The following is a 54,231-nucleotide window of genomic DNA, read 5'->3' on the forward strand; positions in this document are numbered from 1 at the left end:
ACACTACGGCGGCAAGGCCATCCGCAGCTACCGCTACGGGCCGGTGATCTTCTCCGACGGCGGCGCCTGCCCGGCGCCCAACGGATGCCCGATCAGCGGCAGCGTGGCCGAATACGGCGGCGCCATGACGCTGCCCGGCAAGCCCTTCCAGWTGWCSTCGKCCAACGTGCCCTGACGCCTGCGCCTGCCAAGCAAGAAAGCCCGCCTCGTGCGGGCTTTTTTTCGGAAACGCGGATGCGCCTGCAAGGACGAACCCAAACCCGTACAGTCCCCTGCACCTTGCATGGAGATCACTGCATGAATGATTCGTCCCCGTACACGCCGCCCACCGTCTGGACCTGGAGCAAGGAAAACGGCGGCCGCTTTGCGAATATCAACCGGCCGATCGCGGGCCCGACCCACGACAAGGACCTGCCGGTCGGTCGACATCCGCTGCAGTTGTATTCGCTGGCCACGCCGAACGGCGTCAAGGTCACCGTGATGCTGGAAGAACTGCTGGAACTGGGCCATCGCGGCGCCGAGTACGACGCCTGGCTGATCCGGATCAATGAAGGCGAACAGTTCGGCAGCGGCTTCGTGGCGATCAACCCGAACTCCAAGATCCCGGCCCTGCTGGACCGCAGCGGACCGTCGCCCGTGCGCGTGTTCGAATCCGGCGCGATCCTGCTGCATCTGGCCGAAAGGTTCGGCGCCTTTCTTCCGACCCGTGTTCCGGAGCGCGCCGAATGCCTGTCGTGGCTGTTCTGGCAGATGGGCAGTGCGCCGTTCCTCGGTGGCGGGTTCGGCCACTTCTATGCCTACGCACCGACCAAGATCGAGTACGCCATCGATCGGTACGCGATGGAGGTCAAGCGTCAGCTCGACGTGCTGGACCGGCATCTCGCGGAGAAGCCGTACCTGGCGGGGAACGACTATTCGATCGCCGACATGGCCATCTGGCCCTGGTACGGCACGCTCGTCAAAGGCCAGCTCTACGAGTCAGGCGAGTTCCTTCAGGTCGAGGAATACAAGCACGTCCTGCGCTGGACGGACCAGATCGCCAAGCGCCCCGCCGTGCAGCGCGGCCGCATGGTCAACCGCACCTGGGGCCAACCGGCCAGCCAGTTGCACGAGCGCCATGACGCCGCAGATTTCGATACGCAAGGCACCGACGATGATCACTCTCTATGACTGCGCCACGGCACCGAGCCCGCGCCGCGCTCGCATCCTTCTCGCCGAAAAAGGTGTCGCCCATGAAACAGTCCAGGTGGACCTGAGAAACAACGAGCAACTCGGCGACGCCTTTCGAAAGGTGAACCCGCAATGCACGGTGCCCGTGCTGCACACCGACGAGGGGCTGCTGCTGACCGACAACGCTTCGATCACGGCCTACCTCGAGGCACGCTATCCGGCACCGCCCTTGCTGGGACGCACCCCCCAGGAAAAGGCCGAGATCGCCAGTTGGAACTGGCGCATCGAATTCGAGGGACTGCTGTCCATCGCAGAGGCCTTGCGCAACAGCGCACCCGCCCTGGCCAATCGGGCGCTGCCCGGGCCGGTGGACTATCCGCAGATTCCTGAACTGGCGCAGCGTGGCCTGGCCAAGGCGCAGCAGTTCTTCGTCACCCTCAACGACCGCCTGGCCGACCGGGACTTCATCGCCACGGACCGACTCAGCATTGCCGACATCACCGCGGTGGTGGCCGTCGACTTCGCGCGCGTGATCAAGGTCAAGCCGGGCGAACAGCACCCGCACCTGCTGCGCTGGCGGTCGGCCATGGCGCAACGGGCGCCGATGTCACTCTAGGGAGGGCACGCAAATGATCGTCAAAGGCGGTTGTCATTGCGGCAACATTTCCTTCAAGCTCACCTGGGAGCCGGATCCTGCGGAAATTCCGGCGCGTGCGTGCGGATGCTCGTTCTGCACCCGGCACGGCGGTGTCTGGACTTCGAACCCCGGCGGTGCGCTCGGCGTGACTGTGGCCGACCCCTCGCTTGTTTCCAGGTACTTTTTCGGAACACGCACGGCCGACTTCCATGTCTGCGCCCGCTGCGGCGTCGTGCCCCTGGTGACCAGCACGATCGATGACCACACTTACGCCGTCGTGAACGTGAATACGTTCGACAACGTGGACCCATCCCTTCTTCGCCGCACGCCCACGTCCTTCGACGGAGAGAGCCTCGCGTTGCGACTGGCACGCCGAAAACGCAACTGGATCGCCGACGTTCAGTTTTTTTCCTGAGGCGCATCCGCCAGCAAGTGCGTCAGCATCCTCCGCGCATTCAACGGTAGCTCGTCCTCGCGGCGAACGCATGCCAGCAGATGCCGCGCCGCCCACGCGTCGGTGATCGCGATCCGGCTTGTCTTCATCGGCTCGGCGCATCGGTCCGCCGCGGCCTTCGGCACGATACCGACGCCGACGCCCTGCTCGACCATGCGGCACATGCCCTCGAAACTGCGCACGCGCACGCGATAGACCAGCCGCTTGCCCAGCCGCCTCGCATGCAGCGCGATATGCGCCTCCAGCGGACTGCCCTCCGCCAGGCCCACGAACTCGCAGTCGACCAGTTCCGCGAGCGTCACACGACGCCGACGTGCGAGCCGGTGACCGCGCGGCACCACCAGCACCAGATCATCGCGCCGGAACATGAAGTGCTGCAGGCCCTCGACATCGACCGCGTCGGAGACGATGCCGATGTCGCAAAGGCCCGCACGCACCGCGTCCACGATGTCGATGCTGGGCTGCTCCTCCAGGTCGACGGAGACGCGCGGATTGCGCGCAAGAAAGCTGGTCAGGGCCTCGGGCAGGTGCTCGGTCATGGCGGAGGTGTTGCAAAGCAGGCGCACGTGGCCCTTCAGCCCTGTTCCGTATTCGCTCAGTTCGCCGCGCATGCGCTCCATCTGAAGCAACACGAGCCGCGCATGGTGCACCAGCGTGCGGCCGGCTTCGGTGGGCTTCGCGCCCTGCTTGGCGCGCAGCAATAGCGGGGTGCCGAGCGAATCCTCCATGCCGATCACGCGCTGGCTGGCGGAAGCCAGCGTCATGTGCGTCTGCACGGCGCCGCCGGTGATGGTGCCGTTCTCGACGATGTTGACGAAGAGCCGCAGGTCGGTGAGATCGAAACGCATGGGCCGCAAGGTAGCACAGCCATCCTCAGTCCACGCCTGAGGATGGGTCCATGAGATCCGCATTTTCGGCGGCGTTCATTTTCGCGAGACTGGCGGCATGTTTTCTTCTCACAGTCTCGCGGTATGGGCCCTCGTAGCCGCAGTCTTCGTCCTCGCCGGCGTCGTCAAGGGCGTGATCGGGCTGGGATTGCCGACGTTGTCGATGGCGCTCCTCGCGCTGTGGATGCCGCCGGCCGAAGCCGCGGCTTTGCTGATCGTGCCCTCGCTGGTGACCAATGTCTGGCAATTGCGACCCTGGCCGTCCGTGGCCCCGATCGCGCGGCGACTCGGCGGCATGCAGTTGGGCGTCGTCGCTGGCACGCTGGCGGGCGCGTGGTGGTTCGGTGCACCGGCCGGCGCGGGCGCGACCATCGCCCTCGGCGTGGCCCTCGCCGCGTATGCCGCCTGGGGTCTGCTCGGTCGAAGCGTGCACGTATCGGCGGACAGCGAACGCTGGCTGAGCCCACTGACGGGCGCGCTGACCGGTGCGGTGACCGCCCTCACCGGCGTGTTCGTGCTCCCGGCAGTGGTCTATCTGCAGGCCTTGAGCCTCTCGCGCGACGAATTGATCCAGGCGATGGGTTTGTCGTTCACGACATCCACGCTGGCGCTCGCCGTCGCCCTGGCCGGCCAGCACGGCTACTCGATGCCGCTCGCAGGCGCGTCGGTCGCGATGCTGTTGCCGGCGCTGTGCGGCATGGCGGCGGGCCAATGGGTGCGATCCCGACTGTCGGTGCGGCTCTTCAGGCGCTGCTTCTTCATCGGGCTCGCGCTGCTGGGCGGCTACATGGTCGCGCGAGGATGACGCCGCGCCGCGGCCAAATCGGCCGCAAGATGAACAGGTTGCGCGTTGCGGATTACCTTTCTAGCATCTCCTGGCACGGACGCACCCGAATGCTGGCGCGCCGACCCAAGGAGCAGGCATGCAGCGTTTCGGCAAACTGGCAGCGGCGGGCATGATCGCGATCGGCGCGATCGCATGCACGGGCACATCCACGGAAGCGATGGCCCAAACGTCCAAGGCCGCGCCCGCCCCGGACGCACTGGCGGACGACTCGTCCACCCTCTCCTGTGCAGACTTCAACGCGGCAGCCGCGCAGGTGACGCCCGCAAAGAACGCCACGGCCGCGCAGAAGCGAACGGCCGTGGACGCCCAGGACTACATCGGCACCGGGATGGTCTGGCTCCATGGCTATCTCACCGGCCGCAAGGGCGCCGAGGTCGGCAAGCTGACGCGCGAATGGGTGGAGGTGAACGTCGCCAAGCTCGGCAAGGAATGCGCTGCCGCCACCGACCCGGCCCACACGCTGCTGGTCGACCTGATCGTCAAGCCATGAAAATCTCCCCTGCCCTCGCCCTCGCGCGCTGCGCGGTGATCCTGCTGGCGCTGGCCGCTGGCGAGAGCGATGCGCAACGCCACGGCAGCCGTCATCGCCACCACAACAACTGGAACAACAACTGGAACAACCACTGGCACAACGACTGGGACAACCGGCGCGACGCGCGAAGAGCAGGCGTCGTCACCGGTGTCGTCGCGGGCGGGATCGCAGGCTCGGCGGCGCGGAACCGGGCCGACCAGCGCTACGCCGACTGCCTGTGGGCCACGGGCTACAGCTGGGAGTGCGATCGCCGTCGCTGGGACGACGAGATGCGCGCCCGCGAGAGCGCGCGCAGAACCGCCGTCGTGGCCGGCGTCGCTGCCTACGCGATCGTCCGGAACTGAAATTGACATCGCTCGCCAGCGACGAAGCCTCGACGCTGCGACGGATTCCCGCCGGCATCTGGGTTCTGGGTTTCGTCAGCCTGCTGATGGACGTCTCGTCCGAGATGATCCACGGTCTGCTGCCCATGTTCATGGTGACGGTGCTCGGGACCAGCGTGCTGGCCGTCGGGATCATCGAGGGGCTCGCCGAATCGGTCGCGCTCATCGTCAAGGTCTTCTCCGGCGTACTCAGCGACTACTTCGGGCGGCGCAAGGCGTTGACTGTCGCGGGCTACGGGCTCGGCGCGCTCAGCAAGCCCTTGTTCGCGCTCAGCACGGGACTCGGGGGCATCGTCACCGCACGGCTGCTGGACCGGCTCGGCAAGGGCATCCGCGGCGCGCCGCGCGATGCCCTGGTCGCCGACATCGCGCCCGAGGACTTGCGAGGCGCCGCCTTCGGCCTGCGGCAGTCGCTGGACACGGTCGGCGCCTTCGTCGGCCCCTGTGTAGCGGTCGGGCTGATGCTCCTGTGGGCCAACGATTTCCAGGCGGTGTTCTGGGTTGCGACGGTGCCGGCCTTTCTCGCCGTGCTCCTGCTGCTCTTCGGGCTGCACGAACCCGCGCAGACGCAGATCCGCCAACGGGTCAATCCGGTCCGGCGCGAGAACGTGAAGCGGCTTCCGGCCGCGTACTGGTGGGTCGTCGGCGTGGGCGCGATCTTCACGCTGGCGAGATTCAGCGAGGCATTTCTCGTCCTGCGCGTGATGGTGGCGATGAACGTGATCTATGCCGCTTCGGCCTATCCGTTCGGCAAGCTGTCGGACCGGATGAGTCACCGCCGCTTGCTGGGCTTCGGCCTCGTGATGCTGCTGGCGGCGGACCTCGTGCTGGCCAGCGGCCCGAACAAGTTCGCGCTGTTTGGCGGCGTGGCCCTTTGGGGCGTGCACATGGGCATGACGCAGGGACTGCTCGCCGCGATGGTCGCGGACACCGCGCCGGAAGACTTGCGCGGCACCGCCTACGGCGTGTTCAACCTGGTCAGCGGCATCGCCATGCTGGTCGCCAGCACGCTGGCGGGACTGCTGTGGGACGCCTTCGGCGCTGCGGCGACCTTTCGTGCAGGCGCAGTGTTCTGCCTGGCGGCGCTGGTGGTCGCGCGCTGGCGCACCGGACCCGCATCAATACGTATTGAAAAGAAACCAAAGTACTAATAGGCTTCAGCTTTTGCATCGTCCTCGGAAGGAGTGTTGCCCATGCGAGCACTTGTATCCATCCTGGCCGGCGTCACGCTCTTCGTCAGCAGCATTGCCGTGTGGTGGTTCTACTGGCCGGTCTGGAAAGTCGAGACGAACGTTCGAAAGCAGCTTCCGGATGGCTTCACGAGCTTTTCGGGCGTGAAGTTCAACCGCACCACGGGCGCCGGCTGCGGCTACGTCAATGCCGGCAATCGCCCGGGCGCGCCCCAGGGGAAGACGCATTTCGTCCTGCTGCCGGACGGCAGCGTGAAGTTCGACCCGGCTGACCGCGTGACGGGCTCGACGCTGCAGCAGCTCGAAGCGCTGCGCAAGCACGCCGACTATCTGGCGCTGGTTTACGCGCGCTGCACCTGAGACGGCGCTATTCGTACTTCTTGGCGGTCCGCATCAGCGCCGGCGTGCCGATGACTTCGTTCAGGGCATCGAAATCCAGCATCTGCGAACGCCACGGCTGGGTGGTCCGGTGCGCGTGCAGGCTGGCGTAGTAGCCCTGCAGCGTGTGCACGACCGCGCGCGCAGTGCCGCCCGGAAAGATCGCAATCCGAAAACCGTGCGCCTGCAACGCATCCGCGTCCTGGATGGGCGTCTTGCCACCTTCGACCATGTTGGCCAGCAAGGGCACGCGTTGCGCGAATCGCCCGCACGCGGCGTCCATTTGCTCGGGTGAGCGCAGCGCCTCGATGAAGAGCGCGTCCACGCCGCAGGCCAGATAGGCCTCGGCGCGATCCAGTGCGGCGTCGAGACCTTCGACCGCGACTGCGTCCGTGCGCGCAAGGATGAGGGTGTCGCTCGACGCGCGCGCGTCCAGCGCCGCCTTGAGCTTGCCGACCATCTCGCGCTCGGGCACCACCGCCTTGCCGTCGAGATGGCCGCAGCGCTTCGGAAAGGTCTGGTCCTCGATCTGCACCATCGCCGCACCGGCGCGCTCGAAGCCGCGCACGGTGCGCTGCGTGTTGAGCGCGTTGCCGAAGCCGGTGTCGGCGTCGACGATCACCGGCAGATTCACGCGTTCGGTGATCCGCGCGAGCGTGTCGGCGACTTCGGTAAATGTCGTGAGGCCGATGTCCGACCGGCCCAGGCGCGTGTAGGCAATCGAGGCGCCCGAAAGGTACAGCGCCTCGAAACCGGCCTGCTCGGCCACCAGCGCGCTCAGCGCGTCATAGACGCCCGGCGCCAGCACGATGTCGTTGGACGCGAGGCGCGTCTTGAATGTCTTACTTGTCATCGGATGCTTCTGTTGGATGAACGAGCGCCGCAGCCGTGTGCGCCGCGATGTAGCCGCCCGCGACGGCGCTCAGGAGTCCGTTGCCGGAGAGATAGCCCCAGACTTCGTCGCCGGACACGCCGCCCGCAGCGCCGCCGGCCGCGAGCAGATTGGCGAAGGGTGTGCCGTCCTGTCGCAGCACGCGCATGTCGCCCGCGACGTCGAGGCCGCCCTGCGTATGGAACAACGCGCCAGTCACCTTCACCGCGAAGAACGGCGCGGTCAGGGCACGATTGAAAACCCGTCCATCAGGCAGTGGCGACTTGTCCTGCATCGCCGCGAGCGTCCGCTCCAGCACGGCAGCGTCGCAGCCGATGCACGCCGCCAGATCGGCCGCCGTGTCGCATCGCCTCAGCGCTCCGGCTGCCTCGGCTTCGCAGAAATCGGGGAAGCCGCGCGCGAGCGCGAGCAGCGGCGTATCGAACACATTCCACGCGATGCCGCCGGCCTGTGCGAGCACGTGCACGGCCGCTTCGGAATAGCCCTGTGTCTCGTCGTGAAAGCGCCGCCCTTCGCGGTTGATCTGCACGCCGCCTTCCATCATCACGGCCCACGACATCAACGCGCCTTGCGGCGTGACCCACGAGCCGTGCCCCTGGTGGCCGCCGAGGTCGCGCAACCGCGCCCCCAGCGCCGCGCCCCACTGGATGGCGCTGCCGTCGTTGCCGACGTGGCCGCCGAAGCTGGCCTCTGCCATCTCGGGCAGCAACGCCCGCACCATGGCTGAATTGCCGCCGAAGCCGTTGCAGGCGAGAAGCAGCGCATCGCAGCCCAGCGATTCGCGATGCCCATCGGGCCTCTGGTATTCGATGCCGAGCACGCGGTCGGCGTCGTCGAGAACCAGCGTGTCGACGACCGCCTGTGTCAGGACCGGGATGCCGGCCGCTTCGACCGCCGCCTGCAGGCTCGCCATCAGGGCGGCGCCCGTCTTCTGCGGCAGCGCGTGCATGCGATGCACGCCGTGGCCGGGATACAGGAAACCATCGAGCAGGATCCAGTCGAGGCCGTGCCGCTCCTGGAGCACATCGATCGCCGGACCGACGGCCTGCGCGTAGGCATCGACCAGCACCGGGCTTGCCCGCCCGTGCGCCTTGGCCTGGATGTCCGCCGCGAAGCGTGCAGGGCTGTCATCGACAACGCCATGTGCACGCTGCACGCGGGTGCCGGGCGCGGGAATGAAGCCCGACGACAACGCCGTCGAACCGCTCGGCACGGCATCGCGTTCGAGCACGACGCAATCCACGCCGGCATCGCTCAGCATCAGCGCGGCGGTCAGCCCGCAGGCGCCGCCGCCGACAATCGCCACACCGACATGCACCTCGGCATCGATGGCGGAGGTGCGCCGGATACGGCGCGAAGACTCAACCATGGTCATGCCAATGCGCGCACGAAAGCTGTGCCATCCGTGACCTCGGCCACATTGCGCATGTCGGCCAGCGAAGTCTGGTGCCGCTCTTCACCGAAGGCCGCGCAGCCGTCGGCCAGCACCAGCGTGCGGTAGTCGCGCATGTGGGCGTCACGCACGGTGCTGGCGACGCCGCCGTTGGTCACGATGCCGCACACCGCCACGGTGTCGATGCCGGCGCGGCGGAGCACCCAGTCGAGTTGCGTGTTGAAGAAGGCGGAATACGCGACCTTGCTGACTGCGACGTCGATCAGGCCTGCGAGTTGATCGACGTTCGCCTGGCCCCAGCTTCCGGGCGCGAAATCGCCTTTGCGCAGATACGGCCGCAAGGCCTTGAGATGCGTCGACACCATGGGCTCGCCCTTGGCATCCGGCCACAGGGTGAACTGGCTCGCGACGACCATGCCGCCCGCGCTCTTGAGCGCCGCCGCCACCTGCGAAACGCGCGCGGGCAGCAACAGCGCAGGCGGGTTGGTGTCGCCGCCCCGCGCATAGGCGCCCTTGGGATCGAGGAAATCGTTCTGCAGGTCGATGATGACGAGCGCCGTCTTCGCTGCCGGGATCGATGCACCGCCGCTCATGACAGCCTCGCCAGCAAGTTGCCGTGCGCGTCGACTTCGGCGTGGAAGCCGGGCTCCAGCCACACGGTGGTGTCGGCCTGTTCGAGGATCGCGGGTCCGTCGATGCGCGTCCCCACGGGCAGTTCGAGTCGCGCGTAGCGCAGCGCTTCGTGCCATTGCCCGTCATGGAACACGCGCTGCGTGCCGAGCGGCTCGACGCTGCCCGCGCCTTCCGGCGCAAGCACGGCGAGATCGAACTTGGGCCGCACGCCGATGCGCGCATAGCGCAGGTTCATCACACGGATCGGAATGCCGTCGAGCACACGGCCGAAGGCCAAGGTATAGGCAGTCTCGAACGCGGTGCGGATCGAATCTGCCGTCAGCGGCTTGCTGCGCGCGTCTGGCAGTTCCACCGGCAGCGTGTGCGTCTGGCCGGCATAAAGCATGTCGAGCGCGACGATCTCACGCACTTCGTCGAAGCGCACGCCCGAGGAATCCAGGCGCCGCTGGCAACCGGCGGCCAGTTCGTCGATGCGCCGCTGAAGTTCATCCACGTCGAGTTCTGCAAGCGGTCGATTGATGGTCTGCACCGCGTCGTGCCGCATGTCGGCAATCACGCAACCCAACGCCGAGGTCACACCTGGATAGCGCGGCACGATGCCGGTGCCGACGCCGACCTCGCGCATCATGGCGCACACATGCAGCGCACCGCCGCCGCCGAAGGGCATGTAGGAAAAGCGTCGCGGATCATGGCCGCGTTCGATCGACACGAGCCGGATGGCCCCCGCCATGCGCGCATTCGCCACTGTCAGGATGGCCTCTGCGGCCGCGTGCACATCGAGGCCGAGCGGCCGCGCCACATGCTCGTCGATCGCCTGGCGCGACTTCTCGGCATCGAGCGCCGCGAGCAGTCCGCCGCCCAGCGGCCGGTCGGCCGCGATGCGGCCGAGCAGCACGTTGGCGTCGGTCACGGTGGGGCGCATGTTGCCCCGCCCGTAGCAGGCCGGCCCTGGCACGCTGCCTGCCGACTCGGGGCCGACCTGCAACATGCCGCTTGCATCCACCGAGGCGATGGAACCGCCGCCCGCGCCGATGGTCTCGATCTGGATCATCGGCGAGCGGATCACCATGCCGAACTCGATCGCCGTCTGCGCGGCCAGTGCAGCCTCGCCGTTGGCGACCAGCGAGACGTCGAACGAGGTGCCGCCCATGTCGCCCGTGATTGCATTCGGGAAGCCGGCCGCGCGCGCGATGGCTGCACAGGCGATGACGCCCGCCGCAGGCCCCGACAAAGCCGTGCGCACCGGCAGGTCGCTCGCCGTCTGCCGCGACATCACGCCGCCGTTGCTCTGCACCACCAGGAGTTCACCGGCGAAGCCTTGATCGCGCAAGTCGGATTCGAGGCGCGACAGATAGCCGCCCACCACCGGCTGCAACGCTGCATTGAGCGTGGCGGTCGAACAGCGCTCGAACTCGCGAATCTCGGGCAGCACTTCGCTGGCCGACGTCACGTGGGCGTTGGGCCAGATCTCGCGCACCGCCGCGACGGCGAGCCGTTCGTTCTCCGGGTTGGCGTAGGTGTTGATGAAGAACACGCACACCGCCTCGCAGCCTTCGGCGAGCAATGCCCGTGTCTCGGCGCGCACCTGGTCGAGATCGACCGGCGTGTGCAGGGTGCCGTCGGCAAGCACGCGCTCGTTCACTTCGCGCCGCAGGTCGCGCGGCACGACCGGCACGAAGCTGCCGCGCAGGCCCCAGGTCTGCGGCCGGTCGCGGCGGCGCATCTCCAGCACGTCGCGAAAGCCGCGCGTCGTGATGATGCCGGTGCGCGCCACCTTGCGCTCCAGCAGCGCGTTGGTGCCGACGGTGGTGCCGTGCACGATGGTGGCGATGGCCGCCGCCGAGTCAGCGACGCGCCCCACGCCGTTCATGAAGCCGCGCGCTTCTTCACCGCGCGTGGACGGCACCTTGACGATGCGCGCCGTGCCGCTGGCTTCGTCGAGCACGAAGAGGTCGGTGAACGTGCCGCCGACGTCGACGCCCACGACAAGGGATTCGAAGGATTTTCCTGGGGATGTCATTCGGACGCTTTCTTCTTCGGGTCGGTGGTGACGGTCACGTAGCCCATGGCCCGGTCGCGTTCACGCTGTTCGGACTGGCGCTCGGACGCGCTGCCCCACCCGCCCCCACCGGGGGTTTCGAGCCGTACGCGTTCGCCGCGAACGAGCTGGATGCCGCGCATCTTCGAAACCATCGGCGGCTCGTGCCATGCGCCCTCGTTCTCGTAGCGGAAGACGTTGACCGCGCCCGCGCCACCGCCCGCGATGCCCTTGGGCGGCGAGGTGCCGCGTTCACCGAAGACGAATACTTCGGCCTCCTTCTCCAGCAGCTCGATCTCGTAGACCGCGCCGAGCCCGCCGCGGTACTGGCCGTCGCCGCCCGAATCGGCGCGCAGCGACCATTCGGTGAAGCGCACCGGATACGCCGCTTCGAGAATCTCCAGCGGCGGAATCGTCGCGGTGGAGATCGGCGCGTTGCCGTGCGAGAGCCCGTCGCCGCCCGAATGCCCGCCATGGCCGCCGCCGAAGAAGCTGAACATCACCCAACGCTGTCCCTCGCGCCCCTTGTCGCTGCGGTGACCCGCGATCGACAGCGCGTTGATGGTGCCGTAGGCCTGTGCCACGGCGCGCGTGGGATCAGCCTTGGCCGCGGCGCTGAAGATCACGTCGATCATGCGCAGGATGGTCTCGGTGTAGCCGCCGACCGGGCGCGGCCGTTCGGCGCTGATCACCAGCCGGTCGGGGATGACGAAGTCCACCGCGTCGAGCACACCCGCGTTCGCCGGCACGTCGGGGAAGAGATGCTTGAGCGCGACATAGCAGGCCGCGATGGCCGTGGCGCGCGAGATATTGACCGGCCCCGCGCACTGCGGCGAGGTGCGCGAGAAATCGAGCAGCAGCCGGTCGCCGGCGACGGTCATGTCCAGCGCGATGGTCAGCGGGTCATTGGTGATGCCGTCGTTGTCGAGCACGTCGTCGAAGCTGTAGTGGCCGTCCGGCAGCGAGGCGATGTGCGAACGCATCAGGCGCAACGCACGGCTGCGCAGCTCGCCGAGCGCTCTCAGCACGAGATCGTCGCCGTATTCGTCGAGCAGGCCGTTCAGCCGCCGGGCGCCCAGTTCCAGCGCGGCGAGTTGCCCGTTGAGGTCGCCCCAGAGGCTGTCCGGCAGGCGCGTGTTGGCCTGCAGGATGGCGAGCACGTCGCGGTCGAGCACGCCGTCGCGCACGATGCGCACCGGCGGAATCTGCACCGCCTCCTGCCAGCACTCGGTGGCCGCCGGGTTGTAGTTGCCGGGCACCGCGCCGCCGACGTCGTGCCAGTGCGCGGCAGACGCCATGTGGCAATAGAGCTTTCCATTGCGGAAGAAGGGCCGCACCAGCTTGAAGTCGTTCGCGTGCGTGCCGCCGTCGTAAGCGTCGTTGCTGATCCAGATGTCGCCGTCGCGCATGCCGCCGCGCGGCTCGGCCGCCGCCACCGTCGCGCGCACTGCGAAGGCCATGGCGCCGACGAACACAGGCAGCCCCGACTTGCCCTGGACCAGCGTGTCGCCGGTGGTGGCGTCGTAAAGCCCATGGCAGGCATCGTGCGCCTCGGCAATGATGGGATTGAACGCGCTGCGGTAGAGCGTCGCGTCCATCTCGTCGGCCACCTGTTCGAGGCGGCCGCGCAGGACGGCGAGCGTGACGGGGTCGATCGCGGTCACGTGTGAAGGCTCAGACATCGGTTGCTTCCTTGCCAGCGCGCTGGCGTAACTGATTCATCAATCCGCCGGCGCGGACCATGTCCATGAGAAAGCCGGGCACTGGCTCGCAGGCCAGGCGGGTGCCATCCGGCGCAATCACGGCAGGAAGCGTGCTGTCGATGACAACGTGGTTGCCCTCGCGCAGCGTCTCGGCTTGCGGGCAGGTCAGCAGCAGCAGGCCGACGTTGAACGCGTTGCGGAAATACAGCCCGCTGTAGGAAGGCGCGATCACCGCCTTCACACCGAGGTGAACGAGCACGGCCGCGGCCTGCTCGCGCGACGAACCGATGCCGAAGTTCGGCCCCGCCACGATGACGTCGCCCGGTTGCACCTCGCGGGCGAATTCGGGCCGGACGGATTCGAGGCAGTACTGCGCGATGCGGTCGATGCCGTGCTTCATCGAATGACCGGGCGCGAGCAGGTCGGTATCGATGTCGGCACCCAGGCGCCAGACGCGGTGCATGGTGGCAACGGTCATGCGAGCACCTCGCGCGGATCGGCAATGCGGCCATGCAGCGCGGACGCGGCCACCGTGTAGGGCGAGCCCAGGTACACCTGCGCGGTTGCCGAGCCCATGCGGCCCTTGAAGTTGCGCGCGGTGGTGGAAATGACAGTGATGTCGTCGCCCATCGGATCGCCGTAACCCGAACAGGCGCCGCACGCGGTCGGAAAGAGCTCAGCGCCGGCATCCATCAGCACCTGCAAGACACCCTCCTCGCGCGCCTGCTCCTGGTCGCGGATGCTGGCGGGCGCGACGATCAGGCGGACGCCCGAGGCCACCTTGTGACCACGCAGCACCTGGGCCGCGGCGCGCAGGTCTTCGAGCTTGGCGCCCGTGCAGGCACCGATGTAGGCCACGTCCACGCGCGTGCCCGCGTAGCGACTCACACCGTGCGAATTGGCGGGACTGTGCGGCGCGGCGACGTGCGGTTCCAGCGCGGTCGCATCGAAGCGATGGCGCATCATCTCGGCGCCGTCGTCGGTGAACCACGGCGCCATGTCGACATCGGGCGCACCGGCTTCGGCGAGAAACGCGGCGGTGGTGGCGTCAGGCGCAATCAAGCCGGCCTGCGCGCCCAGTTCGGCACTCATGTTCGACAGCGTCATGCGCTCCTGCATCGACAGCGCCTTCACGGCCGGGCCGGCGAACTCGACCGCCTGGTAGCGGCCGCCGTTCATGCCGAAGCGGCCGATCATGTGCAGCATCATGTCCTTGGCGGTCACGCCGGTCGGCAGCGCGCCGTCCCACCACATCTGGATGGTCTCGGGCACGCGCAGCCAGATCTCGCCGGTGACCATCACGCCGAGCATTTCGGTGCTGCCGACACCGAACATGTAGGCGCCGAACGCACCGCCCGTGGGCGAATGCGAATCGCCGCCCACGCACAGCATGCCGGGGCGGATGTGCCCATGCTGCGGCACCACCACATGGCAGATGCCCTGGCTGTCGTAGACATGCGGCAGTTGCTGCTCGCGGGCCCAGTCGCGCGCAATGCGCACGATGCGGCGCGAATCGTCGTCGCGCTCGGGCACGTAGTGGTCTATCACGAGCACGACGCGTGAGCGGTCCCAGATCTGGGCGCCAAGTTCTTCCAGCATCGGTTGGAGGCGACGCGGGCCGGAGGAGTCATGGAACATCGCCATGTCCACGGCGCAGGTCACGATCTCGCCCACGGACACGCGCTCGCGCCCGCTCGCACGCGCGATGAGCTTCTGGGCGAGGGTCTGGGCCGGAGTCCGTTCGGAAGCCATGGCGTTTACTCCGGCTTGGCGCCCGAGAACTTCACGACCTTGGCCCAGCGCTTGATCTCGCTCTGCACGAAGGCGCCGAACTCCTCGGGAGAGTTGCCGACGGGGATGGCCCCCTCGGCTTCGAGGCGGCGCTGCATCTCGGGCTGCTTGATCGCATGGCGGGCCGCGTCGCTGATCTTTCGCGTCATATCGGGCGCCATGTGGGCCGGCCCGAAGAGCCCGAACCAGGCGCTGGATTCGTAGCCCGGCAGCGTTTCCGCAATGGCTGGAACGTCCGGAAACGCAGGCAGCCGCTTCGCCGAAGTGACGCCGAGCGCCTTGAGCTTGCCGGCCTGGATGTGCTGCTGCACATTCCCCACGGCGGCGAACATCAGCTGCACCTGGCCTGCAAGCAGGTCCTGCACGGCCGGCGCGGTGCCGCGATAGGGAATGTTCACGATCTCCACGCCCGACTGCATCTTGAAGGCCTCGCCCGCCATGTGCAGCGACGAGCCGACGGAGCCGATGGCGAAGTTGAGTTCGCCCGGCTTTGCCTTGGCGAGCGCGATGAGCTCCTTCACGTTGTTCGCCCGCACCGAGGGATGCGCGACCAGGATCGACGGCGACGTCGCGACGCAGGTCAGCGCCGTGAAGTCCTTGACCGGATCGAAAGGCAGCTTCGGATAGAGCGTGGCGTTGATCGCGTGGCTGGTAAAGCTCATCAGCAGCGTGTTGCCGTCGGGCGCCGCCTTGGCGACCGCCTCGGCCGCGATGTTGCCGCCGGCGCCGGCGCGGTTCTCGACGATCACCGGCCTGCCGAGGGCCGGGCCCATGCTCGCAGCCAGCGTGCGGGCCAGGGTGTCGGTCGAGCCGCCCGCAGGCGCACCGACGAGGATGCGCACGGGCACGTTGCCCATCTGCGCTTGCACGCCGCCAGCGAGCGCGGCGGCGATGGACGAAATCAGGATGTCTCTGCGTTTCACGATGTTGTTGCCCCCTTGTGCATGAACGTTGAATTGCGGCTCAAAGGCCGAGATAGGCGCGGCGCAGCTCGTCGCTGCCCAGCAGATCCTGCGGAAGACCCGAGAAGCGCACGCTGCCGTTTTCGAGCACATAGGCGCGGTCCGCGATCTCCAGCGACTGGCCGACGTTCTGCTCGACCAGCAGCACGGCGAGTCCGCCGTCGCGAAGCTGGCGGATCAGCGTGAACATCTCCTCGACCAGCAGCGGCGACAAGCCCAGCGAAGGCTCGTCGAGGATCAGCAGCACCGGCTCCGCCATCAGGCCGCGGCCGATGGCGAGCATCTGCTGCTCCCCGCCGCTCATGGTGCCGGCGTGCTGGCGGATGCGTTCCTTCAGGCGCGGGAAGATGCCGAACACCTTGTCGAGATTGGCGGCGCGGCGCTCGCGGGCGCGCGTGAAGGAGCCAAGCTCGAGGTTTTCGAGCACGCTCAGGTTCGGAAAGACCTTGCGGCCTTCGGGCACCTGGATGAGCCCGGCCTTGACGACTTCGCGGTAGTGCGCGCCGCTCAGGTCCTGACCGTCGAAGCGAACGGTGCCGCTCCAGGCGGGGCAGAGGCCGCAAACCATCTTGTTCAGCGTCGACTTCCCTGCGCCGTTGCTGCCGAGCAGCGCGACCATCTCGCCCGCATTGACCTGCAGGTCGACGCCACGCAGGACTTCGACGCGACCGTAGCCGCCGCGCAGCGCGCGGATATCGAGCAGCGACGTCATACCGCGACTCCTTGCGCAGCGGTATTTCCGGCCGCGGCCTTGCGCAGCCGTGCGGCGGTGCCGTGGCCGAGGTAGGCCTCGACCACCTTGTCGTTCGAAGTCACCTGCGCCGGGCTGCCCTCGGCGATCAGTTGCCCTTGCGCGAGCACCCAGACATGCGACGCGAGATTCATCACGGCCTGCATCACGTGCTCGATCATCAGCACGGTCACGCCGCCGTCGGCGACGCCGCGAACCACCGGCATCATCTCGGCGATCTCCTGCGGATTGAGCCCGGCGAGCACTTCGTCGAGCAGCAGCAGTCGCGGTTGTGTCGCGAGCGCGCGTGCCAGTTCGAGCCGCTTGCGAGCGGCGACGGTGAGATCGGAGGCCGGCTTGTCGAGTTGCGCGGCCAAACCCACGCGGCTCGCGACCTCTTCCGCGCGGCGCAGCGCCTCGCTTCTGCCGCGCACGTGCAGGTGCGCGCCGACCGCGATGTTTTCACGCACCGTCTGCGCCGCGAAGGGCTTGACGATCTGGAAGGTGCGCGTCATGCCCAGCATGGCATTGCGATGCGGATCGCGCCCCGTGATGTCCTGCCCCGCGAAACGCACGGTGCCGGCGTCCGGCTTCAGAAAGCCCGACATGAGCGCGAAGAGCGTGGTCTTGCCTGCGCCGTTCGGGCCGATCAACGCGCTGAGGCTGCCCTCGCGTACGGCGAGGCTGACGTTCTGCACCGCCTTCAATCCGCCGAAGGAGCGAGAGATGCCGCTCAGGGCCAGCAGAGGCTCAGTCATGGCGGCTCCCCTTCCCTGCCCAAAGCTGCCGCACCGACAGGCCGATGCCGGCGATGCCGCGCGGCAGGAAGATCACGATCAGCACCAGCACCGTCCCGTAGATCACCATGTTGATGCCCGGCAATTCGCCGAAGAGATTGCGCGTGAAGTCCGACAGCGCATGCAGCACCGCAGCGCCGAGCACCGGTCCCCACAGCGTGCCCATGCCGCCGACGATGGCCGCGACCAGCGCCTCGACCGAGGTGCCCGAACCGTAGGCGATGCCCGGATCGATGTACTGGAACACCTGCACGTAGAACGCGCCCGCCGCGCCCATGAAGGCGCCCGAGATGCCGATGGCCGCGAGCTTGATGCGGAACGGGTCGACACCGACCGCGCGTGCCGCATCCTCGTTGTCGCGCACGGCCTGCAGGTAGGCGCCGAAGCGGCCGTTGCGCAGCCACCAGGTCACCAGCAAGGCGGCCGTGACGAAAGCCAGCACGACCCACAGGTAGCCGCTGCGCGATGCGAACTGCAGGTTGGCCGCCGATTCGCGCAGCGGCACCATCAACCCGACGCCACCGCCGGTGAAAGGCACCGACAACGCCACGATGCGGAAGACTTCTGCAAAGGCCAGGGTCACGAGCGCGAAATACGAACCTTTGAGTCCATAGCGAAACGTGAGCGCACCCACGAAGAGCCCGACCAGCGCACTGCCCGCCACCGCCATCGGCAACGCGACCCAGGCGTTGATGCCGCCCTGCAGTTGCGCAATCGCCTGGATGTAGGCGCCAGTGCCGAAGAAGAGCGCATGCCCGAACGAGAACTGCCCGCCGAAGCCGCCGAGGATGTTCCACGCCTGCGCAATCAACGTCGCATAGAGGGCCATCATCACGAAGTTGAGCGCCACGCCTGACGAAGTCACGAGCGGCACGCACGCCACCACGACCGCGAAGAGCGCGATGCCGCCGAGATGACGCAAACCGACGCTGGATATGTTCGAACCGCTCATGCCTTGGCTCCGAACATGCCTTCGGGCCGGAACAGCACGACGCCGATGAAGATCGCGAAGATGCCGATCTGCCCCAGCGACTCACCGAGGACGAGCCCGCCGAGCGACTCGACCACGCCGACGAGGAAGCCACCGATCAGCGCGCCGACGAAACTGCCCATGCCGCCCAGCACCACGATGGTGAAGGCCACCAGCACGAAGCCGCCGCCCACCTGCGGGTTCACGTAGTACGCCGGCAGCAGGAAGCACGCCGCCGCGCCGAGGCAGGCCAGGCCGATGCCGAAGCTCACTGCATAGACGTGATCGACGTCGATGCCCATGAGCTTGGCGCCCTCCTTCTCCTTGGCGACGGCGCGGATGGCCCGTCCGAGGTCGGTGCGGCCCATGATCCAGAACAGCACCGCCGACACCACCAGCGCACCCGCGAAGGCCACCAGCTTGGGCACCGCGATCATCGCGGGGCCGATGGCGACCGTGCTCAGCGAATAGGCGGTGTCGATGTTGCGCGTGTCCGATTTGAAGAAGATCAGCGCAAGGTTCTCCATCACGATCGCGATGCCGAGGGTGGCCAGCAGGATGTTCTCGTCCTTGCCATGGCCCGCACGATTGATGACGATGCGCTGCAGGCCATAGCCGAGCGCGAACATGCCCGGCACCACGATCGGCAAGGCAAGGTAAGGGTCGATCCCCCAGCTTTCCTTGAGGAAGTACACCGCGTATAGCGCCAGCATCAGGCAGGCGCCGTGCGCGAAGTTGATGATGTGCAAGACGCCGTAGATCAGCGTGAGCCCCAGCGCGATCAAGGCGTAGACCGCGCCGGTCGTCAGGCCGTTGAGCACCGACGGGAAAAGAATGCTGAAGTCGAGCATCCTGCTGATCTGCGGTGCTCAGGCTGCCCGGAGTGGGAACAGCGGCTCCACCTCGCGGAACTCGCGCGGGATGATCACCTTGATGTCGTTCTTCACGACTTGCGTCATGAGCGGCTGCGCGCCCTCGTTCTGGCCGTTGACGAACTTGGTCGGGCCGTACGGCATGATGTGATTCGAGAAGGTGCTCTTCTCCAGCGCGTCGATGATCGCGGCCCGGTCGCTCGACTTGGCGCGCTCCAGCGCATCGGCCAGCAACGCCATCGCGGTGTAGGTCATGAAGACCTCGTAGCTGAAGAACTGGCCCTTGGCCTCCACACGCTTGCGCAGTTCCGCCGAGCGCTTGTCCTTGGGATTGAACCAGTGGTTGCAGTCGATGATGCCGTTGGCCGCTTCCGGAAACTCCTTGACGAACTTGTAGCTCGACGCGGCGCCGCCCAGCACCGAGAAGATCGCCTTGGGCTGCACCTTCTGCTGCTGCATCGTGCGCACCAGCAGCGCGTATTCGTTGTAGTAGTTGGCCGGGATCACGATGTCCGGGTTGATGGACTTCATCCGCAGCACGATGTTGTTGAAGTCGCGCGTCGGGTTCGCGTGCTTCACGACTTCCTTCACTTCGAAGCCATAGCCGGGCAGTTCGCGCGAGAGCAGTTGCGCCGTGCCGGTGCCGAAGAGCGATTCCTCGTGAATGATCATGACCGTCTTGGCCGGGCTGCCGGCGGCCTTGTTGAGCACGAGCAGGTTGGCCATCGCCACTTCGGTCGACTTCTTGTAGCCGGGGCCGAAGCGGAAGGTGTTCTTCAGCCCGCGCTCGACGATCTGGTCGGCCACGCCCACGTCGACCACGTGCGGCAGGTTGTACTTGGCCGCCGCCTGCGTGGTCGCCAGGCAGATCGCCGACGCGAAGGCGCCGACGATGGCCGAGACGCCGGCTTCGTTCATCTTCTCGACCTCGGCCGCGCCGGCCTGCGGCTGCGACTGCGCGTCGCCGAGCATCGCCTCCAGCTTCGCGCCGCCCAGGGACTTGATGCCGCCGGCCTGGTTGATGTCCTCGATCGCCATCTGCGCGCCCAGCCGGCATTGCTGGCCCGAATAGGCGAGCGCGCCGGTCACGGGGTGCAGCACGCCGACGCGCACGGGCTTGGGCTGCGCGCCCCCCACGAGCGGAAACGCGAGCGACGTGCCGATGGCGGCGGTCTGCGACAGGAAGCGGCGGCGATTTTCCATGGGGACTCCTCGTTGGTTAGATGAATTGCGCTGAAAGCTCTTTGCTGACCCACACCTTGGCGTCGATGCCGCCCACGCGGGACAACTGCATCTCGTAGGTGTAGCGATCGGGACGGTACAACCCGTGCAGCCATTGCACCGGCCGCTCGTTGGCGTCGTAGACCAGGCGCCGCACGGCCAGCAGCGCCGAGCCGACGGACACGTCGAGGTGCTGCGCCAGCGTGGCGTCGGCCAGCTTGGCGGTGATGGTCTGGTGCGCCCGCCCGACCCGCACGCCGGCCTCTTCGAGCAGCACGAGGATCGGCTTGCGCGCCAGCTCGCGGCGGCCGAACTGGCGCGCGACGTCGGCGGGCACGTAGGTGGTGATGTGCGAGAGCGGCCCTTCGCGCGTCGAGCGCACGCGCACCGCCTTCTGCACGGCGTCGCCCAGCTTCAATTGCAGGGCGGCGGCGACACTGGCCGAAGCGGTGACGGTCTGCACGTCGATCACCTTGACCGAGGTGCGCAGACCCATGCTGACGAGGTTTTCGAGCAGGCCGCCGAGGTTGGCCCGCTGCACGCTCTGCCCGCCCTCCGCGATCGGGGCCAACGGCGCACGGATGGGACGCGTGCCGCGGCCGGGCTCGCGCGAGATCAGGCCGTCGGCCGCCATCTTCTCGAGGGCGCGCCGCACGGTGACGCGGGCCACGCCGAATTCCTCCATCAGCGCGAACTCGCCCGGCAGCCCATCGGCGAAGCGGCCTTCAGCCAGCTGCTCGCACAACAGCAGATAGATCTGGTGGTACTTGGGCAGCGGCATCTGGGACATGGGTCCCGATGGTCACGGCGTTCCTTTGTTCCGTCAATAGGACATTTGCGGGCGAACTGTCCGCCCTGCGGCGGCGCAGCCTCGCGCCCCTTTTGGGGCAGAACGCTAGCGGATCGGGAACCGCCTGAGCATGCTGCGCCCCAGCGAGGTGATCTCGTTGACGATGGCCGGCGGCTGTTCGTAGCCGTCCAGGGTCCGGATCGGCTTGGGAATCGTCGCTTTCACGTGGCCGGCCAGGCTCAAGACGCGAACGGCGTCGACCTGGGCGCCGGTCGTGACGGCAATGGGCAGCTCCTGCGCTGCCAGGCGATGAAGAAGGGTCATGGGCACGGACGGGAGTATGCCTGCCCGCCGGACGCCTTCCAGTGGCTTTACAGCGGCTTCGGATCGCTGAAACGCGGCGCGCGGCGCTCCATGTTGGCGCGCACGGCTTCGCCCTGGTTGGCACTCCCGATCAGGGCCTTCTGCTCGACCGACTCCGCCAGCAGCAGTTCGGCGGCGCTGTGGTTCATGGCCGCGTTGAGCAGGCGCTTGCCGGCGCGGATCGCGTCGGGGCTCTTCTGCGCGATCTCGCGCGCCATTTCCAGCGCTTCGGCCAGCGGCTCCGCCGCCAACCGCGTGGCAAGACCGAGACCCACCGCCTCTTCGCCCGAGAAGATGCGGCCGGTGAAGGTGAGTTCGCGCAGGATGTCGTTGCGGGCCAGTTCGCGCATCAGCACCATGCCACCCATGTCGGGCACCAGGCCCCACTTGATCTCCATCACGGACATCCTGGTGCCCGGCGCGACCAGCCGGATGTCGGCACCCAGCGCCACCTGCAAGCCACCGCCGAAGGCAACGCCGTGCACCGCCGCAATGACCGGCACCGGCACTTCGCGCCAGACCATGGCGACGTACTGCGCCGCATTGGAAATGCCGTGCGTGCGCTCGACCAGGTCCTTGCCGACGGAAGATTCACCCACGATGCCGCCGCCTTGCTGCTGCATCCGCTCGAAGGACTGCATGTCGAGCCCGGCGCAGAAGGCCTTGCCGCGCCCGGCAAGCACCACGGCACGCACACTGGCGTCGTCGCGCAGGCGGCTGCCGGCGTCGATCAGCGCATCGAACATCGCGGGATCGAGTGCGTTCATCTTGTCGGCGCGGGCCATGTGCAGTTCGACCACGCCGTCGGCGTGGCGGATGGATTCGATGCGGTCGTTCATGCGGAGGTCTCCTGGTTTTGCCTGAAGTATGGGCGCTCGGCGATGATCGCGCTGTCGCTCAGTCAACACTTTCACCATGCCCTTCGACCGTCGCCAGTTCCTCCAGTCGGGCGCCGCGGCCGCGGTCGTTTCGCTGCTGCGCGAAGCATCCGCCACAGTGCCGGCAAGCGATGGTCGCCTCGGCTTCACCGCCGTCGAAGCCACGCTGCGCGATGCCGTCACGGTGCCGCCGGAGTACAAAGCCCAGGTGCTCTATCCGTGGGGTTCGCCGACCGGCATCGCGGGCTCCATGCCGGCGTTCGCGCCCGATGCATCGAACAGCGCGGCCGACCAGGCGGTCCAGGCCGGGATGCACCACGACGGGATGCACTTCTTCGCGCTCGAGGGCCACGCCGATCGCGGGCTGCTCGTGATGAATCACGAGTACACCGACGATCAATTGCTCCACACCGACGGCGTGCCGCCCTGGACGGCGGAGAAGGTCCGCAAGTCGCTGCACGCGATGGGCGTGTCGGTGATCGAGGTCGAACTCACCCCCGCGGGATGGCGCCAGGTGCTGCCGTCGCGTTACGCCCGGCGCGTGCATGGCGCCACCCCGATGCGCATTGCCGGCCCGGCGGCAGGCACCCCGCTGATGCGTACCGCCGGCAACCCCGAGGGCGACCGCGTATTCGGCACCCTTGCCAACTGCGCGATGGGCGTCACACCCTGGGGCACCTACCTGACCTGCGAGGAGAATTTCCAGGTCTATTTCGGCGCACCGAAGTCGTCCGCCGCCCGCGCCACCGAGGCACAGCGCCGCTACGGCACCGTCGGCGGATCTTCATGGACCGACTATTGGCGCTTCGACGAGCGCTTCGACCTCACGCGCCACCCCAACGAGGCGAACCGCTTCGGATGGGTGGTCGAGATCGATCCCTTCGACCCGGCCTCGACGCCCGTCAAGCGCACCGCCCTCGGTCGCAAGCGGCAGGAAAGCGCGACTTGCAGGTTGACGAAGGACGGCCGCGTCGCCGTCTACATGGGCGACGACACGGCCTTCGAATACGTCTACAAGTTCGTGAGCCGCGACAAGGTCCGCCCCGGCGGCGCCGCGGCCAACAGCCGCCTGCTCGACGAAGGCAGTCTGTACGTGGCGCGCTTCGACGCTGACGGCCGTGGCCGGTGGCTCGAACTCCGTCACGGCCACAACGGCGTCGACCGGGATAGCGGCTTCGCCGACCAGCCCGAGGTGCTGATCCATGCGCGCATGGCCGGCGACATCGTCGGCGCCACGAAGATGGATCGCCCGGAATGGATCGCCGTGCATCCGGCCACCGGCGAGGTGTACGTCACGCTCACCCATAACAGCCAGCGCGGTCAACCCGGCAAGCCGCCCGCCGACGCGGCCAATCCGCGCGCCGACAACATCTTCGGCGGCATCTTGCGCTGGCGCGAAGACGGCCGCGATGCCGGCAGCACCGCCTTCGCGTGGGATCACTTCGCGCTCGCGGGCGACCCCGCCATGCCCGCCGCAGGCGTGCGCTACCCGAGCAAGGAGGCCGACATCTTCGGCTGCCCCGACGGCCTGCATTTCGACGCCGGTGGCCTGCTGTGGATCCAGACCGACATGAGCGGCCCCGACATCGGCAAGGGCCCGATGACCGCGTTCGGCAACAACCAGATGCTGTGCGCCGACCCAGCAAGCGGGCGCATCAAGCGCTTCCTGGTCGGTCCCGGCGGCTGCGAGATCACGGGCTGCGTCGTGACGCCGGACCGCCGCAGCCTGTTCGTCAACATCCAGCATCCGGGCGAGGTACGCGTCGACGGTGTGCCGAACAGCGCATGGCCCGACGGCGCCTCGCCCGGCAGCGCCCGCCCGCGATCGGCCACCGTGGTCGTGCGGCGCCGCGACGGCGGTATCGTCGGAACCTGAATCCGAATCTCCCAGCCCATCGAGGAAGAGCAAGCAATGGCCATCCGTATCGTCCGACTCGGCAGCGACCGTGCACCCGGCGAGGGTCTCCGCATCGGCACCGTGCGACGCCCACCGCGCGGCGTGCCCAAGACCGAGTTCGCGTCCCAGAACTGGTACGACGTGTGGTACCCCAACCTCGCGCCTTCGGTCGAGACGATGAAGATGGCGCAAGCCGCTCAAGCTTCAGGCGTGGCTGCGCAGTGGGCCGCGTTCGGCCGCAAGTTCAAGAGTGAAATGTCTGAAGCCGATGCGAGCCGCAGCCTCGACCTGCTGGCGGCGCTGTCGCACCAGACCGCGCTGTCCGTCGGCTGCTACTGCGAGGACGAGGCGCGCTGCCACCGGTCGTTCCTGCGCGCCTTGCTCGCGGAGCGCGGCGCGGACATCGCCGACTGAGCCTGCCTGAACGCGCCCTTCAGCGCGTCGCCCTGGCGATGGCCTGCGCGGCCGTCCGCAGCTTGTCCAACTGCTGCAGCGCGTCCGGCAGCGACATGCGGACGGCCGGCGCCTGCAAGGCCACGGCGCATCGCACCGGGCCATGAGGCTCGTCGCGTACCGGCACCGCGACACACACCAGCCCCTCGATAAACTCCTCGGCGTCCACGGAATGGCCTTCGCGCCGGATCCGGTCAAGCTCGGCTTCCAATGCCTCGCGGGTGCACAAGGTGTGGGGTGTCTGGCGCGCGTACTGAAGCCCTTCGAGCAGCCGGTCGCGTTGCACGCGGGGCAGATGCGCCAGGAACAGCTTGCCGCTCGCCGAGCAATGCAGCGGCACGCGGGAGCCGGGCCGAAGATCCAGGCGCAAGGGAAACGCGGTCTCGACGCGGTCGAGGTAAACCACTTCCGCGCCGGACAGGGCCGTGAGATTGCAGGTTTCGCCGACATCGGCCACGAGTTGCCGCAACACGGCGTGGCGCACACCAGTCGCCGTGCTTCCGCGAAGCACCGTCTCCGCGAAACGCATCAGGCGCGGCGTGATGGCGTAACGTCGCCCGTCGCTGCCGCGCGCCAGCAGGCCACCGTGCTCCAGTTGCTGGAGCATCCGGTGCACGGAAGGCTTGGGTTGCCCGCTGATGCGCACGATGTCGCTGAGGCCCTGAGGCTCGCCCTCGCCGGCGACGAGTTCGAGCAACTGCAGCAGGCGCAGACCGGGCGTGGCGGCGGATTCGGCCTCTTCGCCGGTCAGGGGGTCGGGATAATCCATTGGAAATCTCGAAATTCGAGACGAATTCGGCAATTAATTCGAGATTTTGACCGAATTTCGTTAAGCTGCAACCCTTAAACGAACGGGTCCATGACTTTTTCCTTCGACAACATCGTGATCACCGGCGCGTGCGGCGGCCTGGGCAGCGCATTGGCGGCCCAGGCGCTCGCACGCGGAGCGAAGGTCGCGCTGGTCGGGTTGAACAAGGAAGCGCTCCATGCATTGGCAGCCCCGGCGCCGGACCGTTGCGCGGTCTACACGCCTGACGTGAGCAACGCGGTCGCGATGCAATCGATGGCGCGGGACTGGATGAACCGCTTCGGCGTGCCCGATGCGGTGATCGCCAATGCGGGCGTCGCCGGCGGGTTCGATACGGCGGAAGCTTCGGACCTGGCGGTGTTCAGGCGCATTCTCGAAATCAACCTGCTCGGCGTCGCCACGACCTTCCAGCCTTTCGTGGCGCCGATGCGCGCCCGCGCCTGCGGCACCCTGGTCGGCATCGCCAGCCTCGCCGGGCAGCGTGGCCTGCCCGGCAATGGTGCCTACTGCGCCAGCAAGGGCGGCCTCATTCGCTACCTGCAAAGCCTGCGCGCCGAATTGCGTCCGAGCGGCGTGCGCGTGTGCACCGTCAATCCCGGCTATTTGCGCACGGCCCTGACGGCCGGCAACCGCTTCGCGATGCCGGGCCTGATGGCGCCAGACGATGCTGCATCGGCCATCCTGCGCGCGATGTCGCGCGGCACCGAGCAGCTCGTGCTGCCGCGTCGTCTCGGTTGGCTCGCCAAGGCGCTCGGCCTCCTGCCTGACGCATGGCACGACGCCTTGCTCTTGCGGCAACCCCGCAAGCCGCGCGCCGGCGATCCGGGCTCGACACCCATTCCGGGACTGTCGACGTCCCAGGCATCCGACCCCGAGACTTCCGCGCGCTGAGCGCGTGTTCTTCACCACCCTGCCTTTTCTTGCGAGCCATCCTGTGTCTGCACCCGTGCCCACTCATCAGCAAATCGCCCTGATCGGCGCCGGCCCGTCGGGACTCGCCGGCGCGCGCAATCTGCAAAAGCTAGGCATCCCCTTCCAGGGCTTCGAGGCCTACGAGGACGTGGGCGGCCTTTGGAACATCGACAACCCGCGCAGCACGGTCTACCAGTCGGCACACCTCATTTCGTCGAAGCGCACCACCGAATTCGTCGAGTTCCCGATGGCAGACACCGTGGCCGACTATCCGAGCCATGCCGAACTTCGGCGCTATTTCAGCGACTTCGCCGATCACTTCGGACTGCGGCAGCATTTCCGCTTCAATACGAAAGTCATCCGCATCGAGCCCGTCGCCGAAAGCGCCTCGACGCTCTGGCGCGTGAGCGTCGACGCCGGCAACGGCCGCATCGAGACGGCCGACTACAAGGGCGTGATCATTGCCAACGGCACGCTGTCCGAGCCGAGCATGCCGCGCTTCGAGGGCCGCTTCAACGGCCAGCTGCTCCACACCTCGGCCTACAAGCATGCGAGCCTGTTCCAGGACAAGCGCGTGCTGGTGGTCGGCGCAGGCAACAGCGGCTGCGACATCGCAGTCGATGCCGTTCACTACGCGAAGAGCGTCGACATCTCGGTGCGTCGCGGCTACTACTTCGTGCCCAAGTACATCTTCGGCAAGCCGGCCGACACGCTCGGCGGCAAGCGCCCGCTGCCGGCCTGGATCAAGCAGCGGATGGACGCGAAGGTGCTGCAGTGGTTCACCGGCGATCCCGTGCGCTTCGGCTTTCCGAAGCCGGACTACCTCATGTATGAATCGCACCCGGTGGTCAACTCGCTGGTGCTGCATCACATCGGCCACGGCGACATCGGCGTGCGCGCCGACATTGCGAGGCTCGACGGCGACACGGTGCATTTCAAGGACGGCAGCGCGCGCGACTACGACCTCATCTTGTGCGCGACCGGCTACAAGCTGCACTACCCCTTCATCGACCGCGCCTGGCTGAACTGGCAGGGCATGGCGCCCCGTCTCTACCTGAACATCTTCGCGCCGGGCTTCGACAACCTGGCCGTGCTCGGGATGATCGAGGCAAGCGGCATCGGCTGGCAGGGCCGCTACGAGCAAGCCGAGCTGGTGGCGCGCTATTTCAAGGCGCAGTCCCAGGGCAGCCCGAAAGCGGAAGCGCTCAAGCAGGCCAAGGCCGGACCAAGCCCCGACCTCTCCGGCGGCTACAAGTACCTGAAGCTCGAACGCATGGCCTACTACGTCCACAAGGACAGCTACCGCCGCGCCGTGCGAGAAGCCTCCGCCTCACTGGCCTGATCCGAAGGAACCGCCGATGCTCCCCGTGGACGAGGTCCGCCTCAACTTCAACCCCGCGTCGCTGGTGCTGCTGAACGCGGTGCTCGGCTTCCTGATGTTCGGCATCGCGCTGGACACGCGCGTCGCGGACTTCAAGCGCGTGATGCGCATGCCTGTGGCCATGGCGAGCGGCATCGCGGCGCAGTTCATCGTGCTGCCGGCCGTCACGTTCGTGCTGACGCTGCTGCTCAAGCCCTCGCCCAGCATCGCGCTCGGCATGATCCTGGTCGCATGCTGCCCGCCGGGCAACGTGTCGAACATCCTCACGCACCGTGCCGGCGGCAACGTGGCGTTATCGGTTTCGATGACGGCGATCTCCAACCTGATCTCGATCGTGGTGATGCCGCTGAACTTCGCGTTCTGGGGCGGCATGCATCCGACGGCGGCGCCACTGCTGAAAACCATCGCGCTCGATCCGGCCGAGATGGTGGTGCACATCGTGTCGATCATCGGCGCGCCCTTCGTCATCGGGATCGCCTTCGGCCACTGGCTGCCGCGGCTCACCGATCGCATCAAGAAGCCGGTGCGCATCCTGAGTTTCGTGTGCCTGATCGGCTTCATCCTCGCGGCGGTCGCCGGCAACTGGCGCTACTTCCTCGACTACGTGGGGCTGGTGCTGCTCGCGGTGGTGCTGCACGATGCGCTGGCCTTCGGCACCGGCTATGCCTGTGCAACGGCTGCGGGCGTGTCGGAATACGACCGGCGCGCCGTGAGTTTCGAGGTCGGTATCCGCAACTCGGGCCTCGGTCTGGTCCTGATCTTCAGCTTCTTCGGTGGCCTCGGCGGCATGGCGGTTGTCGCCGGCGTCTGGGGTTTCTGGGATATCGTTGCGGGCCTTGCGCTCGCCGCCTGGTGGGCGCGTCGCCCCCTGTCTACTGCGGCCGCGCGTTCGGCCTGAATCACCCATGGAAGTCTCCCAGCCCATCGCGGCACGGCGCGTGCTCGTCACCGGCGCCGACGGTTTTCTCGGCCGCACGGTGGTCGCCGCGCTCGCCCGGCTGCCCGACATCCAGCACGTCGTCGCGCTGGATGTCCGCGAGGTGCCGGCATCGCGCCAGGTGCCCGGCGTGACCTATGCCGTGCAGGACGTGCGCACGCCCCAGATCGGCGCCACGCTCGGCGAACACGCGATCGACACGGTGATCCATCTCGCCTCCATCGTGACGCCGGGCCCCGACAGCACGCGCCAGTTCGAGTACTCGGTCGACGTGCTCGGCACGCGCAACGTGCTCGAAGCCTGCATCGCGAACGGCGTGGGCCACATCGTCGTGTCTTCCAGCGGCGCGGCCTACGGCTACCACGCGGACAACCCCGCGTGGATCTGCGAAGACACCGCGCTGCGCGGCAACCACGCCTTCGCCTACGCCCATCACAAGCGACTGGTCGAAGAAATGCTCGCCGCCTATCGCACCTCGCATCCGGCGCTGCGCCAGACGGTGCTTCGCATCGGCACGATCCTGGGCGCCAGCGTGCGCAACCAGATCACCGCGCTGTTCGAAAAACCGCGCATCCTGGCCATCCGCGGCAGCGACAGCCCCTTCGTCTTCATCTGGGACGAGGACGTGACGGGCTGCGTGATCCACGCGATCACCACCGGTCGTGCCGGCTGCTTCAACGTCGCCGGCGACGGCGCGATCACGCTACCGCAGATCGCGTCGATCCTGCGCAAGCCGATGCTGGTCCTGCCGGCGCCGCTGCTGCGACTCGCGCTCTCGATCGGCTCGCGGCTGGGCGTGACGCGCTACGGGCCGGAGCAGCTCGACTTCCTGCGCTACCGGCCGGTGCTGTGCAACGCCCGGTTGAAATCCGACTTCGGCTACGTGCCGCGCAAGACGAGCCTCGAAGCCTTCCTCGCCTTCAAGGCCGCGCGCGCTGCAGACGAAAAGGCGCAGCGCCGGGTCGCCGCGTGACGGCGGCCGCCGGCCTCAGCCGCGGCGACTTCGGACGCGCCCTGGGCGTGGTGCTGATCTGGGGCGTGAACTTCGTCGCGATGAAGATCGGGCTGCGCGACCTGAGCCCCATGCTGCTCGGTGCGCTGCGTTTCGCGGTGGCATCGTTGCCGCTCCTGATGTTCGTGCGCCGGCCGCCACTGCCTTGGCGCTACCTCGTGGCCTACGGGCTCGCACAAGGGCTCGGTCAGTTCGGGCTGCTCTTCCTCGGCTTGCAACTCGGCATGACGGCCGGCATGGCCTCGGTCGTGATGCAGACGCAAGCCTTCTTCACGCTGCTGCTGGCGGCGCCGCTGCTCGGCGAGAAGGCGCGCCCCAGCCAATGGCTCGGCCTGGCCGTCGCGCTCGCGGGGCTGCTGCTGATCGCCGCCGCACACGGCGACGGACCGGGGCAGATGACCTTGATCGGCTTCGTGCTCACGCTGTCGGCTGCCTTGATGTGGGCCACCTCCAATATCGTGGTGCGCTTTGCGGTGCGCTCCGCGCCGGGCTACGACCCCTTCGGCTTCATCGTGTGGAGCAGCCTCGTGCCGATCGTGCCCTTCTTTGCGCTTGCGGCAGCGATGACCAGTCCCTCGACCGTGCTGCGCCAGCTCGCCGGACTCGACCTGCCTGCCGTGATTGCAGTGCTGTTCCTCGCCTGGTTCGCGACCCTGCTGGCCTACACGATGTGGACGCGCCTCTTGCAGCGCCACCCGGCGGGCCGCGTGGTGCCGTTCTCCCTGCTCGTGCCAGTCGTCGGGCTGGCTGCCGCAGCGGTGAGCTTCGGCGAACATCCGAGCCCGGCGCAGTGGGTCGGTACGACGGCGGTACTGTTCGGGCTGGTGATCAACCAGGGGATTGCAAAGCAGGCCCTGGTCATGACTCGACGTGCGCTCTCCTGAGACTGCCTTGCTGCATCCACCCGCGACCGACCGCTTTAACGCGATCTGACAGGCAAGTATTCGCCTTGGCTCCCGTAGCGGCGTACCTTGGGGTCCACGTTCGCACACAGGCGACCACCGCAGACGACGACATCAGCGGCGTTGTAAGCCTTCAACAAATCGGCGCTCACCTGGTTCTCTCGAATCACACCGGCGTAGTGCATCGAGAGCCAGAGACCACCCGCGAACAGCAGGACTAGGCAAGCCACCGTGGCAGCGACAACCTTCCAGATCAGCAAACGGTGCAATTGCTCCATGCGCTGGAGCTGACGGGCCAAGGCATGCGCCCCCTCCCTGATCTCGCCGCCGGCAGTGTCCAGTTGTTGCTGATAGACCTGAACCGGCCGCTGCAGGCCGTCCTGCACCTTGTCCATCACCCGGCCGGGCAACATCTGCAATGAACGGTCGGCCGCCTGCCCGACAACGACCGGCAGCTGCTGCATTGCACCCTGCATCCCTTCGGCCAGCGAATGCAGGCGTTGATCGATCGCCACGCAGTTGCGCTCGAACTGCTCCATCAACGCCGCGACCTTGGCGAAGCGCTGCGCCAATTCGTCTTGTTGCATCAACTTCCCTTACCTCTTTCTGCTCTGTTGTGTGTTCTGAGTTGCACCGTCGTCAGTGCGTCATGCGCATGACGGGATGGTTTTGCTGTTGCGCCTGCGCGGCTGTCTGTTGCGCCACCTGTGCCTGAAGAGCGGCCTGCTGCTCCTGCTGATCCACCGTCGACTTGGCCTGCGCCGTCATTTCCTGCGCGGCCGGCATCGCCGCCAGTGCCTGCGTATGCGTGCGAAAGGTGGCCCAGTCACCGGCCTTGCCGGCTTCAAGCATGCGATCGACCCGTGTCCAAACATCGTCGCCAGGGTTGGCTTGCGGCTGCCCGATGCCGTACTTTTGCAGGTGCTCGGGCGCGCCGCCGGGCGGATAGATCAGGCGGCAGGTCCTTGCGCTGGGAGAATCGTTCGAGGGGTACCCACGGCCGGCCAATTGATTCCAGACCTCGCGTTCACGAAAGGACCAGGAGCCGGGTGCGGGCAGCGCTTTTCCGATGAGGGCGCCGGCAAAGACATCGAGGACGTTTTCGCAGGCTTTGGCTTGCTGCTCCGGCGTGAAGGGCGCGTGGGCGAGCTCGGGGAGGGTTCGCTTGACCGAATCCCAGGCGCTTCCCAGTTGGCCCGTGACGGTGGATGGGTCCCAACGGACCGAACCATCAACGCTGTAGATCTTGTTGTCGGCGTAGACGGGCGCGGCAAATATGGGCGCCAGTTGAGCTTCGCTCTTGAAATTCTGGAACTCGATGGAGACTTGTTCCAGATTGCGCTGTTCGATCTGCAGTGCGTGGCGCTCCAACGCGCTCATTAGATCGCCGCCAGACTTGAGCCGACCGGCGATGTCTTGCGACAGCTTGTAAGCCGTCGAGCCGGTTTCGAGGAAGTCGTTGTAAGCCTTTGCAGCGGCGAGTTCGGCGCGGCCAGCTTGGGCATGGGCGGCGGCGGCTTCTGAAGATGGTTCTTTCGCCGCAACCCACTTCGTGCTGGCCCTGGCGATCTGGGCCGCCTCGTAACTCTGATCCAGTTGAACCGCCCGCGCGGCCCACTCACTGCGCTGTTGTTCCCGGCGCGATTGCGGTAGTTGCGAAGTGCTCATTTTTTACTCTCCCGTTCCGAGGTTTACGCAATCTTGCAAGCTGTAGTGCTTGCCTTGAAGTTCGTCGTGCAGAGCGGCCAGTTCGGGCCGATCAGTGCGCACGGCTTCTCGCCGAAGGCTTTTCAGCCAGTAGCTGGATACATCGGTGATGCTGGACTGCCCTTCGATCTGCGTCCAGCAATACAACCGCCGCACGTTTGCGAGATCCTTGTACGCAGCGAAGGAAATGGCAGGACTTGGTTTTCCGTCGTACAGGCGCCGCACATCTTGCGGATCGGCAAACCCAAGGCCCATGAAATACAGAATCAACGCGCTCGCATCATTCGCATAGCCGGCGCGGCGCGCAGCGAAATCCAAGCTCAGGCCTCGGTGAATGTCTTGGGGATAGCCATCAACGCCCAACAGAAGACGCCCTCCCAACTGCATCAGACATTCGGGATGACCAAACTCCGCGCCACGCTCGAGCCATTTCTTATAGAGGGGGGCGTAGCCATCGATCCTCAGCGTGGACGCGGCCCTGACAACGAGCCCAGTCATCAAGCACATGGCCCCGGTATCCCCATGCTCGGCCAACGCCTCCAGCCGCTTCATGGGCCCCGACAACGCGTAGACCTGCAAATTCGACGGCCTGAGCACGCTGAGCGTGATGTGCGCCAATTCCAAACCGTCATCGGCCATCTGCTGCCAACGCTGTTCGCGTCGGATGAAGTCGTCTCTGTTGGGATATCGACGGCTGCCCATATTCCATCGAAGCAGTTCGCCGAAAAGCTCCTGCTCATAGGCCGCCCGTTTCTCGGGCGTGAGTTGAGCAGCCTTGGCCGCATCAAAGGCCGGCAAATCAAATCGCGGAAAGTACTGGCGATTGAGCTGAAAGGCGATGTAGCCGCCCAAGGCCAGCGTAGGCAGCACAACCGCCAGCGAGACCGCCAGCAAGAGCCAAGACCACCAACGCATGCGCCACCGGGGTCGGGCGGCGGTCATCGTCGGTATGCGGGTCGGACGATGGGCTCAACGGGCTGTCGTTGATCGCTCGAATCGCGCCCTGCAACGGCGGTGGCCGCGCGGAGATATTTCAATGCATTGGCTCTTGTGGCCATGTACTTGCTCCCTGAGGTTCTGATCGCACCTGTCCTCGCGCGACGGCCCGGCCGTTCATGCACGGGCCTACACGCACTCGGCTTGAGGTCGCTCTTTCCGTCAGCGCGGAAATTCGCGAGCGGCCTCGCGCGCATTCTGCCTGATGCCGCTCTCGCTACCGCTGTGCCTTGTCCTTCTGGTTCTGCGCCTCGATGCGTTCGCGTGCCGCTTGCCAGTCGGCGTCGCTCCATTGGCGCAACTCATAGAAGTTGCCGCCGGTTGCCAGCGCGCCGCCGCCGTCCATCATGATGCTCTGGCCGGTCAGCCAATCGCACTGGCCACGCGCCATCAGGAAGGCAGCAAGATTCTGCAGTTCGCTCATGCGGCCTGTGCGCGCCATCGGGTTGAGCGCCTTGCTGCGCGCGCCGGGCTCTTCACCGGGGTTCAGGCGCTTGCTCATGCCTTCGGTCGGGATCTCACCCGGTCCCACGGCGTTGAGTCGGATGCCGTAGCGCGCCCACTCGACCGCCAGCGACTTGGTCATCACCTCGATGCCCGCCTTGCTCATGGCAGACGGCACGACATACGGGCTGCCGTTGTCGACCCAAGTCACGATGATGCTCATCACGCTGCGATAGGGGTCGCCGGCCTTCCACTTGCCCTCCTTCGCCTCAGCCACCCAGCGCTTGCCGACGGCCTGCGTCACATAGAAGCTGCCGTGGAAGACGATGTTGGCGACCGCATCGAATGCGCGCGGCGACAGGGCCTCGGTCGGCGAGACGAAGTTGCCCGCCGCATTGTTGATGAGTCCCGTCAGCCCGCCGGACTGCCACAGGCTCTCGACCATCTCATCGACCGCCTGCGCATTGCGGATGTCGACGCCGAAGGCGTCGACGCGCCGCTCGGGAAACTGCGTGCGCCATTCGGCCGCGGTTTCCTCGCACACCACCTGGCGCCGGCCGCAGATCGCGACATCGGCACCCAGGCCCAGGAAGCGCTCGGCCATCGCGCGGCCGAGGCCGGTGCCGCCGCCGGTCACCAGAATGCGCTGACCGGCCATGAGATCGGACTGATACATGCGTGTCTCCTTGTCGAATGGTTGGATCTGTGGAACGCGCATCGTAGATCGGACGCCGCAAGCCGGTAAGCTCCCACGCGACATTGCCCGAGGATCCACCCATGTCCGTTGCTTCATTTCCAGAGACCTTTGCGCCGCTGGCCGGCGTTCGCGTGCTGAGCCTTGCGCTCAACCTCCCCGGACCTGCCGCGCTGATGCGCTGCCGCGCCATGGGCGCCACCTGCACCAAGCTCGAACCACCGTCGGGCGATCCGATGGGTCACTACAACCCCACCGCCTACGCGGCACTGCATGAGGGCGTGACCATCGAAGTCGCCGACCTCAAGACCGAAGCCGGGCAGCGGCAACTGCACGGCACACTCGAAAACACCGATGTGCTGCTCACGTCGTTCAGGCCCTCGGCGCTCGCCAAGCTCGGATTGGCGTGGAACGCCTTGCATGCACGGCACCCGCGACTGTCGCAGGTCGCGATCGTCGGCGCGCCCGGCGAGCGCGCCGAAGAACCCGGACACGACCTCACCTATCTCGCCGAAAGCGGCCTCGTCACCGGCACGGAGTTGCCGCCGACGCTGTATGCCGATATGGGCGGCGCGCTCCTGGGGAGCGAGGCGGTGCTGAAAGCTGCGTTGCGCACCGGCGCCTCACACACCCCGGGGATTTACCTGGAAGTCGCGCTCAATGCCGCCGCCGACTGGCTGGCGCTGCCCCATGCCTGGGGGCTGACGAAGCCTACGGGCGCGGTCGGCGGCGCCCATGCGGGCTACCGCGTCTACCGCTGCACAGACGGGCGCGTGGCTGTCGCCGCCCTGGAGCCGCACTTCGCCGCGCGTCTCAGCGAAGCCGCTGGGTTGCCGCCATCGTCGAACATGGCTGCCCCTGAAACGCACGAAGCCATCACGCGCTGGATCGGCACCCGCACCCGCGCCGAACTTGAAGCCATGGCGCGCGAGCGCGATGTGCCGCTGCTCACACTGGCCGGTTGACAGGATTGATACAGAAATTGCCCGCCTTGGCACTCTGGACGGGCCTTCCCGGGTAACTGACCAGTGTAGACTGCCGGGTTTTCCCAATTGGCAGCATGGTGCAAGTGCAAGCGTCTCGGCGCACAGGATTCACCGGCTCGGCGCTCACTCGCTTGCTCGCTCGACTGACCGACATCAACGTTCCCGAATCCAGACAGGCTTTCGCGGATCGATTGAGTCATTGGGTCAGTTGGACTGACGCCATTTCGCTGTCCGCAGCGCTGAATGGCAGCCCGGCGACCGCGTCCGCCGGTGTATCGACATTCTCGAGCGCCGAAGAAGGCGAATGCGCCCGCGTTCGCGCCTCCCTGGTGAACGCCATCACCGAAGGCAGCGCACTCGCGGCCGACTTTGCACCATACCGGCAGCGCTATCTCGCGCGGCAACAGGCCATGGAAGCGGCCATCGGGCCCTTGCGCGGTCGTCTGCGGGCGAAGGTCGCGGCCCGGTCGCCCGCCCTCGCCCAGCTTGCCGCTGTGGATGCCGTCATGGAACACGCGCTGGACGCGCACGAGCACCGCTTGCTCGCAACCGTGCCGGGATTGCTCGAAAAGCATTTCAAGCGCTTGCGGCAGGCTGCTCAGCAACAGGCGGAATCCGACGACGAAGCCCCGCCCGACGCGTGGCAGGACGTATTCCGCAAGAACATGCAAGCCGTGCTGCTCGCCGAATTGGATATTCGATTTCAACCGATCGAAGGGCTGCTCGAAACCCTTCGATCGAGCTAACCAAGCCGACATGAACAGATTTCTTTCTTACGCCGTCTTCTTCGTGGGCCTCGCCGCCGTGTGCTGGGTCGGCACCGGATACATCGGCTCGAATCCCCTCGCGTTGGCCGTCACGGTGCTCGTCGGCGCGTTCTATCTGATGGGCGCGCTGGAACTGCGCCGCTTCCACCAAGCCACAGCCACGCTGACGCATGCGGTGACCGACATGTCTCATCCCCCGTCGACCCTGGGCGACTGGCTCGACGCGCTGCACCCTTCCCTTCGCAACGCGGTGCGCCTGCGCGTCGAAGGTGAGCGTGTCGGCCTGCCCGGCCCGGCCCTGACGCCGTACCTCGCGGGCCTGCTGGTGCTGCTCGGGATGCTGGGCACCTTCCTGGGCATGGTGGTCACGCTGAATGGCACCGGCTCCGCACTGGAGAGTGCGACGGACCTTGAAGCCATCCGCTCCTCTCTGGCTGCGCCCGTCAAGGGCCTGGGGCTGGCGTTCGGCACCTCCGTCGCGGGCGTGGCAGCGTCCGCGATGCTGGGCCTCCTCTCCGCCTTCTGCCGGCGTGACCGCCTGCAGGCCGCGCAGATGCTCGACACACGGATCGCCACCACGCTGCGCGTCTTCTCCCTGGCCCATCAACGCGAAGAGTCCTTCAAGCTGCTGCAGCAGCAGAGCCAGGCGATGCCTGCGCTTGTCGATCGGCTGCAACTCATGATGGCGACGATGGAGCGCCAGAGCCATGCGCTCAACGAACGCCTGATCTCGGGCCAGGACGACTTCCATGGCAAGGCCGAGGCCGCATACGCCGGTCTGGCGTCGTCCGTCGGCCGCTCGCTGGAACAGAGCCTGACCGAAAGCGCCCGCGTGGCCGGCGCGACTTTCCAGCCGGTCGTCGAAGCCGCAATGGCCGGGATCGCGCGCGAGGCGGCATCGTTGCACGCGACCATCGAGCAAAGCGTGCAGCGTCAGCTCGACGGGCTGTCGTCCCGCTTCGAGACCAGCACGACCGACGTGGCGGACATCTGGAAATCAGCGCTCGTCGATCACAAGCGAGCAAGCGAGGCGCAATCGAAAGACTTGCGCAATTCGCTCGACCAGTTCACCGAAACCTTCGAACAACGTTCTGCATCGCTGGTGGAAGGCGTATCCGCCCGCCTCGAAACCGCTGTCGAGGGCGTGTCGAACACCTGGCGAAGCGCCCTGGAACAACAAGAGCGCGTGAGCCAAAACCTGTCCGGGGACACGCATCGCGCATTGACAACCGCCGCAGCCACCTTCGAGCAACATTCGGCTTCACTGCTGCAAACGGTCGCTCAGGCGCACACGGGCCTGCAGACGGAAGTGGCGTCGCGCGACCAGCAACGGCTGGCAGCCTGGACCCAGGCGCTCGAAGCGATGGCCGTGTCGCTGCAGCAAGAGTGGCAGCAAGCAGGTGCACGCACCGAAAGCCAGCAGCGGGAGATCTGCAAGACGTTGGCCGACACCGCGCGCGACATCTCTGCCCAGACGGAAGCGCAAGCGAAGAACACGATCGCCGAGATCGCCCAACTGATGCAGGTAGCCTCCGAAGCGCCTCGGGCGGCGGCGGAAGTGATCGCCGAACTGCGCCAGAAGCTGTCGGACAGCATGGCGCGCGACAACGCGATGCTGGAGGAGCGCAGCCGCATCCTCGAAACGCTGGAGACCCTGCTCGGTGCCGTGAACCACGCATCCACCGAACAGCGCGCCGCGATCGACGCACTGGTCGGCGCATCGGCGGACCTGCTGGACCGCGTCGGCACCCGCTTCACCGACAAGATCGACGCGGAAACCGACAAGATGGCCGGCGTCGCCGCGCAGATCACCGGCAGCGCCGTCGAAGTGGCGAGCCTGGGCGAGGCATTCGGTCTGGCGGTGCAACTCTTCAGCCAATCGAACGACAAGCTGGTGGCCCATCTGCAGCGCATCGAAGGCGCGCTCGGCAAGTCCATTGCGCGCAGTGACGAACAGCTCGACTACTACGTGGCGCAGGCCCGTGAAGTCATCGACCTGAGCATCATGTCGCAGAAGCAGATCGTCGAAGATCTGCAGCAGATCGCGGGCAACCGCGCGGCGGTGGGCAGCGAAGCGTGATGACGGACGATCTCGACGCCGGCGTGGAGCCGACGGTGCCCGTGTGGGCCGTCTTCGGCGACCTGATGTCGGGTCTGCTGGGGGCCTTCGTGCTCATCCTGGTGTGCGCGATCGGCATGCAACTGGAGTTCACCAACAAGCTGCAAACCGAACTCAAGCAGAAGCAGGCCGAAGCCCAGCGCCTGCAGGCACTCGAAAAGGCATTGGCGGGCCCCTTGGCGGCAGGCCGCGTCACGCTGAACAACGGCCGCATCGGCATCAGCGGCAGCGTGCTGTTTGCCGTCAACTCCGCCGAATTGCAGCCCGAAGGCCGCCAACTGTTGAAGAGCCTCACGGCTCCGCTGGCCGCCTACCTCGAGTCGCGCGAAGAGATCCTGATGGTGAGCGGCTTCACCGACGACCGCCAGGTGCGGGGCGGCAACCGCCAATTCGCCGACAACTGGGAGCTCTCGGCGCAACGCGCGTTGACGGTCACGCGCACGATGATCGAGGAAGGCATCCCCTCGTCCTCCGTCTTTGCCGCTGCGTTCGGTTCCGAGCAGGCAGTGGCGTCGAACGCCGATGCCGACGGACGAGCGAAGAATCGCCGTGTGGAGATGGCGCCGACGCCGAAGCGGACGAACACGAGCACGAAGGCGCCGTGAGCAACGACCCCGCGATGATCGAGGCATGGCGCAAGCGCGGCGACGATCGCTTCGATCCCGTGCGTTTTCGGTTCATCGAGGCGATGGTCACCCGCGCCGCCGCCCATCAAGGCGAAGCGCGGCGCATCCTGGATGACAAGGTGGCCAAGCTGCTGGCGGCGTACGGCGAGGATCTCGAAAAGACCCAAGGTGCGGTCGCCAACACTTCAGCGCAGAAAGAGAAGACTCCGCCGGCTCGCGGACCGCTCGCCGCACTCGTCGACCACATCGCCCGGCATGCGCCGCCGCACGGCGACGTGCTTCACGGGCTCCCCGCTTCTCCCGAGTTGAAGACGCTCAGCTACTTCAGGAGCACCTGGTCGAAGCTGAGCGCCGATCGTCGACTGACGCAATCACTGGCGAAAGTGCCGGACAACGCCGGCCCCCTCAACTCCCACCACCTCGTGCATCGGTCGCTCACGCTGATGCGCGACCTGTCACCGGAATGCCTGAACCGGTTCATGGCGTACGTCGACGCCTTGTCCTGGCTCGATCAGGCGAACGCCATGGGCGCGGAAGTGCCGCGTGGCGAGAGCCAGAAGAAAAGCGCTCGAAGCCGATCCAGCTGACTACTGCACCTGGATCCAGCCCACCGGGCAGTCCTGGAGAGACGGGAAATAGCCGATCGGGTTCTGGCAATACCAGAGGGCAGGGACGCCGCTGCTCACGAAAACCACGGGCGGCGGCCCGAAGAACACCGGCCCACCTACGACCGCGAAGCGCCGTACCGGAAACCCTGGCCGGAACGGAAAGCCGGGGCGAACAACAACCGTGTGGCCAAACCCTGGGCGAACAAACCCCGGACCCACAAACCCCGGGCGACCAAAACCGGGGCGAACAAAACCGGGATTTCCGGGAAATCCGGGGCGCACGACCACAGCACGCTGTCCCCCTGAAAACCCGCCGCCCCCGGGCACCGCGCGGACCGCGCCGGCCGAACCCCGGCCTCCCCCGTGAAAGCCACCGCCTCCCTGCATGCCGCCGTTGAAGGCAAGACTTGTCGTTGCGCCGCCAGCCAGGGCGGCCATCATCAAGGCCAGTGCGAGACGCTTCATGGCGAACCTCCGCCGAATGTCGTTGTTCGACTTTCGGCGCCGCCCGCAAGTTTCAGCCGCGACGGTCAGAGGTTCTGGATAAAAGCAACCATACGTTGACGCTCTTCGGCGTCGGGGAGCCGCCCCCGCATGGCGCCCAAGTTGTCCGCCATGTGCGCCGGATCGGAGGTGCCCGGAATCACCGCTGTGACCCGCGTGTCGCCCAGCAGGTATTTGAGGAAGAACTGCGCCCAACTGCCGGCAAACCCCGCCGCCCAGTCGGGAACCGGTTTGCCGCGCACCGCCCGGAACAACCTGGCGCGACCGAAAGGCAGCGCGGTCAGCACGCCGGCCCGGACTTCCGCCGCCATCGGCAGGATGCGCGCCTCGGCTTCGCGGTCGTCCAGTGAGTAGCCGATCTGCACGAAGTCCGGCTTTTCGCGCTGGAGCACGGCTTCGATGGCTGCGAAGTCGCGATGCGAGGTGGACGTGATGCCGATGTAGCGACACACGCCCTGCGCCTTCCAGGCCTTGAATTGGGCGAGCGACTGGTGCGGATCTCGCACGTTGTGGAGTTGGAGCAAGTCGATCTTTTGCGTCGCGAGCCGTTTCTGCGAGCGCGCCAGCTCCGCCGCGTCCGGCGCCTCGAGCTTGGTCGCCACGAAGACCTTGTCGCGCCATCCGCCGGCCGTCATCACCTGGCCCAGCACCTGTTCGGCATCGCCGTAGACGGACGACGTATCGACGAGCCGTCCGCCGGCGTCGAGCAAGGTCCGGACGACCTGCGTCGCTGCATCGCGCGTACGGGCGTCATCGCTGTCGAACACATTCGCGGTGCCGAGACCGACCGCCGGAAGCAGTTCGCCCGTGGACGGAATGGCGCGCGCGATGAGCGCTGCCTCCTTGTCTTGCGCGAATGCGGCTTGCGGCACCAGGGCCACCGCCGCCAGCGCGGAAAAACCTCGCCGTGTCATCCCTGTTTTCATGGCAGATCCCCTTGCGCGCGGATGCCCTGGAAGGTTGCGCGACGCTCCTGCGTGCGGCCCAGCGCCGTCGACAGGAGAAGCCACGCGAGCACCACCGGTACCGCGCACAACGCGATGGCGCCGATCTTGAGTCCGATCGCCTGCAGGCTGTCGAAGACCCAGCCGTAGAGCGCGTCTGAGCCTCGATAGACCACCACGTCGATCATGTTCTTCGCCTTGTATTTCTCCTCGCGCCCGACCACCGTGAAGAACACCTGACGCGCCGGATTGGCGATGGCGAAATTCATCCACCGCTGGGTCACCTGGAACACGAACACCACGGCCAGGCCCGGCATCCACGCCAGCATCAGGAAGCCGACGACATACACCGCCGGCAACGCAGCCGCCGCGACGCCGGTGCCGAAGCGCTGAATGAACCTGCCGGTGGCGAAGACCTGCGTGGCCAGCGTCAGAAGACCGACGATCAGATCGATGCTGGCAAAGATCCGCGTCTGCGCGCCAGCGCCGTGCACGGTTGCGGACACCACATTGGCCTGGACGAAATAAAGGATCGTCGCGCCGAAGGACAGCAGGCTGACCCATGCGGCGACGCCGAGTAGGTAAGGCGACCGCACCAGCCCCGACAGCGCTGCGAAGGCGCTGCCGCCGACCCGGCGCTCGTCACGCCGCTGCCCTTGGGGCGACCCGGCGCTGCGCTCCAGGCGCCAGGCGCAGAACACGGCGATCTCCAGGAACACGATGGCCGCGAGCAGCAGGTTGTGCGGCCCCAGCGGCACCGACAGCGCAATCGTGATCACCGGCCCCAGCAGGCCGCCGGCCGTGCCGCCAGCGCCGATGAATCCGAACAGCCGCTTGCCTTGCTCACTGGTGAACAGATCCGCCATGAACGACCAGAACACCGCGACCGCGAACAGATTGAAGACGCTGACCCAGACGAAGAACACGCGCGCCACGATCACCGGCGCGATGCCCATCTCCAGCAGCAGCCAGAACAGCGCCAGGTTGAGCACGAAGAAGTGATAAACGATCGGAATGAAGCGCGCCCGCGGCAGCCGCGCCACCAGCACGCCATAGAGCGGCTGCGCGACCAGCAGCGTCACGAAGGTCGCGGTGAAGAGCCACGGCAGTGCGCGGGTGCCACCCGCGATACCCATCTGGTCGCGCAACGGCCGCAGCACGTAGTAGCCGGCCAGCAGCGCGAAGAAGTAGCCGAAGGACCAGAGCGCCGCCGCCAATTCCTGCGGCGTCGCCGGAACCGCCTGCCGCAGCCAGCGCTGGACCGGCGTCATGGCGCCAGCGACAGCTTCTGCCTGAGTTCGGCCGCGCTCACCGATTGCCCGTAGCCGGGCCCACCACGCTGGAATCGCCGGGCGTCGGCCAGCTTGCCGACCACCACCGGGTCGAAGCCCGCATCCTTGACCAGCCCCGCGGCGACCTTGACCGCTTCCGGATCGTCGCCAGCGATCGGGATCGCGAGCTTCGGATCGGGCCGGTGGGCCTCGCGCGCGAAGATCATGTAGGACATGGTGTTGAACGCGCGCACCAGCCGCGCGCCGGACAGGTATTTCTGCGAGACCACACCGATGCCCTCTTTCTCCACCTCGTCCGCCACCGTGCCGTCGCGCGAGGCCACGGCGTTGCAGGCATCGAGCATGACCTTGCCGTTGAGCGAACTGCCGTAGTCCTTGCCGATTTGCGGCAGCGCACCATAGGGCACCGCGATGAACAGTGCGTCGCCAAAGGCGATCGCCTGCGCCACCGTGCCTGCGCTGGCCAGCGAGCCGAGGCCGCCGACGAGGTCCTTGAGTTCCTCGGGATGGCGCGAGGAGAACATCACCGGATGTCCGGCCTTGACCCAAAGTCCGCCGATCGTGCCGCCGATGTGCCCCGAGCCGATGACGCCGATGCGCATGCCGCCCGATGCCGCCTGCGCCAGTGCCAAGCGCGGCTGCATCGCCGAAAAAACGGCCCAGGCGCCGCCTGCTGTCAGCAGTCCGCGGCGGGTGCGATCGGGGGATGGATGTCGTGCCATCGAAACCTCCTGCGTCCGGCGAACCAGGGGAGGCCGGCTCGCAAGGCATCATCTTCCGCCGGACCAGGTCGTGCAAGTCCGCCGGGAAGCCGCTCAGTCTGGCGTAAGAAACCGAAAGAAATCGGAAACCGCGACATGGCACGCCAATCGCTTGGTCGTCGCCAGCGGCACGGCAAAACCTGCCTTGGGGCCCGCCGGCGACCGGCGCCGGTGCGCCGAGGCACCATCGCTGTGCGGCGAACGCCCATGTCACGCTCCAACGATCCTTTCGACACCTACCTGCTGCACGTGTTCAGCGCGTTGATGGACGAGCGCAGCGTCTCGCGAACGGCGGCACGGCTCAAGCGATCTTCCTACGTGATCGGGGCCGCGCTCGACCGCCTCCGGGTCATCTTCGACGACCCTCTGCTGCTGCGGGACGGGCCGCGCCTGTTGCCGACCGAACGGGCGTTGCAATTGGAGGCTTCATTGCAGAAGGCGCTCGGCGACATCGGGGCATCGAAGCGCCAGGACGCCACACCCACACCCCCGGCGCCGCCGCTGATGGCGGTTGTGGTCCGTCGCATGCGAAGCACGCCGCAAGGCGCATTGATTCCGTCGCGCCGGCCCGCCGCCGCCCGACTCGTGCGCTTGTCGTGAGGGCGCCGGGAATCCGCTGCTCGACCTGAGGCCCGGTCGCACGCACAGCCGCGGGGCGGGCCGGCACGGAATCCGTGCCGCAAAATGCGAACTTTTGAATCAAAATGCCGGTCTCCGCCGATCCTCCGCCATGGCCGACACACTTTCCCGTCCTCTGCTGAGCCCCGAGCACATCGCGCTGATCGACAAGGGGGTCTCTGCCAACGTCGCTTCGCGCAATGCGGCGCGTCGACCCAGTGTGATGCGCGCGGTCGGCACGAGCATCTCGCCGGACGGAACGGAAATCACCGTGTTCGTCTCACGCACCCACGCGAGGCAGCTTCTGCAGGATGTCGCCGCGACCGGCGAAGTCGCCGTGGTGTTCAGCGAGCCGCTGAGCCATCGCACCGTGCAGGTGAAGGCTCGCAAGGCCGAACTCCGCGCCGCCGAGGAAGGCGATCTGCCGGTCCTGCGGCGCTACCTGAAATCCATGGAACACGAGTTGAGTCTGGTCGGTTGCGACCTCCCCTTCGTGCACACGGTGCTGGCGTTCAGGCTGGACGACCTGGTGGCGGTGTATTTCCGCCCCGACACTGCCTTCGACCAAACCCCCGGGCCCAAGGCCGGCAGCGCCCTGCCCGCGACGGCCGCCTCATGAGCGCCGCGCCGGGCCGCCCCAAGCAAGCTCGCACCGCAGTGCGGAGCACGGAGGTTACGCAATGAGCGCAACCGGACCGCCCCTCTCGCTGCACGCCATCCGCTCGTGCTTCGAAGGCGCGATCCCGGCCATCATGTCGACCTGCGCGGAAGACGGCACACCCAACGTCGCATACATCTCGCAGGTCTACTACGTGGACGAGCGGCATGTCGCGCTGTCGTTCCAGTTCTTCAACAAGACGCGGCAGAACATCCTCGCCAATCCCTGCGCCGGCGTGCTGCTGATCGATCCGGCCACCGCCGGGTACTACCGCTTGCACCTGCGCTACCTGCGGACCGAGACCCATGGCCCGCTGTTCGAGCGGATGAAGGCGCAGCTCGCAGGCATTGCCTCGCATTCGGGGATGGCGGGCGTGTTCCAGCTGCGGGGGTCCGACGTGTATGAAGTCGAGTCCATCGAAGGCCTGGAAGGTGAACGCCTCGCGCCGGCTCCGCTCCGGCACGGGCTGCTCGCGGGCGTGCGCCGGTCGGCCGAGCGGCTCGCGGCCTGCTGCGCCACCGACGAACTGCTGCAATCCGTGCTCGCGGCGCTGAACGATCACCTCGACGTGCAGCACGCCATGGTGCTGATGCTGGACTCGGCCACGCAACGCCTCTACACGGTGGCGAGTTGCGGGTACGCGACCTCCGGCGTCGGCTCGGAGATCGAGATCGGTCACGGGGTCATCGGGGTGGCCGCGCGCGAGCGCACGCCGGTTCGCATCGGCCACATGACCAATGCGGCCAGCTACAGCCATGCCATGCGCAGCAGCCTGCGCGAGATCGAGCCCGGCATCGTCCTCGACACGGAGATTCCGTTTCCCGGCCTGCCCGAGCCGCACAGCCAGCTCGCCGTTCCCATCGTCTCGGGTGGGCGTCTGCTGGGCGCACTGTTCGTCGAGAGCCCGCTCGACATGCGCTTCGGCTTCGACGACGAAGACGCGCTGGTCGCCATCGCCGGCCACCTGGGCGCGGCGCTGGAGTTGTTGCGCGCCGCCGATGAACCGGCCTCGACACCGGAAGAACCGGCGCCGCCCGCCGTGGCGTCCGCCAGCGGCGCGCCGATGCCGGTGCGCCACTACCTCGCGAACAACAGCGTCTTCATCGGCGACAGCTACCTCATCAAGGGCGTGGCGGGCGCCATCCTCGGCAAGCTGCTGCGCGAATACGCGCAGCAGGGCCGCACCGAGTTCACCAACCGCGAGCTTCGGCTCGATCCCGCGATCAAGTTGCCCGATCTCTCGGACAACCTGGAAGCGCGCCTGGTGCTGCTGCAGCGGCGCCTCGCGGAAAACAGTCCGCATCTGCGCCTCGAGAAAACCGGGCGCGGCCGCTTCAGCCTGCGGGTGGAACGGCCCGTCGCGCTCACCGAAATCGCGGGGTGACATTCACCCTGGCAATCCGAGGCTGGCTGCGAGCTTGGCCCACTCGCGCTCGGTGAGGTGCGGACGCACTACGTCGAGTGCCGCGGCAAACGCGGGTGCCGGAGCATGCGCGCGCATGTCGCTCAGCATGGCGGTTCGCTCGGCCGGGTTCATGAAAGGCACCATCCAGCGGACGATGAACATCATCTCTTCCGGCGGAATCGAGGCGACGAGCGCGCCATGGATCTGCTCGAGTTCGGCATCCGTGTAACGCGCCCAAAGGACCGCGTTGTGCGCCGTTTCCTCGACGTGCATGTGTTCGAAGTTGTGTGCGATGAACAGCGACAGCGCGCGGTACAGCGCGAGCGTGCCTTCGGCGCGCGAGGCAGGGTCGCATTGCAGCAGCGCCGTGGTCTGCCGCGCCAGCGCCTCGATGGCTTCGACGTGCTCTTGATGCTCGTGCGAAATCTGGCCGCTGGAGCCCGGCGCGCGGGCTTCCAGGGCGGTGTGCACGAAGTCGTTCTCGTGGCGCAGGTGCGAGCGGCAGATCTCCAGCAGTTGCAGGACGCGCTGCGTGACCTGCGCGAGTTCCAGCGCGTCGTCGCAATCCATCCGCCCGAGCGCGAGCAGGTTGTCGGCCATCAGCGCGCGCAATGCCTTGTGGATGCCGACGTAGAGATCGACGCGGGGTGCTGCAACCGCCGCGACCTGGCGCATTTCGCGCGGATCGATGTTCATGGGAGTCCTTCTTTTCGGTTCAGCGGCTGGCGCCCCATGCGCCCTCCTGCTGGGAAAGAAGTCTAGGAATTCGACGCTTCGCGCGCCGCTAAGAAATGCTTAAGCAATCCCTCAGCAAACCTTAAATTTCGATCTATCCCGAACGTACGGTTCGGTCGAAGGCATGCGAGAGAATGGGCGCTGTGCATATGCCTTGACGGACCGGAGCAACCCCAGCGTGTCAGATCGATCACCTTCAGCCGCTCGCAGCGGCCGCCGCGCGACGCGAGCGGACGACGTCCCTTCTGCCGAGGAAGGCGGTCCGACCCGCCGGCGCCTGCGGCGCGAGCGCACCGACCTCCTGGAGACGCGCATCCTCGAAGCGGCCATCGAGGAATTCGCGGAGCACGGCTTTGCAGGCGCACGGATCGAGCGCGTCAGCGCGGCGGCAGGCACGGTCGACCGGATGCTGTACTACTACTACGGCAACAAGGAACGGCTCTACCAGGCAGTGCTTGCAAAAATCTACGAAGGCATGATCGGCGCCCAGCGCGAATTCGTGACGCCTGAAGATCCTGTCAAAGGGATCCGCCAGCTGGTCCTTCACTCGTGGGACCACTATCTTTCGCACCCGAACCTGGTCCGCCTTCTGATGAACGAAAACCTGCTGCGCGGCAAGCACATCCGTCAGTGGCTGCAGGTCGAACGCGTCACCCTCCCTCTGGTGGAGACGGTCCAGACTCTGCTGGAGAGCGGGCAGGCCAAGGGCGTGTTCCGACGCGACGTGTCTTCCGAGCATGTGCTGATGACGATCATGTCGCTCGGCTTCTTCTACCTGTCGAACCAGTACACCTGTTCCGCGTGGCTCGGTGCCGACCTGATGAGCCGCCCGCGCCGCGCGGCATGGCGAGCCCACATCTGCGATGTCGTGCTCACCATGCTGTCGCCCGAGGCCGCCGCTGCGACATTGCCACGCGCCGACAAAGCGCCCGCCAAGCCGAAGCGAAAGCCGGCCTCGAACGGAAAGTGATCAGGCAGCGCCTGATTGCGCCCACGTTTCGCGAACGAAGCGCGCAATCGCCGCGTTCTGGTCGATCAGCGAGAAGCGCGCGTTGTGCGCGTAGTCGGGCAGGTTGATCATCTCCGTCGTGATCCAGCGCAACGGGGAATCGTCGTGGCTGCGGTGGTAGGCGAGCACCTTGCGCACCACTTCCTTGGTGCAGTCGAGCTTGCTTTCATCCCAGTGCGAATGCCATTCGCCGTCAGCCGGCGCAGCGAACGGATAGAGAATGCCGCGCCCGGGCTCGCCGCTGCGGTAGGGGAAGATCGAATGCTCGGGCACGGCCGCGACCGCGTCGGTCGGATCACTGATCGACCAGCGATTGCGCGGTCCGTTCGGCGCCACGCTACGCAGCTGGAGCCAACGCACGATGCCCATCTCGATCCACTGGTCGACGAAATTGCCGGGCTGGAACGGGTCGAGCACGGCACGCCCCGCCGCGACATCCTCGGTCAGCCCGCAGATCGCCAGTTCCTCGGCGTTGCCCATCTTGAAGATGGCGTGGCTGTAGTCGAGCGTGAAGCGGAATGGAATGCCGCGGTCCCGCACCGCCCGCGCAACCGGCGCGACCCGTCGCGGGTCCTCGCTCCACATGTTGACGTGGAACTCGAAAGCCGGCTCGATCCCCCGCGCCATGCCTTCGTCGTAAGCGCGCAGGTAGAAGTCGACCACCTCGCGGTCTTCGATCGGGCGTCCCTTCGCGTCGTGCCAGTACAGCATGATGTTGTGCGTCTCGGCACCCACCTCCCCCGCAAGCCGAAGCTTCTCGGCCAGCAGCCCCTCGTCGCGCCCCAATGCATAGAACCAGCTCGCGGTGCGAACCGGCAGCGCGTAGCGCTCGATGCAACGCAAGTAGTCGTCCACCTGCCCGGGCATCGGAAGCCGGTCGAAGAAATCGAACGCACCCGCCTCGCGGACGAGCCTGAACTGCTCTTCGACCGGCGCCTCATTGAGCGAAACGGGCGACGCGATCGAGGAGGCCTGCGCGCCGCGACCGTTGCAGCCGATGGGCGGAAGCGTCGCCCTCACGAGGGGTTGCGCAGTTTGCGGATCTGTTCATCCGACGGCTGCAGCTTCGCGCCGTCGAAGTAGACGCCTGAGGGCATCACGCCCTTGCCGTCCTTGACCGCCGTGCGCCCCACGAAGATACCCAGCGTCGACTGATTGTCCTGGGGTCGGAAGACGACAGGCCCGAAGGGCGAGCCGAACTGCAGGCCCTTGAAGGCCGTGATGAGCTTCTCGGTATCGGTCGAGCCCGCCTTCTGGATTCCCGCAGCAATGGCCTTGACCGTTGCATAGCCGACCACGGAGTTCAGGCGCGGATAGTCGTTGTACTTCTTCTGGTAGGCAGCCAGGAATGCCTTGTGCTCCGGCGTGTCGATGTTGGCGTAGGGGTAGCCAGTCACGATCCAGTTTTCCGGGGCGTCGCCCTTGAGCGGGTCCAGGTACTCAGGCTCGCCAGTCAGCAGGCTGACCACTTCGCGTCCCTCGAACAGGCCTCGCGTCTTGCCTTCGCGGGCGAGCTTGGTGAGGTCGCTGCCGAACATCACGTTGAAGATCGCGTCCGGCTTGGCATCGGCGAGCGCCTGCGCGACGGCGCCGGCGTCGATCTTGCCGAGCGGGGGCGCTTGCTCCGCCACGAACTCGATGTCGGGCTGCGCCTTCTTCATGTTTTCCTTGAAAGCCGCCGCGGCCGCTTGCCCGTACTCATAGTTGGGGTAGACGAGTGCCCAGCGCTTCTTGTGCAGCTTTGCCGCCTCGCCGATCACCGACGTGGCGAGTGCGTAGGTGCCGGAGCGAAGGCGATAGGTATAGCGGTTGCCGTTGTCCCAGACGACCTTGTCGCTCAACGGACCCGAGGCCAGGAAGAAGACCTTCTTTTGCTTCGCGAAATCGGTCAATGCGAGCCCGACATGGGACAAGGTCACGCCCGCGAGGATGTCCACGTTCTCGCGCGAGAGGAGTTCTTCGGCCACACGAACCGCGTCGCCCGGGTTGCCGTTGTCGTCACGGAACACGGTTTCCAGCTTCTTGCCAAGCACGCCGCCGGCCGCGTTGATCTCGTCCTGCGCCAGTAGCCAGCCCTGCTTGTAGGGCACCAGGTTTTGCGGCAGCGCCTTGTAGCTGTTGATTTCACCGATCTTGATCGTGCCTTGCGCGCCTGCCTGCGCACCGACGATGCAGACACTGGCGGCCAGCACGCGGGCTGCGGCGGAAATGAGGGATTTCATCGCGGGGGTCCTTTCTAGGGCGGAATGCGGGACGTGAAGCAAGACGCAGCGCGGCTCAGCCGTCGCCGGCAGCCATTTCCTCGACGATGCGGCGCATCTTGATAGACGAGCCGTCGAGGCCGAGCTGAATGCGGTGCCACTGGCGCGGCTTGTCTTCGTTGCGTTGGATCGCTTCCAGGACGCGCTTGTCCTCGTTGAAGGCAAGCCGCAGGTTGCTGCGCAGGCGCTCGTCGACGACCGGGTCCGACGGCGAGTTCCTCAGACAGAGCCAATGCTGCACGCAACTGCGTTGATCGACCGGTGTGATGAAGTGGCAGGCGTACATCTGGATGCAGTTGTCGCGGTTGCCCTCGGGTGCGCCGGTGCCGGTCTTCGCGGAACCGAAGTCGATCACCGCGATGCTGGGCGCGTGGTAGTGGTAGTAGTGCCAGCGATCGACGTTCCCGCCGAAGTCCTTCAAGCCCTCGAAGACCGGAATCAACGGACCGTCGATCACCCAGCGCCAGGTCACGACCTTGTTGCCCTGGCGCTCGTGCTGCACGCGTGTCTCCTCGCGGCCCGCGCTCGCCAAAGTTGTCTGGTGCACAAAGACCACATGCGTCGGGTCGCACAGGTTGTCCGCCAGGCTCAGGTAGTTGGCCTGAACGAGCAAGGCATCACCTTCGACCACGCTATAGCTGGGGTCGTCGTATTCGGGCAAATGGAAAACCTGGCTGCGATCGGCCCGCTCGGGGTCCCCCATCCACACCCAGACCATGCCCATGCTCTCAGCCGTCGGATAGCTGCGCACGTGAAAGCTGGGCGGTATCCGCGACATGCCCGGCGCGGAAACGCACTGGCCGGCGCAATCGAAGGTGAGGCCGTGGTAGGCGCATTCGATGGCATTGCCACGCAGCCGGCCGATCGACAGCGGCGCCAGCCGGTGCGGGCAGGCATCCTCCAGCGCCGCGACGACGCCGTCCTCGGTGCGATAGACGGCAAGATCCTCCTCGAGAAGCCGGCGCGCAACGATGTCGCGTCCGACGTCTCGCGACCATGCGAGCGGGTACCAGGCGTTATAGGCATAGGCGGTCATGAACTGTCCTCGGGAAGGTGCCGGCAAGTTGCTTGACGCGGTGCGCTGCAGAAACCATGCCAACGGAAAGTAAGCAACTTCTACATTTTCATGGAGAGACTACTTAATTTCGGTGCACTGAGACACCGGGTTTGCACCGGGTTGGGTTTTTGCAGGTCGCCGGACTTGTTACTAGGCAATTCCGTCTAGACGCGACGGCACACCTTGCCCGGCGCCTCCCGGCGCACTAATCTGAACACGCGGGCGGGCGTCCCCGCCCCGGGGGGAGTTCGCCATGTATGAACGCATCCTCGTTGCCACCGACGGCTCCGAGCTGTCGGAAGTGGCAGTGACCAGCGCCATTGACCTTGCCGTCCTGACGCAGGCGGAACTCATTGCCGTCAAGGTCGTTCACCAGTACCCGTCCAGCTATTTCGAAGGCTCGCTGCTGCTCAGCCAGATGGAGGTCACGCGCCTTCGGGAGCAGGCCGACGTCGAGGCGCAGCGCGTGGTCGACGCGGTCAAGGAGAAGGCCGACGCGCAAGGCGTGAAGAGCTGTCGTTCCATCGTCATGCAGTCGGAGCTGGTGTCCGAAGCCATCATCGAGGCCGCCCGCGTCCACCACTGCGACCTCATCGTCATGGCTTCGCACGGCCGGCGCGGCATCAAGCGCCTGCTGATGGGCAGCGAAACGCTGCACGTGCTGACGCACTCGCACACACCGGTGCTGGTCCTGCGACCTTAGCGCGGTGCCTGTGCGTCGCGTTGTCGGTCTTCGCGCTTGATCGCAAGGTAGGTCGAGAGGTCGATCTCGTGCAGTTGCGTCGGGTACTGCTCGACCGACTGGAACCAGCTGTTCAGGCGCTTGTCTTCCCGCTCGGCCTGCGGCACGGAGAGCCCATCGAGATAGGCGTCGAGCGTGAGGAAGTAGCGCATCGCATTGCGCTCCACCAGTCCGCGCAGGCCTCGGATGTATTCGGGCGCGCCATCCGGCGTCTTGCCGACCACGGTGAATCCCACCTTGTTGCTGCCGAAGGTCGCGAGGTAGGCCTGCGTGGCGAGCTTTGCCATCATGTTGTGGTCGTAGGCATAGGCAAAGTGCAGGAAGGTCTGGCGCTCGGCGAGCGGAATGGCTTCGAGCAGAACGCGGTAATGGCTGGTGCCCATGGGACCCGACTCGGCGGAAAGATCCACCAACAGGTAGTCGCGCGAGTCATGCACGACCCGGTGAACGAACGACAGGTCGAACGCCTGGTCGATCGGCTTGTCGTAGCGCGGCACGACGCTGAGAGTGACGGTCTCTCCGCCCGATGAGCGAGCCGCGCGGCAGCGGCGGTTGTTGATGTGCAGCACCAGCATGTCGCACCACTGAGACGATCGCTCCAGCGCATGGCGAACATCGTCGATGGAATCGTCCACGACCGCATAGACGTCGCCCTGCAATCCGCCGTCGGTCTCCTTCGAATCGAGGACCACGGGACGCTTCAAGGGGCTGTTGGCCAGCTGATCGCCGAGCTTGCGGTGAAGTTCGCGCATGGCCGGCGCCGAGCCTGCATCCAGCGCTGCGTTTGCGCCGAGCGCCGTGGCACTCATCAAGAGCCAGAGACCGATACGAAGAAGGATCGCGGCGAGCGGCTTGTTCATGGACGACACCCTACAGCAACCGCTTCGCCTTCGTTGGTCTATCGCCCCTTGCGAATCGGCTTGCCGGCAGAAGGCCTGGGGCGCCCCGCCCCGGTATCGCGCGGCGGCAGGCCGGTGTGCTGCGTCAGGATTCGGCCCTTCACGGGCTTCACCGGCGTGAGCGCGACGGTGGTCGAGTTCTTGCGTCGTGCGCTCTGGTAGCTGCCGTCGGTCAGCGGCTGCCAAGTCGGGATCAGGTGATGCTTGCCGTTGCCGATCAGGTCAGCGCGGCCCATGGCTTTCAAGGCCTCGCGCAGCAAGGGCCAGTTGTTGGCATCGTGGTAGCGCAGGAAGGCCTTGTGCAGGCGGCGGCGCTTGTCGCCGCGCACGATGTCCACCGTCTCGCTCTCGCGGGTGATCTTGCGCAGCGGATTCCTGTTGGTGTGGTACATCGCCGTGGCGGTGGCCATGGGCGATGGGTAGAAGGTCTGCACCTGGTCGGCGCGGAAGCCATTCTTCTTGAGCCAGATCGCGAGGTTCATCATGTCCTCGTCGCTGGTGCCCGGATGCGCGGCGATGAAGTACGGGATCAGGTATTGCTTCTTGCCGGCCTCGGCGCTGAACTTCTCGAACATCTGCTTGAACTTGTCATAGCTGCCGATGCCCGGCTTCATCATCTTGGTGAGCGGACCCTGCTCCGTGTGCTCGGGCGCGATCTTGAGGTAGCCGCCCACGTGGTGCTGCACGAGCTCCTTGACGTATTCGGGCGACTGCACGGCCAGGTCGTAGCGCAGGCCGGAGCCGATCAGGATCTTCTTGATGCCCTTGAGCGCACGCGCGCGGCGGTAGATCTTGATCAGAGGATCGTGATTGGTGTTCAGGTTCTGGCAGATGCCGGGGTACACGCAGCTCGGCTTGCGGCACGCCGCCTCGATCTCCGGCGACTTGCAGCCGATGCGGTACATGTTGGCCGTCGGCCCGCCGAGGTCGGAGATGGTGCCGGTGAAGCCCTTCACGCTGTCGCGGATCGCCTCGACCTCCTTGATGATCGAATCCTCGGAGCGGCTCTGGATGATCCGGCCCTCGTGCTCGGTGATCGAGCAGAAGGTGCAACCGCCGAAGCAGCCGCGCATGATGTTCACGCTGAAGCGGATCATTTCCCAGGCCGGAATCTTGGTCGCGCCGTCGTGGCTGCCATGCTCGTCGGCATAGCGCGGATGCGGGCTGCGCGCATACGGCAAGTCGAACACATGGTCCATCTCGGCCGTGGTCAGCGGGATGGGGGGCGGATTGATCCAGACGTCGCGTGCGGTCGTGCCTTCGCCGTGTGCCTGCACCAGCGCCCGTGCATTGCCGGGGTTGGTTTCGAGGTGGAGCACGCGGTTGGCGTGGGCGTAGAGCACCGGATCGGCACGCACCTGCTCGTACGAAGGCAGCCTGATCACCGAACGGTCGCGTGGCGGCACCTTGACCCGGGCGCGGCTCTGCAAGGCCGGATTGGGGACGAAGGTCAGCGGCTTGATCGCGGGATTGACGGAACCCGCCGCTTCGGCAGCCGCGGCAACGGCCTGGGCCTCGTCTTCCTTGGCGCAGGTCGCGCCGTTGGCCTTGGCCTGCTCCGACACCATCAGGTAGGGATTGACGTG

General features: G+C 66.7%; 57 protein-coding genes (1 of these 57 only partly in view). 25 read left to right on the forward strand and 32 right to left on the reverse strand.

Going from position 1 to position 54,231, the window contains the following annotated elements; translation table 11 throughout:
* The first annotated feature begins 297 nt into the window (after positions 1 to 297).
* Genes yghU through AC1DN9_RS22055 form a run of 3 tightly spaced genes read left to right on the forward strand, consistent with a single transcriptional unit; the run spans position 298 to position 2,222 of the window.
* Positions 298 to 1,170: a glutathione-dependent disulfide-bond oxidoreductase gene (gene yghU / locus AC1DN9_RS22045; protein ID WP_478103701.1), complete on the forward strand. Its 873-nt coding sequence runs from the start codon at positions 298 to 300 to the stop codon at positions 1,168 to 1,170.
* Positions 1,154 to 1,786: a glutathione S-transferase family protein gene (locus tag AC1DN9_RS22050; protein WP_478103702.1), complete on the forward strand. Its 633-nt coding sequence runs from the start codon at positions 1,154 to 1,156 to the stop codon at positions 1,784 to 1,786. The genes yghU and AC1DN9_RS22050 overlap by 17 nt, the downstream gene beginning before the upstream one ends.
* 13 nt (positions 1,787 to 1,799) lie before the next feature.
* Complete coding sequence (locus tag AC1DN9_RS22055; RefSeq protein WP_478103703.1) at positions 1,800 to 2,222, forward strand: GFA family protein; 423 nt, start codon at positions 1,800 to 1,802, stop codon at positions 2,220 to 2,222.
* On the opposite strand, the gene AC1DN9_RS22060 is transcribed toward AC1DN9_RS22055, so the two are convergent.
* Positions 2,207 to 3,109, reverse strand: a complete 903-nt coding sequence (locus tag AC1DN9_RS22060; protein ID WP_478103705.1) for a LysR substrate-binding domain-containing protein — start codon at positions 3,107 to 3,109, stop codon at positions 2,207 to 2,209. The two genes, AC1DN9_RS22055 and AC1DN9_RS22060, sit on opposite strands and share 16 nt — an antisense overlap.
* A gap of 97 nt (positions 3,110 to 3,206) precedes the next feature.
* Between AC1DN9_RS22060 and AC1DN9_RS22065 the strand changes: the two genes are divergently transcribed.
* The 5 genes from AC1DN9_RS22065 to AC1DN9_RS22085 all read left to right on the forward strand — a co-directional run bounded on the left by AC1DN9_RS22065 (position 3,207) and on the right by AC1DN9_RS22085 (position 6,460).
* Complete coding sequence (locus AC1DN9_RS22065; protein WP_478103706.1) at positions 3,207 to 3,953, forward strand: sulfite exporter TauE/SafE family protein; 747 nt, start codon at positions 3,207 to 3,209, stop codon at positions 3,951 to 3,953.
* Positions 3,954 to 4,071: 118 nt separating this feature from the next.
* On the forward strand, positions 4,072 to 4,485 hold the full coding sequence (locus tag AC1DN9_RS22070) for a hypothetical protein (RefSeq protein WP_478103707.1): 414 nt from the start codon (positions 4,072 to 4,074) through the stop codon (positions 4,483 to 4,485).
* Entirely contained in the window at positions 4,482 to 4,871 is a 390-nt protein-coding gene (locus tag AC1DN9_RS22075) for a hypothetical protein (RefSeq protein ID WP_478103709.1), read from the forward strand. The genes AC1DN9_RS22070 and AC1DN9_RS22075 overlap by 4 nt, the downstream gene beginning before the upstream one ends.
* Positions 4,872 to 4,873: 2 nt before the next feature.
* Positions 4,874 to 6,061 (forward strand): MFS transporter, encoded by a 1,188-nt coding sequence (locus tag AC1DN9_RS22080; RefSeq protein ID WP_478103710.1) that lies wholly within the window; start codon positions 4,874 to 4,876, stop codon positions 6,059 to 6,061.
* Positions 6,062 to 6,103: 42 nt separating this feature from the next.
* Complete coding sequence (locus tag AC1DN9_RS22085) at positions 6,104 to 6,460, forward strand: hypothetical protein (protein WP_478103711.1); 357 nt, start codon at positions 6,104 to 6,106, stop codon at positions 6,458 to 6,460.
* A 7-nt stretch (positions 6,461 to 6,467) separates the two neighbouring features.
* Here the strand turns inward: AC1DN9_RS22085 and AC1DN9_RS22090 are convergent, their stop codons facing one another.
* From AC1DN9_RS22090 to AC1DN9_RS22165, 16 genes are all read right to left on the reverse strand, one after another.
* Positions 6,468 to 7,331: an isocitrate lyase/PEP mutase family protein gene (locus tag AC1DN9_RS22090; protein ID WP_478103713.1), complete on the reverse strand. Its 864-nt coding sequence runs from the start codon at positions 7,329 to 7,331 to the stop codon at positions 6,468 to 6,470.
* Positions 7,321 to 8,739, reverse strand: a complete 1,419-nt coding sequence (locus tag AC1DN9_RS22095) for an FAD-dependent oxidoreductase (protein ID WP_478103714.1) — start codon at positions 8,737 to 8,739, stop codon at positions 7,321 to 7,323. The genes AC1DN9_RS22090 and AC1DN9_RS22095 overlap by 11 nt, the downstream gene beginning before the upstream one ends.
* Before the next feature lie 2 nt (positions 8,740 to 8,741).
* A complete protein-coding gene (locus AC1DN9_RS22100) occupies positions 8,742 to 9,356 on the reverse strand; it encodes a cysteine hydrolase family protein (RefSeq protein ID WP_478103715.1) in 615 nt (204 codons plus the stop codon).
* Complete coding sequence (locus AC1DN9_RS22105; protein WP_478103716.1) at positions 9,353 to 11,416, reverse strand: hydantoinase/oxoprolinase family protein; 2,064 nt, start codon at positions 11,414 to 11,416, stop codon at positions 9,353 to 9,355. The genes AC1DN9_RS22100 and AC1DN9_RS22105 overlap by 4 nt, the downstream gene beginning before the upstream one ends.
* Entirely contained in the window at positions 11,413 to 13,116 is a 1,704-nt protein-coding gene (locus AC1DN9_RS22110; protein ID WP_478103718.1) for a hydantoinase B/oxoprolinase family protein, read from the reverse strand. Before AC1DN9_RS22110 ends, AC1DN9_RS22105 begins: the two co-directional genes overlap by 4 nt.
* The gene (locus AC1DN9_RS22115; protein WP_478103719.1) at positions 13,109 to 13,615 is read right to left on the reverse strand and encodes a LeuD/DmdB family oxidoreductase small subunit; all 507 of its coding nucleotides are present in this window, start codon (positions 13,613 to 13,615) and stop codon (positions 13,109 to 13,111) included. The genes AC1DN9_RS22110 and AC1DN9_RS22115 overlap by 8 nt, the downstream gene beginning before the upstream one ends.
* Positions 13,612 to 14,889, reverse strand: coding sequence for a 3-isopropylmalate dehydratase large subunit (locus AC1DN9_RS22120; RefSeq protein WP_478103720.1), 1,278 nt, complete (start codon positions 14,887 to 14,889; stop codon positions 13,612 to 13,614). Before AC1DN9_RS22120 ends, AC1DN9_RS22115 begins: the two co-directional genes overlap by 4 nt.
* A 5-nt stretch (positions 14,890 to 14,894) precedes the next feature.
* Positions 14,895 to 15,851: a tripartite tricarboxylate transporter substrate binding protein gene (locus AC1DN9_RS22125; RefSeq protein WP_478103722.1), complete on the reverse strand. Its 957-nt coding sequence runs from the start codon at positions 15,849 to 15,851 to the stop codon at positions 14,895 to 14,897.
* A gap of 40 nt (positions 15,852 to 15,891) precedes the next feature.
* Complete coding sequence (locus AC1DN9_RS22130) at positions 15,892 to 16,602, reverse strand: ABC transporter ATP-binding protein (protein ID WP_478103723.1); 711 nt, start codon at positions 16,600 to 16,602, stop codon at positions 15,892 to 15,894.
* Positions 16,599 to 17,378 (reverse strand): ABC transporter ATP-binding protein, encoded by a 780-nt coding sequence (locus AC1DN9_RS22135; RefSeq protein ID WP_478103724.1) that lies wholly within the window; start codon positions 17,376 to 17,378, stop codon positions 16,599 to 16,601. Before AC1DN9_RS22135 ends, AC1DN9_RS22130 begins: the two co-directional genes overlap by 4 nt.
* Positions 17,371 to 18,369 carry a branched-chain amino acid ABC transporter permease gene (locus AC1DN9_RS22140; protein WP_478103726.1) on the reverse strand — a complete coding sequence of 333 codons (999 nt, stop codon included), beginning with the start codon at positions 18,367 to 18,369 and terminating at the stop codon, positions 17,371 to 17,373. The genes AC1DN9_RS22135 and AC1DN9_RS22140 overlap by 8 nt, the downstream gene beginning before the upstream one ends.
* Positions 18,366 to 19,238, reverse strand: a complete 873-nt coding sequence (locus AC1DN9_RS22145) for a branched-chain amino acid ABC transporter permease (RefSeq protein ID WP_478103727.1) — start codon at positions 19,236 to 19,238, stop codon at positions 18,366 to 18,368. Before AC1DN9_RS22145 ends, AC1DN9_RS22140 begins: the two co-directional genes overlap by 4 nt.
* Before the next feature lie 18 nt (positions 19,239 to 19,256).
* A complete protein-coding gene (locus AC1DN9_RS22150) occupies positions 19,257 to 20,462 on the reverse strand; it encodes an ABC transporter substrate-binding protein (protein ID WP_478103728.1) in 1,206 nt (401 codons plus the stop codon).
* A gap of 16 nt (positions 20,463 to 20,478) precedes the next feature.
* Positions 20,479 to 21,270 (reverse strand): GntR family transcriptional regulator, encoded by a 792-nt coding sequence (locus AC1DN9_RS22155; RefSeq protein ID WP_478103729.1) that lies wholly within the window; start codon positions 21,268 to 21,270, stop codon positions 20,479 to 20,481.
* A gap of 105 nt (positions 21,271 to 21,375) precedes the next feature.
* Positions 21,376 to 21,594, reverse strand: coding sequence for a hypothetical protein (locus AC1DN9_RS22160; protein WP_478103731.1), 219 nt, complete (start codon positions 21,592 to 21,594; stop codon positions 21,376 to 21,378).
* 47 nt (positions 21,595 to 21,641) lie between these two features.
* Positions 21,642 to 22,472, reverse strand: coding sequence for a crotonase/enoyl-CoA hydratase family protein (locus AC1DN9_RS22165; RefSeq protein WP_478103732.1), 831 nt, complete (start codon positions 22,470 to 22,472; stop codon positions 21,642 to 21,644).
* A 76-nt stretch (positions 22,473 to 22,548) separates the two neighbouring features.
* Between AC1DN9_RS22165 and AC1DN9_RS22170 the strand changes: the two genes are divergently transcribed.
* Together AC1DN9_RS22170 and AC1DN9_RS22175 are read left to right on the forward strand one after the other, a co-directional pair.
* Positions 22,549 to 24,387, forward strand: coding sequence for a PhoX family protein (locus AC1DN9_RS22170; RefSeq protein WP_478103733.1), 1,839 nt, complete (start codon positions 22,549 to 22,551; stop codon positions 24,385 to 24,387).
* Between the two features lie 36 nt (positions 24,388 to 24,423).
* Entirely contained in the window at positions 24,424 to 24,822 is a 399-nt protein-coding gene (locus AC1DN9_RS22175) for a DUF488 domain-containing protein (RefSeq protein WP_478103734.1), read from the forward strand.
* Between the two features lie 19 nt (positions 24,823 to 24,841).
* Here the strand turns inward: AC1DN9_RS22175 and AC1DN9_RS22180 are convergent, their stop codons facing one another.
* Positions 24,842 to 25,630: an IclR family transcriptional regulator gene (locus tag AC1DN9_RS22180; RefSeq protein ID WP_478103736.1), complete on the reverse strand. Its 789-nt coding sequence runs from the start codon at positions 25,628 to 25,630 to the stop codon at positions 24,842 to 24,844.
* Between the two features lie 90 nt (positions 25,631 to 25,720).
* Between AC1DN9_RS22180 and AC1DN9_RS22185 the strand changes: the two genes are divergently transcribed.
* The 5 genes from AC1DN9_RS22185 to AC1DN9_RS22205 are packed head-to-tail and all read left to right on the forward strand — an operon-like array spanning position 25,721 to position 30,795.
* Complete coding sequence (locus AC1DN9_RS22185) at positions 25,721 to 26,560, forward strand: SDR family oxidoreductase (protein WP_478103737.1); 840 nt, start codon at positions 25,721 to 25,723, stop codon at positions 26,558 to 26,560.
* Between the two features lie 55 nt (positions 26,561 to 26,615).
* Complete coding sequence (locus tag AC1DN9_RS22190) at positions 26,616 to 27,923, forward strand: flavin-containing monooxygenase (protein ID WP_478103738.1); 1,308 nt, start codon at positions 26,616 to 26,618, stop codon at positions 27,921 to 27,923.
* Positions 27,924 to 27,939: 16 nt separating this feature from the next.
* Positions 27,940 to 28,860: a bile acid:sodium symporter family protein gene (locus AC1DN9_RS22195; RefSeq protein WP_478103739.1), complete on the forward strand. Its 921-nt coding sequence runs from the start codon at positions 27,940 to 27,942 to the stop codon at positions 28,858 to 28,860.
* A gap of 7 nt (positions 28,861 to 28,867) precedes the next feature.
* Positions 28,868 to 29,872: an SDR family oxidoreductase gene (locus AC1DN9_RS22200; RefSeq protein WP_478103741.1), complete on the forward strand. Its 1,005-nt coding sequence runs from the start codon at positions 28,868 to 28,870 to the stop codon at positions 29,870 to 29,872.
* Positions 29,869 to 30,795, forward strand: a complete 927-nt coding sequence (locus tag AC1DN9_RS22205; protein ID WP_478103742.1) for an EamA family transporter — start codon at positions 29,869 to 29,871, stop codon at positions 30,793 to 30,795. The genes AC1DN9_RS22200 and AC1DN9_RS22205 overlap by 4 nt, the downstream gene beginning before the upstream one ends.
* Positions 30,796 to 30,830: 35 nt before the next feature.
* Here AC1DN9_RS22205 and AC1DN9_RS22210 read toward each other — a convergent pair whose 3' ends face one another.
* The 4 genes from AC1DN9_RS22210 to AC1DN9_RS22225 all read right to left on the reverse strand — a co-directional run bounded on the left by AC1DN9_RS22210 (position 30,831) and on the right by AC1DN9_RS22225 (position 34,636).
* Complete coding sequence (locus AC1DN9_RS22210) at positions 30,831 to 31,400, reverse strand: hypothetical protein (protein WP_478103743.1); 570 nt, start codon at positions 31,398 to 31,400, stop codon at positions 30,831 to 30,833.
* A gap of 52 nt (positions 31,401 to 31,452) precedes the next feature.
* Positions 31,453 to 32,481, reverse strand: a complete 1,029-nt coding sequence (locus tag AC1DN9_RS22215) for a hypothetical protein (protein WP_478103744.1) — start codon at positions 32,479 to 32,481, stop codon at positions 31,453 to 31,455.
* A gap of 3 nt (positions 32,482 to 32,484) precedes the next feature.
* Positions 32,485 to 33,462 carry a hypothetical protein gene (locus AC1DN9_RS22220; protein WP_478103746.1) on the reverse strand — a complete coding sequence of 326 codons (978 nt, stop codon included), beginning with the start codon at positions 33,460 to 33,462 and terminating at the stop codon, positions 32,485 to 32,487.
* A gap of 271 nt (positions 33,463 to 33,733) precedes the next feature.
* The gene (locus AC1DN9_RS22225) at positions 33,734 to 34,636 is read right to left on the reverse strand and encodes an SDR family oxidoreductase (protein WP_478103747.1); all 903 of its coding nucleotides are present in this window, start codon (positions 34,634 to 34,636) and stop codon (positions 33,734 to 33,736) included.
* A 101-nt stretch (positions 34,637 to 34,737) separates the two neighbouring features.
* On the opposite strand from AC1DN9_RS22225, the gene AC1DN9_RS22230 reads away from it, so the two are divergent.
* The 5 genes from AC1DN9_RS22230 (at position 34,738) to AC1DN9_RS22250 (ending at position 39,739) form a co-directional block, all read left to right on the forward strand.
* Positions 34,738 to 35,619: a CoA transferase gene (locus tag AC1DN9_RS22230; protein ID WP_478103748.1), complete on the forward strand. Its 882-nt coding sequence runs from the start codon at positions 34,738 to 34,740 to the stop codon at positions 35,617 to 35,619.
* A 95-nt stretch (positions 35,620 to 35,714) separates the two neighbouring features.
* On the forward strand, positions 35,715 to 36,386 hold the full coding sequence (locus AC1DN9_RS22235; RefSeq protein WP_478103750.1) for a DUF3348 domain-containing protein: 672 nt from the start codon (positions 35,715 to 35,717) through the stop codon (positions 36,384 to 36,386).
* Between the two features lie 10 nt (positions 36,387 to 36,396).
* Positions 36,397 to 38,487 carry a DUF802 domain-containing protein gene (locus AC1DN9_RS22240; RefSeq protein ID WP_478103752.1) on the forward strand — a complete coding sequence of 697 codons (2,091 nt, stop codon included), beginning with the start codon at positions 36,397 to 36,399 and terminating at the stop codon, positions 38,485 to 38,487.
* Positions 38,487 to 39,131, forward strand: coding sequence for an OmpA family protein (locus AC1DN9_RS22245; RefSeq protein WP_478103753.1), 645 nt, complete (start codon positions 38,487 to 38,489; stop codon positions 39,129 to 39,131). Before AC1DN9_RS22240 ends, AC1DN9_RS22245 begins: the two co-directional genes overlap by 1 nt.
* Positions 39,132 to 39,145: 14 nt before the next feature.
* A complete protein-coding gene (locus AC1DN9_RS22250) occupies positions 39,146 to 39,739 on the forward strand; it encodes a DUF2894 domain-containing protein (protein ID WP_478103859.1) in 594 nt (197 codons plus the stop codon).
* Here AC1DN9_RS22250 and AC1DN9_RS22255 read toward each other — a convergent pair whose 3' ends face one another.
* From AC1DN9_RS22255 to AC1DN9_RS22270, 4 genes are all read right to left on the reverse strand, one after another.
* A complete protein-coding gene (locus AC1DN9_RS22255) occupies positions 39,740 to 40,225 on the reverse strand; it encodes a hypothetical protein (protein ID WP_478103754.1) in 486 nt (161 codons plus the stop codon).
* Positions 40,226 to 40,290: 65 nt separating this feature from the next.
* Positions 40,291 to 41,190, reverse strand: a complete 900-nt coding sequence (locus AC1DN9_RS22260; protein WP_478103756.1) for an aldo/keto reductase — start codon at positions 41,188 to 41,190, stop codon at positions 40,291 to 40,293.
* A complete protein-coding gene (locus tag AC1DN9_RS22265) occupies positions 41,187 to 42,479 on the reverse strand; it encodes an NTP/NDP exchange transporter (protein WP_478103757.1) in 1,293 nt (430 codons plus the stop codon). The genes AC1DN9_RS22260 and AC1DN9_RS22265 overlap by 4 nt, the downstream gene beginning before the upstream one ends.
* On the reverse strand, positions 42,476 to 43,222 hold the full coding sequence (locus tag AC1DN9_RS22270) for an NADPH-dependent F420 reductase (RefSeq protein WP_478103758.1): 747 nt from the start codon (positions 43,220 to 43,222) through the stop codon (positions 42,476 to 42,478). The genes AC1DN9_RS22265 and AC1DN9_RS22270 overlap by 4 nt, the downstream gene beginning before the upstream one ends.
* A 246-nt stretch (positions 43,223 to 43,468) precedes the next feature.
* Here AC1DN9_RS22270 and AC1DN9_RS22275 point away from each other — a divergent pair, with 246 nt between their 5' ends.
* The 3 genes from AC1DN9_RS22275 (at position 43,469) to AC1DN9_RS22285 (ending at position 45,921) form a co-directional block, all read left to right on the forward strand.
* Positions 43,469 to 43,861 carry a LysR family transcriptional regulator gene (locus tag AC1DN9_RS22275; protein ID WP_478103760.1) on the forward strand — a complete coding sequence of 131 codons (393 nt, stop codon included), beginning with the start codon at positions 43,469 to 43,471 and terminating at the stop codon, positions 43,859 to 43,861.
* Positions 43,862 to 43,991: 130 nt separating this feature from the next.
* Positions 43,992 to 44,498 carry a hypothetical protein gene (locus AC1DN9_RS22280; RefSeq protein WP_478103761.1) on the forward strand — a complete coding sequence of 169 codons (507 nt, stop codon included), beginning with the start codon at positions 43,992 to 43,994 and terminating at the stop codon, positions 44,496 to 44,498.
* Positions 44,499 to 44,559: 61 nt separating this feature from the next.
* The gene (locus tag AC1DN9_RS22285; protein ID WP_478103762.1) at positions 44,560 to 45,921 is read left to right on the forward strand and encodes a GAF domain-containing protein; all 1,362 of its coding nucleotides are present in this window, start codon (positions 44,560 to 44,562) and stop codon (positions 45,919 to 45,921) included.
* Between the two features lie 3 nt (positions 45,922 to 45,924).
* Here AC1DN9_RS22285 and AC1DN9_RS22290 read toward each other — a convergent pair whose 3' ends face one another.
* The gene (locus AC1DN9_RS22290; protein WP_478103764.1) at positions 45,925 to 46,638 is read right to left on the reverse strand and encodes a hemerythrin domain-containing protein; all 714 of its coding nucleotides are present in this window, start codon (positions 46,636 to 46,638) and stop codon (positions 45,925 to 45,927) included.
* Between the two features lie 217 nt (positions 46,639 to 46,855).
* Between AC1DN9_RS22290 and AC1DN9_RS22295 the strand changes: the two genes are divergently transcribed.
* Positions 46,856 to 47,647, forward strand: coding sequence for a TetR/AcrR family transcriptional regulator (locus AC1DN9_RS22295; protein ID WP_478103765.1), 792 nt, complete (start codon positions 46,856 to 46,858; stop codon positions 47,645 to 47,647).
* On the opposite strand, the gene AC1DN9_RS22300 is transcribed toward AC1DN9_RS22295, so the two are convergent.
* From AC1DN9_RS22300 to AC1DN9_RS22310, 3 genes are read right to left on the reverse strand one after another with little or no spacing between them, the layout of a single operon-like run.
* Positions 47,648 to 48,706: a xylose isomerase gene (locus AC1DN9_RS22300; protein ID WP_478103766.1), complete on the reverse strand. Its 1,059-nt coding sequence runs from the start codon at positions 48,704 to 48,706 to the stop codon at positions 47,648 to 47,650.
* Entirely contained in the window at positions 48,703 to 49,908 is a 1,206-nt protein-coding gene (locus AC1DN9_RS22305; protein ID WP_478103768.1) for an ABC transporter substrate-binding protein, read from the reverse strand. Before AC1DN9_RS22305 ends, AC1DN9_RS22300 begins: the two co-directional genes overlap by 4 nt.
* A gap of 55 nt (positions 49,909 to 49,963) precedes the next feature.
* The gene (locus AC1DN9_RS22310; RefSeq protein WP_478103769.1) at positions 49,964 to 50,983 is read right to left on the reverse strand and encodes an aromatic ring-hydroxylating dioxygenase subunit alpha; all 1,020 of its coding nucleotides are present in this window, start codon (positions 50,981 to 50,983) and stop codon (positions 49,964 to 49,966) included.
* Between the two features lie 274 nt (positions 50,984 to 51,257).
* Between AC1DN9_RS22310 and AC1DN9_RS22315 the strand changes: the two genes are divergently transcribed.
* Positions 51,258 to 51,707, forward strand: a complete 450-nt coding sequence (locus AC1DN9_RS22315; protein WP_478103770.1) for a universal stress protein — start codon at positions 51,258 to 51,260, stop codon at positions 51,705 to 51,707.
* On the opposite strand, the gene AC1DN9_RS22320 is transcribed toward AC1DN9_RS22315, so the two are convergent.
* On the reverse strand, positions 51,704 to 52,606 hold the full coding sequence (locus AC1DN9_RS22320; protein WP_478103772.1) for a hypothetical protein: 903 nt from the start codon (positions 52,604 to 52,606) through the stop codon (positions 51,704 to 51,706). The two genes, AC1DN9_RS22315 and AC1DN9_RS22320, sit on opposite strands and share 4 nt — an antisense overlap.
* Positions 52,607 to 52,644: 38 nt before the next feature.
* A protein-coding gene (locus AC1DN9_RS22325; protein WP_478103773.1) for a YgiQ family radical SAM protein crosses the window boundary here: on the reverse strand, positions 52,645 to 54,231 show its 3' portion. 762 nt of this gene lie beyond the right edge of the window; only the last 1,587 of its 2,349 coding nucleotides appear in the window; its start codon lies beyond the right edge, outside the window; it ends in the stop codon at positions 52,645 to 52,647.

The organism is Variovorax sp. 05L425, from assembly GCF_056397705.1.

What these genes read in the sequence shown, in the direction of transcription:
- yghU (WP_478103701.1), top strand. Translation starts at nt 298, where the DNA reads ATGAATGATTCGTCCCCGTACACGCCGCCCACCGTCTGGACCTGGAGC.
- AC1DN9_RS22050 (WP_478103702.1), top strand. Translation starts at nt 1,154, where the DNA reads ATGATCACTCTCTATGACTGCGCCACGGCACCGAGCCCGCGCCGCGCT.
- AC1DN9_RS22055 (WP_478103703.1), top strand. Translation starts at nt 1,800, where the DNA reads ATGATCGTCAAAGGCGGTTGTCATTGCGGCAACATTTCCTTCAAGCTC.
- AC1DN9_RS22060 (WP_478103705.1), bottom strand. Translation starts at nt 3,109, where the DNA reads ATGCGTTTCGATCTCACCGACCTGCGGCTCTTCGTCAACATCGTCGAG.
- AC1DN9_RS22065 (WP_478103706.1), top strand. Translation starts at nt 3,207, where the DNA reads ATGTTTTCTTCTCACAGTCTCGCGGTATGGGCCCTCGTAGCCGCAGTC.
- AC1DN9_RS22070 (WP_478103707.1), top strand. Translation starts at nt 4,072, where the DNA reads ATGCAGCGTTTCGGCAAACTGGCAGCGGCGGGCATGATCGCGATCGGC.
- AC1DN9_RS22075 (WP_478103709.1), top strand. Translation starts at nt 4,482, where the DNA reads ATGAAAATCTCCCCTGCCCTCGCCCTCGCGCGCTGCGCGGTGATCCTG.
- AC1DN9_RS22085 (WP_478103711.1), top strand. Translation starts at nt 6,104, where the DNA reads ATGCGAGCACTTGTATCCATCCTGGCCGGCGTCACGCTCTTCGTCAGC.
- AC1DN9_RS22090 (WP_478103713.1), bottom strand. Translation starts at nt 7,331, where the DNA reads ATGACAAGTAAGACATTCAAGACGCGCCTCGCGTCCAACGACATCGTG.
- AC1DN9_RS22095 (WP_478103714.1), bottom strand. Translation starts at nt 8,739, where the DNA reads ATGGTTGAGTCTTCGCGCCGTATCCGGCGCACCTCCGCCATCGATGCC.
- AC1DN9_RS22100 (WP_478103715.1), bottom strand. Translation starts at nt 9,356, where the DNA reads ATGAGCGGCGGTGCATCGATCCCGGCAGCGAAGACGGCGCTCGTCATC.
- AC1DN9_RS22105 (WP_478103716.1), bottom strand. Translation starts at nt 11,416, where the DNA reads ATGACATCCCCAGGAAAATCCTTCGAATCCCTTGTCGTGGGCGTCGAC.
- AC1DN9_RS22110 (WP_478103718.1), bottom strand. Translation starts at nt 13,116, where the DNA reads ATGTCTGAGCCTTCACACGTGACCGCGATCGACCCCGTCACGCTCGCC.
- AC1DN9_RS22115 (WP_478103719.1), bottom strand. Translation starts at nt 13,615, where the DNA reads ATGACCGTTGCCACCATGCACCGCGTCTGGCGCCTGGGTGCCGACATC.
- AC1DN9_RS22120 (WP_478103720.1), bottom strand. Translation starts at nt 14,889, where the DNA reads ATGGCTTCCGAACGGACTCCGGCCCAGACCCTCGCCCAGAAGCTCATC.
- AC1DN9_RS22130 (WP_478103723.1), bottom strand. Translation starts at nt 16,602, where the DNA reads ATGACGTCGCTGCTCGATATCCGCGCGCTGCGCGGCGGCTACGGTCGC.
- AC1DN9_RS22135 (WP_478103724.1), bottom strand. Translation starts at nt 17,378, where the DNA reads ATGACTGAGCCTCTGCTGGCCCTGAGCGGCATCTCTCGCTCCTTCGGC.
- AC1DN9_RS22140 (WP_478103726.1), bottom strand. Translation starts at nt 18,369, where the DNA reads ATGAGCGGTTCGAACATATCCAGCGTCGGTTTGCGTCATCTCGGCGGC.
- AC1DN9_RS22145 (WP_478103727.1), bottom strand. Translation starts at nt 19,238, where the DNA reads ATGCTCGACTTCAGCATTCTTTTCCCGTCGGTGCTCAACGGCCTGACG.
- AC1DN9_RS22150 (WP_478103728.1), bottom strand. Translation starts at nt 20,462, where the DNA reads ATGGAAAATCGCCGCCGCTTCCTGTCGCAGACCGCCGCCATCGGCACG.
- AC1DN9_RS22155 (WP_478103729.1), bottom strand. Translation starts at nt 21,270, where the DNA reads ATGTCCCAGATGCCGCTGCCCAAGTACCACCAGATCTATCTGCTGTTG.
- AC1DN9_RS22160 (WP_478103731.1), bottom strand. Translation starts at nt 21,594, where the DNA reads ATGACCCTTCTTCATCGCCTGGCAGCGCAGGAGCTGCCCATTGCCGTC.
- AC1DN9_RS22165 (WP_478103732.1), bottom strand. Translation starts at nt 22,472, where the DNA reads ATGAACGACCGCATCGAATCCATCCGCCACGCCGACGGCGTGGTCGAA.
- AC1DN9_RS22170 (WP_478103733.1), top strand. Translation starts at nt 22,549, where the DNA reads ATGCCCTTCGACCGTCGCCAGTTCCTCCAGTCGGGCGCCGCGGCCGCG.
- AC1DN9_RS22175 (WP_478103734.1), top strand. Translation starts at nt 24,424, where the DNA reads ATGGCCATCCGTATCGTCCGACTCGGCAGCGACCGTGCACCCGGCGAG.
- AC1DN9_RS22180 (WP_478103736.1), bottom strand. Translation starts at nt 25,630, where the DNA reads ATGGATTATCCCGACCCCCTGACCGGCGAAGAGGCCGAATCCGCCGCC.
- AC1DN9_RS22185 (WP_478103737.1), top strand. Translation starts at nt 25,721, where the DNA reads ATGACTTTTTCCTTCGACAACATCGTGATCACCGGCGCGTGCGGCGGC.
- AC1DN9_RS22195 (WP_478103739.1), top strand. Translation starts at nt 27,940, where the DNA reads ATGCTCCCCGTGGACGAGGTCCGCCTCAACTTCAACCCCGCGTCGCTG.
- AC1DN9_RS22200 (WP_478103741.1), top strand. Translation starts at nt 28,868, where the DNA reads ATGGAAGTCTCCCAGCCCATCGCGGCACGGCGCGTGCTCGTCACCGGC.
- AC1DN9_RS22210 (WP_478103743.1), bottom strand. Translation starts at nt 31,400, where the DNA reads ATGCAACAAGACGAATTGGCGCAGCGCTTCGCCAAGGTCGCGGCGTTG.
- AC1DN9_RS22215 (WP_478103744.1), bottom strand. Translation starts at nt 32,481, where the DNA reads ATGAGCACTTCGCAACTACCGCAATCGCGCCGGGAACAACAGCGCAGT.
- AC1DN9_RS22220 (WP_478103746.1), bottom strand. Translation starts at nt 33,462, where the DNA reads ATGACCGCCGCCCGACCCCGGTGGCGCATGCGTTGGTGGTCTTGGCTC.
- AC1DN9_RS22225 (WP_478103747.1), bottom strand. Translation starts at nt 34,636, where the DNA reads ATGTATCAGTCCGATCTCATGGCCGGTCAGCGCATTCTGGTGACCGGC.
- AC1DN9_RS22230 (WP_478103748.1), top strand. Translation starts at nt 34,738, where the DNA reads ATGTCCGTTGCTTCATTTCCAGAGACCTTTGCGCCGCTGGCCGGCGTT.
- AC1DN9_RS22235 (WP_478103750.1), top strand. Translation starts at nt 35,715, where the DNA reads ATGGTGCAAGTGCAAGCGTCTCGGCGCACAGGATTCACCGGCTCGGCG.
- AC1DN9_RS22240 (WP_478103752.1), top strand. Translation starts at nt 36,397, where the DNA reads ATGAACAGATTTCTTTCTTACGCCGTCTTCTTCGTGGGCCTCGCCGCC.
- AC1DN9_RS22245 (WP_478103753.1), top strand. Translation starts at nt 38,487, where the DNA reads ATGACGGACGATCTCGACGCCGGCGTGGAGCCGACGGTGCCCGTGTGG.
- AC1DN9_RS22250 (WP_478103859.1), top strand. Translation starts at nt 39,146, where the DNA reads ATGATCGAGGCATGGCGCAAGCGCGGCGACGATCGCTTCGATCCCGTG.
- AC1DN9_RS22255 (WP_478103754.1), bottom strand. Translation starts at nt 40,225, where the DNA reads ATGAAGCGTCTCGCACTGGCCTTGATGATGGCCGCCCTGGCTGGCGGC.
- AC1DN9_RS22260 (WP_478103756.1), bottom strand. Translation starts at nt 41,190, where the DNA reads ATGAAAACAGGGATGACACGGCGAGGTTTTTCCGCGCTGGCGGCGGTG.
- AC1DN9_RS22265 (WP_478103757.1), bottom strand. Translation starts at nt 42,479, where the DNA reads ATGACGCCGGTCCAGCGCTGGCTGCGGCAGGCGGTTCCGGCGACGCCG.
- AC1DN9_RS22270 (WP_478103758.1), bottom strand. Translation starts at nt 43,222, where the DNA reads ATGGCACGACATCCATCCCCCGATCGCACCCGCCGCGGACTGCTGACA.
- AC1DN9_RS22275 (WP_478103760.1), top strand. Translation starts at nt 43,469, where the DNA reads ATGTCACGCTCCAACGATCCTTTCGACACCTACCTGCTGCACGTGTTC.
- AC1DN9_RS22280 (WP_478103761.1), top strand. Translation starts at nt 43,992, where the DNA reads ATGGCCGACACACTTTCCCGTCCTCTGCTGAGCCCCGAGCACATCGCG.
- AC1DN9_RS22285 (WP_478103762.1), top strand. Translation starts at nt 44,560, where the DNA reads ATGAGCGCAACCGGACCGCCCCTCTCGCTGCACGCCATCCGCTCGTGC.
- AC1DN9_RS22290 (WP_478103764.1), bottom strand. Translation starts at nt 46,638, where the DNA reads ATGAACATCGATCCGCGCGAAATGCGCCAGGTCGCGGCGGTTGCAGCA.
- AC1DN9_RS22305 (WP_478103768.1), bottom strand. Translation starts at nt 49,908, where the DNA reads ATGAAATCCCTCATTTCCGCCGCAGCCCGCGTGCTGGCCGCCAGTGTC.
- AC1DN9_RS22310 (WP_478103769.1), bottom strand. Translation starts at nt 50,983, where the DNA reads ATGACCGCCTATGCCTATAACGCCTGGTACCCGCTCGCATGGTCGCGA.
- AC1DN9_RS22315 (WP_478103770.1), top strand. Translation starts at nt 51,258, where the DNA reads ATGTATGAACGCATCCTCGTTGCCACCGACGGCTCCGAGCTGTCGGAA.
- AC1DN9_RS22320 (WP_478103772.1), bottom strand. Translation starts at nt 52,606, where the DNA reads ATGAACAAGCCGCTCGCCGCGATCCTTCTTCGTATCGGTCTCTGGCTC.